Raw genomic sequence first — 57,671 nt, 5'->3', positions numbered from 1 at the left:
TTTCAATTGATGATTTGAAAGATGAGAATGAGGAGGATGTGGAGGATCAGGATTCGATTGTGGAACCAAAGACTGACCAGGATGTGAAACCGGCCGGGAAAAAAGAAGAAGAGCCAACTGCCCAGGAACTTTCCCCGAAACAGAAGGTGAGTGTCAAAGTGGTCGGTAAAATTGACTTGGATAATAAGAAACAGAACGACTCCGAAGAGGTTAAGGAAGAGAAGAAACCTGAGGAGAAACAGCCTCAGGAAAAAGCGCCGGAAAAAGAGGTGGTTGTTAATAAGCAGCCTGAGGAGAAAGAAGAGAAGAGCGTGAAAAAAGAAGACAAAGTCGTTGAAGAAGTAAAGATTTCTGATAAGAAAGAACCGGAGATTGTCGAAAAAACTGAAGCGGAAGCCCCCAAAGTTGAGAAAGAGGTGAAAGCGCCTGAACCTGCAGAGAAGAAAAGTGAGGAGGTAAAAGCAGAAGTGGTCGACAATGCCGAGGTTAAAGAAAAGAAAGATGCTTCTAAAGCAAAGAGTGAAATAAAAGAAACTGAGACTACCCTGCCCCCGAAAAATGAATCATCCGATACTTCCGGAAAAAAAGAAGGGGAAAAGGTGGAAACTCAGCCAGTGAAAGAAAAAGAAGTCGCCAAGAAAGAAGCTGCTACCGACATTAAAGGGGGCGGAAAAGAGAGTAAGGCAGCAGAAAAAACAAAACCGGAAACCACCGGTAAGTCAGACAAAGAAACTTCTGAACAGAAGGACGAGGCAGAGAGCTTTGTCCCTACTAAAGTGAAGAAACTCGCCGGACCTACTGTGGTTGGTAAAATTGAACTGCCGGTTGAAAACCGTAACAGCGACAACAAAGAGGAACTTAGAAAGAAAAAGAAAAAACGGAAACGCATCCGCAAGGAAAAAGTGCGGGTGAATATCGATGAAAAACAACAACAGCAACCTCAAAGTGGCGGTAAAACACTTGAGAAAAAGGAAAAACGGAAAAAGGTAAAAGCCAAAAAACGTCCTGCCCGTCATGAGGTTAGCGAAGAAGATGTTCAAAAGCAAATTAAGGAAACATTAGCTCGGCTTACTTCCAAAGGTAAATCCAAAACTTCACGTCACCGTCGTGATAAACGAGATGCTGCCGCTCAAAAAGAGCACGAAGCCATGGAGCGGATGTCGGAAGAGAGCAAAATCCTTAAAGTGACGGAGTTTGTCACCGCCAACGAGTTGGCCAATTTGATGGATGTTCAGGTGACCCAGATTATTGGCACCTGTATGAGTCTGGGGCTGTTTGTATCCATTAACCAGCGTTTGGATGCAGAAACCATCACACTGGTGGCCGAAGAATATGGTTACAAGGTTGAATTTATGGGCGTTGAGGCCGTTGAAGCTATTGAAGAGGAGGAAGACAAGCCCGAAGATTTAAAACCACGTCCACCGATCATTACCGTGATGGGCCACGTTGACCATGGTAAAACCTCATTGCTCGACCACATCCGGAGTGCCAATGTTATTGCAGGTGAAGCAGGTGGGATCACTCAGCATATCGGTGCATATAACGTAAAACTGGACAATGGACGCGAAATCACGTTCCTTGATACGCCCGGTCACGAAGCCTTTACCGCGATGCGTGCCCGTGGTGCCCAGGTAACAGATATTGCCATTATTATTGTGGCTGCCGATGACAACGTAATGCCTCAGACCGTGGAGGCCATTAACCACGCAGCCGCTGCCGGTGTTCCCATCGTTTTTGCCATCAACAAAATAGATAAGCCCAATGCCAACCCCGACAGGGTTAAGGAAGAACTGGCCAACATGAATTATCTGGTTGAGGAATGGGGCGGAAAATACCAGTCGCAGGACATCAGTGCCAAAGCGGGAACCAATATAGATCTGTTGCTGGAAAAAGTATTGCTGGAAGCCGATTTACTGGAGCTGAAAGCCAATCCGGATAAACCGGCCGTGGGTTCCGTTATTGAATCAAGTCTTGACCGTGGTCGCGGATATGTGGCGACTCTGTTGGTGCAGTCGGGAACCCTTAAAACCGGAGACCTGATCCTGTCAGGTCAGTATTATGGGCACGTAAAAGCCATGTTCAATGAGCGTAATCAGACCATCGAAGAAGCAGGCCCATCGCAACCGGTGTTGGTTCTTGGCTTGAATGGTGCGCCTCAGGCCGGTGAGAAATTCCATGCCATGCAAAATGAGCGGGAGGCCAAAGATATTGCCACCAAACGTTCACAATTGCAACGAGAACAAGGACTCAGAACACAGAAACATATTACTCTTGATGAAATTGGCCGACGGATCGCCATTGGAAACTTCCAGGAACTTAACCTGGTGGTGAAAGGTGATGTGGATGGTTCTATTGAGGCTCTTGCCGACTCGCTGATCAAACTGTCGACAGAAGAAATTCAAGTAAATGTCATTCACAAAGCCGTTGGTCAGATATCCGAATCGGATATTATGCTGGCTGCAGCGTCCAATGCCATCGTGATTGGATTCCAGGTGCGACCGTCTATGGCGGCCCGTCGACTGGCAGAAAAAGAAGAGATCGACATTCGCTTGTATTCCATCATTTACGATGCCATCGAAGAGATTAAGGCGGCTATGGAAGGAATGTTGTCACCGGAAATTAAGGAACAGATCATTGCGACCCTTGAAATCCGTGAGACCTTCAAAATATCCAAAGTGGGAACCATTGCCGGTTGTATGGTGAAAGAAGGAAAAATCAAACGCAGTTCCAAAGTGCGGATTATTCGTGACGGAATTGTGATTTATACCGGTGAACTGGGATCTCTCAAGCGATTCAAGGATGATGCGAAAGAGGTTGCCGCAGGGTACGAATGTGGATTGAACATTAAGAATTTTAATGACATCAAAGTAGGGGACGTTATTGAAGCCTTTGAAGAAGTTGAAGTCTCCAGAACGTTGTAATGTTGGAATTCAATTTTGTAGTTGATAAAGAAATTCGTCGGCGTAAAGTTTGACGAAACAAAAAGGCAAAAATTAGTATTTCTTGTTCTTCTTTTTAGGGATTAAAAAATTGATGTTTTTTCATTGACCTTTATCAATTTATTTTCTAGATTTGAAGAAATAAAATTTTGGCCAACCAATTTTCCATAGTCCCACACTGATAGGAGTTCTCTCCCGACAGTGTGGGATTCTTATTTTGGAGTGATTGAGAGTCACGGTTTCCAGTGAAGGAGAATGATCACGAAAAAGGGGATCCCATAATTCCGGGATCCCCTTTTTTTATGAGGTCAAAAAAATGGGCGATTATCCAATGAGCTCTTTATACTGCGAGGCAGAAAGCAAATCGTTTAATTGATCGGGGTTGGACATTTTAATTTTAATCATCCATCCACCATTATAGGGATCTTTGTTCACCAATTCAGGATTGCTTTCGAGCTCTTCATTCACTTCGATTACTTTGCCGGAAACAGGCATGTAAAGGTCTGATACCGTTTTCACTGCTTCAATGGTGCCAAACACTTCTTCTTTTTCCAGATCTTCATCTTCGGTTTCGATTTCAACAAAAACAATATCACCCAATTCGTTTTGAGCGAAATCAGTGATCCCGACAATGGCTGTTTCCCCGTCTACTTTTACCCATTCATGGTCTTTGGTGAATTTGAGGTTTTCCGGTATGTTCATAGTTTTTTGTTTTAAATGGATTCAAGTCAAAATTAGATATTTTTTAGGAATAATCTAATACAAAGTATTGAATGTTTATCTTTCTATTGTGCCAAAGAGAATCTGAAGCTAACCCCTACATTGGTATTATAGGTTGGATAGGACGAGGATATATAAGGGTTGTTGATTTGCTGGTCGTAAAATAGTTGCACATTGAACCGATCGCTAAGGACATAATCGGCGGTAATTTCCAAGGTGGTAACTTTTTGCCCGGCAGTCATCTGATTGGATAGTTCCTGTATTTTGCGAATGATGGAAAAGTTTTCCCGGATCGAAACATCCGCTCGTAAATTGAGGTCGGAAGAAATTTTTCTCTGCTTGCTCGAGTTGCCTAAAATCATGTCCATTTTATCGAACCGGTAGCCCAAACCAACCACCCATTCGTTATTGTAGTTTTCAATCAGCTGATTGTTATTCAGACTAAGATTCAGAATCCTGCTTTTATTGTATTCCGCTCTGGTGCTGAAATTGCCTCCCCAGGTGATATTGAATTGGAGAAAAGGCGTAAACCGTTCCGTAATTGTTACGCCAGAGATGAGATAACGGGGAATGAAATTATTCTGAGCATCTCTGACAAAGCTGATTCCGTCGCCATTATCTTCCCATTCCAGATTGGTTAAATAGTTTCCGATGGTATAGGTGGATGAATAGGCATGACTAATATCAAAGGACTTGATGTACTTTTTAAGGAATTTGATTTTTGATAAGCCTGAAAAATTGATTCTCCAGTTGGGTTTTAGATGGGCCAGCGAGGGAAAGGTTTCGGTGAAGATGTTATTGGCACTTTTCCCTGAATAAGCTGCCAGAAAAGCCGGAACCATAACTTCACGAGAGGTGAGGTTGTAGCCGTCTACACCCGATTCCACCGAATGCCCCAGATCGGGATATCCCTCGGGACTGTATGGCAATCCGGCAATATTTGAATTCTCATATTGTCCGGTTGTGGGATAGGTGGCGCCGGACCTTTCTTCTCCAAGTCTTTGAGCAATTATTTCTCTGTTTTTCAGAAATTCATTGTAGGCATCTGATTCATAATTTCCGGAACGTTTAATTTTTTGGAAGGCGGTAGCCAGAGTGTTAAAACTCATTGAGAAACTTCCGGATTCGGAGGTGTTGAAAACCCCATTGAACTGATCCCCGTTGAAAAGATAATACTCACTCATATTTTTAGAGAAGCTACGGGTGGCGCTCAAATCGATGCGAAGACCATCGAAGGGCTCAAAGGTCGCCCGGATGTTAAGATTGTCGGAGTGAGTCATAACATACGGACTGTTTAGCGTACTGTCGGTTGTAAGCCATTTGTTTTCTGCTGCATTCAAGGCAAAGTCGCGATCTTGTATTCCCAGAACGAAGGGAATACCGGGCGCTTTTAGGCCGTCAATTTCGGTGGTGCCCAGGAATCCCGATTCGGGCAGGTAACCCGGCAAATAACTGCCGTTGTTGGAGGAGTAGGAAACAGATAAATTTTTGAGGCCTGTGGCCACCTTTAAAAGGTTGTCCGTTACAATTTTTGCGGGAGAAACAGATGTTTCACGTTCGCCTGTAATTAAAGTACGAGCGTTGGCCACATCGACAGGAGCGGTAAAGGTGATGGTGTTGGCATCCAGGATATTGGTTTTTCCCTGAACCGGTCGGCCATTATTGTCGAAGATGCGCACTTTGACATTCCGGGTATCCAGACGGTGCTCAATTTTTAAGGGGGTATCTTTCTGGAGATTCAGACTGTGGCTGGTATAGCGCAATTGTTGGGTGCCTCCTGCTCTTTGATTGGGGCGGGAGAGATTTCGCAGATAACCAATCTTGTTGAAAAGACCGGTGAAATTGAGTTGAGTGTTGGCTTGAATGGTATTGGAATTTCGAATGGTGTTGCCCCAGTTGTAGGTATCGTCCGTAATAGGTCCTTGGGCCCAGTTGAATAAGGCTCCGTAATTGACACTGGCAGAGGTCCAGTCTAATAAAGGCAGTTTATTGATCGGAACGCGATAACTGGCATTAATGGTGTGCTGATAGTTGGTAGTCCGTCCGAACGACAAAATATTATTCATAACCGAATCTTTCCACAATTGATATTCATCTTTGTAGAGATCCTTGTTAACGGGTCCTTCAGGTTCGTCGATGCGGGCGTTGGTGGCGGTACTGAAATTAACCTTAAGAGATTTGCTAAGGTTATAAGTCATTTCAAAATAACGATTCCAGGAAAAATCCTTGCTGACGGAAACCGGAATTTTGTAATTGAGGTTGTTTACATTGCGAAGTTGCGATTCGGTGTAATCACGCATTATTTCCCATCTGTAGCTAAGTTGGCTGGGCAGCAGGTAAAAATTGAAGTCGCGAATGAGTTTGAAGGCTTGTCCGTCAATTTTCTTGAACGGTTCAATAATCTTTGGTTGTGCAGTATAGTTGTAGGCAAGGATGCCTCTGTAGTTTTTGTTGATTTTGTAATCGGTGTTCACATCGTGGTGCTCTGTTTCATTATAGGCATAGGTTGCACTGAGGTTGGAAATATCGTACAGTTTTGCGCGGTCGTTTTTGGGTTTAAGTCTAACATTGGTGAAGTTGAGGCTTTTTCGTGAGGTGTAATCTTCTGCCAGGTTACGAAGGGAGTCACGTTCGGCTTCAGAGTCTGCATTGTCCAGTATTTCATCCATTGAGATGTCCGGATCAAGAGGATAGTATTCGGGTGTTGCCACCTGCTTGCTGACACTAAAATAGGCGGGGGCTGATAACCGGGATTGGGGGCCCAAAAGTTTTCCCAGTTCCAGACTGGTTGCAAGGTCGTATTGGTAATAGTCTTCCTGACTTCTTTCCGAAACACTTTGGTCGATGGAGCCAAACCCAACGGTACTGACTTCCCCTGCCAGAGAAACATTTCCCAGGTCGGCAAGCTTAATATTCACACGTGCATTGGCCGCCCAGCCTCCCTCTTCATCGAAGTCGGTCAATCGTAATTCGTTAAACCATACCTCTACGCTTTTGTTTTGGACAGTATTGTTGCGAATCCCTATCATCAAGGATTTCACATTGGCCAGATTGGGATTTCCCTTAATGCTGATCTTATTGCTGGTGTTGTCCGGGTCGGTCCGCACAAATTTTTTAATAATAGAGGCTTCTTCATCTCCGTCACTAAGGGCTTCATTGCGCTGCAGTTTGATCTCCTGAAATAAATCGATCGGAATATTGATCTGGTTATCTTCAGGCCAGACAATATATCTGTCGGCCGTGGAATTATTGCTGTATGTTCCCGCTGGGGTGAGCTTGAGAGGGACTTCGTATTCATAGTAATTATTTTTAAAATCGGACCCCAGTCGTATGAAGGCTACAAATTCATTGTCTTCCAACGGATATCCCGATAGCTCTTCGGCATGAACTTCCATTTTAAGACGTCCGTATTGCCGGATATCCATACTAAGCGTTTTATAAACAGCTCTGGCGTCACCCCCTGCCAGATCGATGGTTTTAAGCACCAGTGATTGCTCGTTTAATTGTCGTATCTGTGGATTGCCCGGATCAATAACCCGGTCAATACCTGGGGGAAGAACATAATTCACCGGCTCTTTGCTGCCATTTTCTTCGATATTGACCGTGGCAACTTCGAACTGGGTTTGAGAAGAAGGACTTACCACGTCATCAATATCAAACAGATCGTCGGTATATTTACGCCAGTCGGATCGTACAAGATCCATGGTGGCGAAGCGCAATACAACCGTATCTGAAAAGTTTTTAAGGAAAAGACGCATGAAGCGAATAGAGCTGAAATCACTCAGTTCCCCAATCGTGGTATCGGGACTGCTGACGGGAACCTTAAACTGATACCATTTAACGGAACTTTTTTGTCCGTTTTTCAGCTCCACGGTCGATTCAATCTCGTCGGTGATGAAATTTTGGCCTACTTGCATATCTTGGGGGCGCAGTTTGATGCGATACTGGTAGTAGCTTTCGGTTTCGCTTAACGTATTATCCCCATTGATATCTTCTCCGTCGGGCAGGGTGGTTGCTGCCGTACTGTAGCTTTCATCGGAATATTCGGAAGGGACTGAATTCCCTTCAGGGTTGTTGAAATTTTTATATCGATCGAGGATCCCGGTTTCATTTAGGTCAAAATCACTGCCCCGGTAATAGTGATAGTCATCTGCGGCCGGGTCCTCCATAATCTTTTGGTAGGCTTCTTCGGTGAGTCCCCCCGACCCGTAGAGATTATCAATGAGATTCAGGAAAGGGTGTGGACTATTGCGGTAGAAATTGCGTTCCTGCTCCGACTTCATTCCATTGAGTCCGGCATCCTGGGTGAAACGAGTTTCCGGATCATTGCTAAAGGCATTGACTAAACTTTGTATGGTGGGAACATATCCCCATTGAGTGCTGTCAACATTAGAAGGTTCTTGCGCTCCGGGGAGTCCTTGTTCGAAGAACTTTCGGGAGTCGCGTAAAATATCTTCCGAAATATTACCCAGGTTGATGTAAAGATCGCCGCCACGTTCGGGACTGTCGTCATAGACAAAAGGATCCATCATCCAGAATTCAATGTATTCGATGTTAGAGGCTTCAAAGTCATTGGTCTGGAGCTCTCTCATGATTCCGGCCCATCGTTGTTCCGGGTTATTAAGTTTCCCTTCGGGCGTTAGGTCGGTATCAAAGTTATAGGGTCCTCGTTCATCGGGATAGTAAGCCAGGTTTAGTACTGAAATGTTAGTTGGTTCCCCATAAGCACTTTCGCGATAGGGGAATATTTCTTTCTCATAGACTTCTCGTACAAAATGGCTGGATTGTTGGTCCGGGTTTTGTCGGAGATGGGACGGCGTGAGGCTGTTGTTTCTTAGGAAAATAGGATCAATGACGTACCATGCCAGTTTTGCACGGTTGAAACCATACGATAGATCGTTGATTTTGGACGCTTCGGGAAACATGTCAGGTTGTCCCTGAGGGGTGCTGGCAAAGGTCCATGCTGTCCAGTTTTTGATGTCGATAGGGGTTTCGCTTCCTTCAAAGTCATCGATATATGAAGTGCCTTCTTCTTCAATGACATTGGGGTGGCCGGGGAGTATTTGGGCAAATTCTCCCTCGAAAGATATGGAGGATGGGGTCGTGGTTTCTACCAGTGGAAGTTTGTCAATCCAAGATGTGAGGGCGTTAGATTCGGTATAGTAGGCGGCATTAATTCCCCAAATGGTGTTGGCTATGGGTTCGTCACCATAATTTACTTTTTGGGTGAGGGGCCTTTCTCTTAAGTGCATCAGCGTAGCACCAATGTTAAAATCATTATTAAATTGGTAGTTAAGGTGAGTTCCCAGTAATGTTTTAGTTTGCAAGTTAAAGAGATCCTGACTTTCCATAGAAACCTGTATGGGCGTTCCTGATTCGAGAAGCCCTTCATTTAGTATGCGTATGCGACCGGTGGTGTAATCGACAGTATAGTCCTGATTCTCGGTCAATCGGATTCCTCCAGCTGTAACAACGACCGATCCTTCAGGGATGTTAAAGGCGTTCAGCGAAATTTCATTGCTTGAGGACGATTTATAACTACCCTTGAGTTTGAATTTATTGCTTTCGGCCATTTGTGATGCATTGGTAATGGTCGAGTCATACAGCGCGTTGAAAACATATTTCTCTATGAGTTGGGGATTTCCTTGTAGTTTCTCTTCAAGATTGCTGCCAAAAGGTTCAACCACAGGGAACACTATTCTTCCCTGGTCGGTTAAGATGGTGTAATCGGGAACAAAGTCGAAGGTGCCGTCGGGATTAGGTTCCTGATTACTGTCGAGACGATCAAGTCCCATAACACTAATGAGGAGTTCCCCGTTGATCCCTCCTTCTTCCGGTTTGGGCCCTTCCGGGAAGTAGTTGATATATGAACCCTGGGAATCGTCAAAGAAGGCCACATCCAAAATAAAATCTTCTTGGCTAACTTGATAGGCCCCAATGGCATAAATATTTTTCATCATCAGATCCCAAGTCTTGACCCCGGGGGAGAGGAGGGTTCCTTTCAACAGTTTTACGAAAAGGGTGTTGGGTGCTTCAACCCCGCTGGTGCTTAACTCCCCGACTTTGAAAACCTGTCCGTTGTAGGTATACTCAAAGGCAACTGCCAGCACTTCATCTTCGTTAAGAGGACTGTTCAGCGAAATGTATCCCAGTTTTGGATGCAGGGTATATTCCGATTCGTTGAGTAACCGGGCATTTTCAATCTTTTCATATTCCCTTGCACCTCTGAATCCTTGAGCTTCCAAAGGGGCGAAGGAAGAAGATACCTGGTTGATATCTCGAATGGCCGAATAGGTGGAATTCATCTGCTCATAGAGGTTGTTGGCATTGTTGGCGGTTACAGCACCCGGTTGTCCTGTCCAAAGATTAGGGTTTGTCAAGAATTCCGGGCTTTCTCCCAAATCGGCGAAGGCTATAATGTTTCGGGAATTGTTAAAGTTGCTGCTTTGGTTGGTAACCCATACTTCAATTTTAGTGATATAAAAAGGGGAGTTAATGATAGGGAGGCTCTTCATGGCATCATTGAACCGCTCCCTGAACAAATGTGACAGGAAAAAATGACGGTTTTTGTCATATTCGTCGGCGCCGATTTCAAAACTTTGTTGTTCTGCTCCTCCCTGTATGCTCATGGTGGATGTTTCACCTTTCTGTTGAGAGAAGACAGAAGTGACCGTCAATCGGCCAAACTGCATTTCAGTTTTTACGCCAAATAAATTTTGGCTACCGGTAATTAACGTTCCCGGTAGGGGCAAAGTGACGTTTCCGGCCTCTACTTTTTGTAGGATTTCATCTTCATCGCCGGAGTATTCCAGATTGATTTGGTTTTCGAAATCAAAAGTGGCATCCGTGTTGTAATTGATGCCCATTTTTATTTTATCTCCAATGTTCCCGGTAATATTCATTTGAATTTTTTCCTGGAAATCGAAGGTGGTGGTTTTTCTCATCCGTTCTTGAAGGGTGGGATTGTCAATTCGGGTATGGTTGACCCCAATCTGTAGTTGGGCAATCCCCTGAGGCCGGATATTAATGGTTTCGCTTCCGAGAATATTTCCCATGGCTTGCCCCGTTGCAATATTGATACCTGAACCCTGTGTGGACTGAGAATTTAAGTTTTCACGGTTTTGTTCCGACCAATAGTTGAACATAGATTGTCGTAATCTTTCCTGCCGATATTCTTCAATGGACATGGAGTAAGGTAATCGCACCCGAATATTACCTACCATCTTATATAGGATGACCATGCCGGTGGCGGGATCGTATTCGGCTCGATATTGGAGATTTTTAGGTTGGGGAATAACCGGATGATCCAGTTCTTTTTCTTTATCCAAAGATAATGGATGAAGAATCCGGTCCATTTGGAATTGGTCTAATGAGTCCGGGGTTTGAGGAAGATGAAGGATTTGGACAGGTCTTCCCCATAACATATCTGATGAAGCCCCGGCAACCAAGACCAGGAAAATCAAAGTTGCTGAAAGATATTTGGAAAACGTTTTATGCATTCAATAAAATTGCGCTGCAGAGGTTTATATTACAACATTTTGAGCGCCAGCTTAATGACATCTTCAACTTTGCTTTTGGGATGTTCACGTAAAATTTTGTCTATGACCTTTTGTGAAGGTCCTTTGGCAAAACCCAGCATCACTAAAGCAGATAACGCTTCTTCGGCATTTGTATTGTCTTGAAGGAATGGTATTTTTTCACCGTCGGCAATTTTGCCAATTTTATCCTTCAGTTCCACAATTACTCGTTGGGCAGTTTTAAGACCTATGCCCTTAATACTTTTTATTTGGTTTACATTTTCTGTGGAGATGGCAACTTTTAATTCTTCCGGCGACATGGAAGAGAGCATCATTCGGGCGGTGTTGGCGCCTATCCCTGATACCGAAATGAGTAACTGGAATATTTCTCGTTCATTGACTTCGGAAAAGCCGTAAAGGGTGTAGGCATCTTCCCGGATATTTTCATAGATGTATAACAAGGCTTCTTTTTTTTCCTTCAGAGCTTCATAGGTGTTCAAAGAAATGTTGATAAGGTAACCAATCCCGTTGTTTTCAATAACCACATAGGCAGGCGTGTTACGGGTAATTTTACCTGAAATAAACTCGTACATATTGTTTGAATTTTATAATGATCATTGTTGCGCCAAATTCAAATATCCTATCAATTTAAATCTGCATTGGTCTTTAATGATGGTTACAATGAATAATCATTGCAGAAACTTTTGATGGCCCAATGGGGTATAATTATTTTTCTTTTTCGCCCCATCCCCTGGCTTTCAAGGGAATTTCCTGCCCTGCATTGGTTTCAAGGGTATATCCCTTTGTTGCTGGACAAACATAACCAATTAAAAATACATTGTTTAACTGGTTGCCTGCTTCTTCTACTTTTTTATAATCATCGAGGGAAAGAGAAAACAATATTTCATAATCTTCACCCCCATTGAGTGCCGCCACCATCGGATTAAATTCCATTTCATCACAAAGGGTAGAAGTGGTGTGATCAATGGGAATTTTGTTTTCATAAATGGTGCAGCCTACTTTTGAGGTTTGGCATAAACGGATCAGGGCGGCGGCCAGACTCTCACGAATCAGAATCATAGAGGTGGGCCATATGCCTGTTTCCTCCAGTTGCTTTAATAATTCAATTCTTGCTTCCGGTTTGAGTTGTCGTTCCAGAAGATAATCGTAACTGCCAAAATCGGGCATGGCTTCGGCAGTCTCGTTTAATACTTTTTTTTCACGTTCCAGAAGTTGCAACCCCATGAATGCGGAGCCCAAATCGCCGGTTACACATAATATGTCGTTTTCCAGTGCGCCTGCCCGACTCAGAGGTTTGTCTTTGGGACTTATTCCGTAGGCAGTTACTGAGATGGTGAGGCCTGTTAGCGATGAGGAGGGTTTGAAGCCGATCAGATCTATGTTATATTTATCGCAAGCCATTTTTACGCCTTCCATGAGTTGATCAACCGCTTCCAGAGACATCTTTCCGCTAAGCCCCAGAGAAATAGTGATTTGCGTGGGGCGACATCCCGAAGCAATGACCTCTGAAATAGCCGAAATTACAGATTTATATCCCAGATGTTTTAATGGGAAATAGGTCAGATCGAAATGAATGCCTTCAAGCAGCATGGTTTGTCCGGTTACCAGGGAGGTTGAACCGGCATCGATGATTGCGGCATCATTTTCCATCCCTTTAATGGTGCCGCTTTGTTGTTTGGGAAATATTTTTTCATAGCGATCCATCAATCCGAAAAGACCTATTTCTGAAAGTGGTGTGATACTCTTGCTCATACTCTAAATTTTAAACTACAAAGATATAGGTTCGTGTTGATAAAACCTTTTTTTTAAAAGAATCAGGGAGGGGGGTTAGCGGCAAATTATTAGTGTAAATTTAGATTTAATCTAAATGTTTGGTAACTTTGCATGATTATTTATTCCCCTTGTCAAATGTTATTATTCTTTAATCCTTTGAACCCTGATGAGTTGAGGTTGTTTAGAAATTAGTCTATAGTTTAAGAGTTTATGGTCGTCGGGGCGATTGACGAATAAACTTCTGTGATGAAAGGGGAAACTTACCAATTTTATTGGGGTTTTGAAGCGACTTTAAATTTGGTCAAACGTAATTGGAATAAGAGTTTACCGTCGCAGGATCGGATTTGGAAGTGGACAGAGCTGTTTCTAACATATTAAGCAGTGTGTGAAATGAACTTCAGAGCGAAGGAAAAGAAAATGAGAGTTTTTTATGAATAGAATTCATTAGAAATGATGAGGTATGGCAACGGAACAAGATAAAATACTGGCAGAAGTCACCAAAGGTGAATATAAGTATGGATTTCATTCGGATATCGAAACCGATTCTCTTCCCAAAGGATTAAATGAAGACGTGATTCGGGAAATATCACGTCTTAAAGGAGAACCGGACTTTATGCTGAATTTCAGATTGGAGGCATATCGCCATTGGTTAACCATGAAAGCACCCAATTGGGCTCATCTTAAAATTCCTGAAATTGATTATCAGGATATCATTTATTATTCAGCCCCCAAGAGTCGGCCTAAACTAAATAGTATGGATGAGGTAGATCCCGAATTGAAAGCTACCTTTGACAAGCTGGGAATTCCGCTTGAAGAGCAGAAACAACTGGCAGGTGTGGCTGTGGATGCGATTATGGACAGCGTTTCGGTGAAAACAACGTTCAAAGAGACTTTGGCAGAAAAAGGGATTATTTTTTGTGCCATCAGTGAAGCCATTCGGGAACATCCGGATTTGGTGAAAAAATATTTAGGCAGCGTGGTGCCACCCAATGATAACTATTTTGCGGCATTGAATTCAGCCGTTTTTTCAGATGGATCATTTGTATATATTCCTAAAGGGGTACGATGCCCGGTGGAACTCTCAACGTATTTTCGCATCAATGCCAGAAATACAGGCCAATTTGAACGGACGCTAATCGTGGCTGAAGATGACAGTTATGTCAGCTATTTGGAAGGATGTACCGCACCTATGCGTGACGAAAACCAGCTTCATGCCGCCATCGTTGAGATTGTGGCGATGGAAAGAGCTGAAGTGAAATATTCTACGGTGCAAAATTGGTATCCGGGCGATAAAAACGGGAAAGGTGGTATTTTTAATTTTGTGACCAAGCGGGGATTATGCAAAGGTGATTATTCAAAGATATCATGGACTCAGGTGGAAACAGGATCTGCCATAACATGGAAATATCCCAGCTGTGTACTCATGGGGGATCATTCTATTGGTGAATTTTATTCTGTTGCCTTGACTAATAATTACCAGCAGGCCGATACAGGTACCAAAATGATTCACTTGGGGAAAAACACTAAAAGCCTGGTGGTCTCTAAAGGGATTTCGGCGGGTAAGAGCCAGAACAGTTATCGTGGCTTGGTAAAAGTGTCCAAAAGGGCTGAAAATGCCCGTAATTTTTCACAGTGCGATTCATTGTTGCTGGGTGATAAATGTGGTGCTCACACCTTCCCTTATCTGGAGATTAATAACAATACTGCCGTTGTGGAACACGAAGCCACGACTTCTAAAATCGGTGAAGATCAAATTTTTTACTGCAACCAACGAGGTATTGATACTGAAAGTGCTGTCGGGTTAATCGTCAACGGATACGTTAAAGAGGTGATTAATCAATTACCTATGGAGTTTGCGGTCGAAGCGCAAAAACTTCTTGAAATTAGTCTGGAAGGAAGTGTCGGGTAAACAAAACCGAATATGTTTTAAAGTCAAATTTTCTCATTATTATATCTATGCTTTCGATAAAAAATTTACATGCCAAAATAGAGGACAAAGAAATACTCAGAGGTATTGATCTTACAGTAAAACCAGGTGAAATTCATGCCATAATGGGGCCTAATGGTTCGGGGAAAAGTACCCTCGCTTCTGTGTTGGCGGGTCACGAAATGTTTGAGGTTAATGAGGGTAAAGTTGTTTTTAACGGTAAAGATATTTTGGAAATGTCGCCGGAAGACAGGGCCCGTGAAGGACTGTTCCTCAGTTTCCAGTATCCCGTTGAAATACCTGGTGTGAGTATGGTAAACTTTCTACGAACTTCACTCAACGAAATCCGAAAATATAAAGGTCAGGAGCCTATTTCAGCCAGTGATTTTTTAAAGCTGATGCGTGAAAAGAAAAAGTTGGTGGATATCGATTCTAAGCTAACTCACAGGTCGGTGAATGAAGGGTTTAGTGGAGGTGAAAAGAAAAAGAATGAAATATTTCAGATGGTGATGCTTGAACCAAAGCTGGCCATCTTGGATGAAACCGATTCCGGATTGGATATTGATGCTCTCCGAACGGTGGCTAATGGAGTTAACAAGTGGAAACGTCCTGACAATGCTACTATTTTGATCACTCACTACCAACGATTGCTGGAGTATATTATCCCCGACTATGTTCATGTGCTGTATCGCGGACGGATTGTGAAGACCGGAGGAAAGGATCTGGCACATGAGCTGGAGGCCAAAGGATACGACTGGATTAAGAAAGAGTTTGATGAACAATGATTTCAGTTTCTTTATCGAAACAAACTATTAATACTTGAATGGAATGGACAATGCCATTAAAAATGTTGTTGGAAGAGATGTCTCTTTGAGCACCCTGTTTGAAGAAAACCGGCAGATGATTGAGAATAGTTCTTCCCGACCTTTGAATCATTTGCGTGGTCAGGCTTTAGAGGCATTTCTGAAATTAGGAATACCTACCAACAAGGTTGAAAACTATAAATATACAAATCTCCAGCCGCTTTTTGGAGGAGATTATTCCTTTTGCTTAAAGCCTTACGACCTGACAGGGAAAATGGAAGATGTTTTTTCCTGTGACGTAGAAACCCTTGATACTTTTACCATTTTTATTGTAAATGGTTGGTATTATACCAATAATAATTTGGGAGATCTTCCGGCTGGAGTTCGTGTGGGAAGTCTTGCTTCACTTGCAAAAGAAGATCCCACATTTCTGGAAAAATATTATGGCAACATATCGCCTTGGCATTCGGATGGTGTTGTAGCTCTGAATACAATGTTTGCCAGAGATGGTTTTTATATTCATATTCCACCGGGAGTTGTTGTTGAAAAGCCTATCCAGGTCGTCAATATTTTGATGTCAGAAGAAGCCTTGATGACCAATCAACGCAATCTGATTGTTCTGGAAGAAAATAGTGAGGCAAAGGTTTTGGTTTGTGATCACACTTTAACGCCCGAAAAATTTGTTGTCAACAATGTTACTGAAGGTTTTGTGGCCTCAAATGCTCATCTTGATTACTATAATCTTCAAAACCAGCACAATGCTACAACTCAGGTAGCAGGGCTTTATATTGAGCAAAAAGAGAATTCCAATGTTAAAACTAATAATCTAACTTTACATACCGGGGTCGGCAGAAATAATATTGAGCTGAAACTGGCCGGAAAACATGCAGAAGGACATGCCTACGGGCTTTACCTGCTTGATAAAAATCAACATGTTGATAATTTCTCTTTTATCGATCATGCCGTTCCTGAGTGTTTTAGTGATGAACTTTTTAAAGGGGTGTTAGATGACCATGCCTCTGCCGCTTTTACCGGAAAAATCATGGTTCGGCCTGATGCGCAGAAAACCAATGCTTATCAAACCAACAATAATCTTCTGCTCACCAGAGATGCCAAAATCAATTCACGCCCTCAGCTTGAAATCTATGCCGATGATGTGAAGTGTAGCCATGGTGCTACTGTGGGACAACTTGATGAAGAGGCCATGTTTTATCTGCGTACCCGTGGCATTAACAGGGACGAGGCGACCATCTTACTAATGTATGCCTTTGCTTATGAGGTTATCGAGAAAATTAAAATGGAGCCACTTCGTGATCAGATTCGATCTTTGGTTGAGAAACGTTTCCGAGGGGAACTGGATAAGTGTCTTTCATGTGTGGTCTGCGGGCAAAAAGGTACTGAATCATCATGCCTGTAATGGCATTTGAAATAATGGAGTAACGGGTTTTCGGTGTCTGTTGACTGAAAACTCCCGGACACCGAATTTACTTTATACATATATTATGGGCTTAAATATTCAGGAAATAAGAAATGACTTTCCTGTTCTTGCTGAGGAGATTTATGGCAAACCGTTGGTTTATCTGGATAATGCGGCGACCACTCATAAACCTGTTTCTGTTATTGAAGCAGAGGCGAATGTTTATCGGCGGTTTAACAGTAATGTTCATCGGGGGGTACATCATTTAAGCAATATTTGTACTCAAGCTTTTGAAGAGGTTCGTAAGAAAGTGGCCTCTTTTATTAATGCCGCTTCTACAGAAGAGATTATCTTTACCAAGGGCACTACTGAATCGATTAATCTGTTGTCTGCATCTTTTGGAGAAACCTTTTTTTCTGAAGGTGATGAGGTGATTTTAACCCAAATGGAGCATCATTCCAATATTGTACCCTGGCAGTTGCTTCAAAAGAGAAAAGGGATTTCTATTCAGGTAGTTCCGGTAACCGATAATGGGGAACTGGACATGGATACCTTTGAGAAATTGTTCTCGCCGAAAACTAAGCTCGTATCCATTACCCACATCAGTAATGTTTTGGGAACCATCAATCCCATTGAAAAAATTATTGCCATAGCACATGCACATGATGTGCCGGTTGTTATCGATGGAGCACAGGCTATTCATCATCTACCGGTGAATGTGCAGCAGCTGGATTGTGACTTTTATGTTTTTAGCGGGCATAAAATGTATGCTCCCACTGGAGTGGGAGTGCTCTACGGGAAACGTAAGTGGCTCGAAAAGATGGTACCCTATCAAGGAGGGGGTGAGATGATTGATAAAGTATCGTTTTCCGGAACCACCTTTAATGAATTACCTTATAAATTTGAAGCCGGTACCCCTAATTTTGCGGGTGTTATTGCATTAGGAAGAGCTATTGATTATTTGAAGGAGAAAGGATTATCAGACATCTGGGATTATGAGCATGCTCTTTTTGAATATGCCTCAGAAAAGATTAGCGAAGTGCCCAATCTTCGGATTATCGGAAAGGCAACCGGTCGTACCAGCGTTATTTCTTTTCTTTTGGGCAGTTCTCACCCCTTTGATGTGGGGACTTTACTGGATAAGCTAGGCTTTGCTTTACGTACAGGCCACCATTGTGCTCAACCGCTGATGGATTGTTATGGGATTCCCGGGACTGTTCGTGCCTCTTTTGCCTTCTATAATACAAAGTCTGAGATAGACCAACTTGTGGAGGCTTTGATGCGAGTTGAGGCCATGCTGGGATAAATGTCAACCTGCATTGTGAAGGGAGTTGTTATCTTTGCAAAAAAAATTGAACATGACAATCAACGAAAAGCAAGATCAAATTATTGAAGATTTTTCAGCGCTGGACGACTGGATGGATAAGTATTCTCTTCTTATTGAATTGGGTAATGAACTTGATGCCTTTGATGAAAACCACCGTACCGACCAAAATTTGATCGACGGATGTCAATCCAAAGTTTGGCTGCATGCTGAAATGAAAAATGGAAAAATTGAACTTCAGGGTGACAGTGATGCCATCATCGTCAAGGGAATCGTTGCTCTTTTGCTTCGTGCCCTTTCTGGACATACTCCCGATGAAATCCTTAATGCGGAGCTCTATTTTGTAGATAAAGTAGGGCTGAAGGAGCATTTATCTCCCACCCGCAGCAACGGACTGGTTGCCATGATCCGGCAAATCAGAGCCTATGCTATGGCTTTTAAGGTTAAACAGGGTTAAGTATTGGATCGTTTCAGTTAGAAATGTTTTAGTGGGGCATGCTAGATTTACTGCAGGACGATGTTTCTTCAAACAATATTTTATTTCCGATGTTAATAAGTAGTGTTCTGAGGCTGCAGAATTAGCGTATTTTTTAGAAGGTTAATGGTGCCCCTTTTTTCTGCTGATGGCGTTTTTTGATTGTATCTTCGTGGTGAAAATCGGCAGGCATATTGGAATATTTAATTGGGTCGGCGAAAGGTCTTTGTTTAAGGACCCTAGACCTTTGGGAATATTAATTATCAATTTATAGAAGATATGGAGCAGGAGTATTTAAATATAGAGAGTGAGATTGTAAAGGTTTTAAAAACCATTTACGATCCTGAAATTCCGGTGAATATTTATGATTTGGGGCTCATTTATGAAATTGAAGCGCGTGAAAAAGGCAAGGTGAAAGTGGTAATGACCCTTACATCTCCCAACTGTCCGGTAGCTGAATCATTGCCTGAAGAGGTTCATGAAAAAGTACTTGCATTGGATGGCGTGGAAGAAGTTGATTTGCATCTTACCTTCGATCCGCCTTGGTCTAAGGATATGCTTTCAGAAGAAGCGATGCTTGAATTAGGTTTGTTGTAAAGGAAACGCTATGGATTTGGTCGCCTTGGAGCGGAGTCGGTTAATTCGACAGGAAGCGTTACGATTGGGGTTTGACGAGGTGGGATTTGCCTCTGCAACAGAGTTGAAGGAGGATGCAGCTTTTCTGAAAGAGTGGCTCAATAGGGGGTATCATGCCGGCATGGACTATATGTCGCGGAATTTTGAGAAAAGGACCAATCCACAGAAGTTGATAGAGGATGCTAAGTCGGTCGTTGTTGTCCTTCAGAATTACTTTCCTCCAAAAAAGGAAGGCTTGAAATCGGGTCTGAAACTGGCAAAATATGCTTATGGACGAGACTATCACAAGGTGTTAAAAAAACGGCTTAAGCAATTGATGACCTATATCCAATCTGAAATTTCCGATGAGGCCAATGGACGATTTTTTGTTGATTCTGCCCCTGTCCTTGAAAGGTCTTTGGCTGTGCGGGCAGGTTTAGGATGGCGCGGGAAAAATAGCAACCTTATCCATCCCCGTATAGGCTCTTTTGTTTTTATTGGAGAAATAATTTTAAACATCGAACTTCCTTCTGGTGAACCCATCAGAGAAGCTTGCGGCGGATGTACAAGATGCATTGAAGCTTGTCCTACCGGAGCACTTGTTTCGCCATATCGTCTGGATGCCAACCGGTGTATCTCTTATTTAACCATCGAAAATAAAAATGAAATACCCGATCACTTCAGGGAGCAGATGAATGAATGGTTCTTTGGTTGTGATATTTGCCAGGATGTTTGTCCCTGGAATTGGAAAGCACGTCCTCATAAAGAGTCCGATTTTGTGCTTCGTTCTGAGTTTCAGCAAATGACCCGAGATGAGTGGTCTCAATTGGATGAAAATACTTTTGATGAGATTTCGAGAGGCAGCCCTATTCGCAGGGCTGGCTATCAGGGGCTGAAAAGGAATCTCAATTTTATTTTGGGTCAATGATTCCTGTTTAACAGTGGAAATCGGGTTTTATTTTTCAGTGTTGTATACTGTAATTACCACATGTCGTTCTTTCCTGGGACCGTCAAATTCACACAAAAAAATATTTTGCCAAGTGGACAATCCCAGCTGACCATTGATGATGGGGATGGTTTCGGATGGTCCTACAAAGCCGGCTTTTAAATGAGAGTCGCCATTATTGTCTTGGGCGTCATGTTGCCAAACCCCGTGGGGAATCATTTTTCGGAGCCAGTTCAACACATCGTTTTGTACTGACTCATCCCAGTTTTCCTGAATCATAATACCGGCTGTTGCACCTTGAACATAGACATTAACCAGACCAGTGTGGACTTCGCATTGTGACACGATGGCGGCCACTTCTCGGGTGATATCGAGGAGTTGGTTATGTTGGGTGGTTGATAGTGTAATTATGGTCTGCATGAAATTACTTGACGTTTTTGGTTTTAGGTGGCAAAATAAAAATAGCGGTTGAAAAAGATCAAATTTCTGGAATAAAGTTTGCTTGCAATTTACGAGATTTTCAAAAATTAACTAATTTTAAAAGATTTAAGTTTTTTTAATGGAGGCATCAAAGCAAAAGTTAAATCGCCTAGTTGCTTCTTTCTTGAACGGCTGAAAATTTTATACGCTATGCAAAACAAGGAGTTTAATATGGTGACAAGTGACGGAGCTTTCCTTGTGGGACGTTTCTGGAAACCAAAGGGAGCTCCCCACGCGGTGGTTTGTCTGGTCCATGGTATAGGAGAACATTCCGGCCGTTATGATAGTTGGGCTCGTCGATTTAATGAACAAGGCGTGTTGGTTTATGCTGTGGATTTGAGGGGACACGGTTTGTCGGAAGGGAGAAGAGGCCACATCAATCATTTGTCAGATTTCATGAATGATATTGACAGTTTAATCAAGCGGGTAAAATATAATTGGAGTGAACTCCCTCTTTTTTTATATGGTCACAGTATGGGTGGAAATCTGGCTCTGAATTTTTTATTGAGAAAGAGACAGGACATTGCCGGAGCAATCATCAGTTCTCCTTGGTTAAAACTGGTTCATCCGCCCTCTTCTTTTGTTTTGAAAGGGGCTTATTGGGCCGATTATTTCATGCCCTCATTCCGGGTAAAGACCGGGATTCGATCCTCTCAACTATCATGTGTTGCAGAAGTACAGTCGCAAAGTGACCGTGATCCATTGATGCATCACAAAATCTCTTTGAGGTTGTTTCTTGAGTTGTCCAGAGGGGCTGATCAGGTGATTAAAAAAGCAAAAAGAATTGAGACGCCATTGTTTTTTGCTCATGGGACGAATGACGATATCACAGACTTTGAAACAACCCGATATCTAGCGGAAATGACAGGTGGAACAACCCGATTTTTCCCGGTGGAAGGGGCACGGCATGAAATTCATAATGAGCCCGGAGCAGAAATACTATTTTCTGGCATATCTTTGTGGATGAAAGAATCCATGAAACGAACATGGCAAGGATCTACTCAAAAAGAACATGTATAGGTTCTTTCATGTGAGTGTTTCAGATCTTTAGCTTAAATCAATTCTTTCTTGGTAATAGAAGCGGTGAAAATCTTGGAACATGTTGTCTGAATTCAGAACCATAGTTGATGTAGGAAGGGTTGAAGCAACTATTGATGTTGATTCAAGAGTGATGCTTATGGGATCTTGTTTTACGGATAATATAGGCTCCAAATTTGTTGAAAATCGTCTTCACGCATTGGTAAATCCTTTCGGGGATATATACAATCCTGTATCTGCCGCCCGCCTACTTAACAGAGTGATCAACCGGAATCTCTGCACCAACCGGGAGCTGGTCCAACATGAGGGGTTATGGCATCATTTTGATTTTCATGGCCAATTCAGTAACCCTGAAAAAGAAACGGTGTGTGGGAGAATCAATGAAACGATTGAGCAGGTCTCGCGCTTTTTAAAATCGGCCGATTTTCTTTTGTTGACCTTTGGAACTTCCTTTGTATATGAACGAAGCGATACATCGCAAATCGTGGCCAACTGTCACAAATTTCCTTCCGCCTTTTTCTCTCGTTATCGGCTGGAGCCCGAAGAAATCATCTCCCTTTATAAGGAATTAATTGTATCGTTAAGAGTGTTTAATCCCAACCTGAAGATAATATTCACGGTGAGTCCGGTGCGCCATTGGAAAGATGGTGCGCATCAAAATCAGGTTAGTAAGGCAGCACTGTTTCTGGCCATCGATAAGTTGTGTGAGGTGTTTGAGAAAGTATGGTATTTCCCCGCTTACGAAATTTTAATGGACGATTTGAGAGATTATCGTTTTTACGATGAAAAAATGTTTAATCCCTCTCATGCGGCCATAGAATACATCTGGCGGCGTTTTGTGGACGCACTATTTACGGTACGAGCCCAAAATTACCTGAAAAGAATCGAAAAAGTAAAAAGAGCGCGAAACCATCGTTTTTTCCATCCAGACCCAGTTCTTCAAAGTCGGTTTGCTCAAAAAACGCTTCAACTTATTGATGAAATAGAGTCGCAGTTTCCAGAAATTGTATTGTCTTCAGACAGAGAATATTTTGACAAATTGGTCTAACCGACTACTGTATTTTTTCCCCGCCTTAAATCTTTGGTTTTAATTTTTGTTTAAATTCCTCTTTCCAGCTACTAACTGGTTGATTTTTGGAAGTTTTCTTCTTACCTTTTGATTTTCCGTGCGAGTGTCTTTTTATCTTTAAAATGACCTCCCATTGTTCCTGATTATATCAGCATTAAATATTTCCTATGACTTATTATCACCTCGACAAGTCCAGACTTGTCAATCTTGAGTATTCATTATACCGGGAGATTCTTCGAACCAATCGCGCGGGGTCCTACTGTAGTACAACCATTATAGGTTGTAATACCCGAAAATATCATGGCCTGTTAGTATGCCCCCTGAAACAGTTTGGTGGGGATCACTACGTATTACTTTCTTCGCTTGATATTTCAATTGTACAACATGATCAGATTTTTAATCTGGGGATTCATAAATATCAGGGTAGTCACTATGATCCTAAAGGACACAAATATCTAACCGGTCTTGAAGTGGATGATATTCCCAAAAGGTATTACCGAGTTGGAGGAGTTATTCTTTCTACCGAAATGTTGCTGGTGGAGAAAGAAGAGCAACTGCTGTATAAAATTACGTTGGAAGAAGCCAATGCTGAGACTGTTATCAGGGTTCGGCCATTCCTGGCCTTCAGGAATGTTCAGGCATTGACTTTCAGGAATATGGATGCTAATATCAGATACCAGGAGGCAGAAAAAGGAATTGCCATGAGGATGTATGACCGATTTCCTTATCTCTATTTGCAATCGAGTAAAGATTTGGAGTTTGTTCATATGCCGGACTGGTATTTGGGAATTGAATACCTGAAAGAACAAAACAGGGGCTATGATTATCAGGAAGATCTCTTTGTACCCGGGTATTTCGAAACGGATCTGAAAGCCGGTGAGAGTATTGTCTTCGCGGCCGGAACGTCACCTGCCAAAACAGGGGGACTTAAAGCCAAATATACCCGTGAAAAGAAAAAACGAATACCTCGTGACAGCATGCTCAATAACCTTCTCAATTCGGGGCAGCAGTTTTTAATGATGAAAGGGAAGAATGCCCGTTTGATTGCAGGATACCCCTGGTATGATGAACGGCGCAGAGATACGCTTCTGGCTTTGCCCGGGCTTTCCGCCTATCAGGAAGATAAATCGGTTTATTTAAGCATTCTGGATTATATGGCCGGAGAAATTGAGCGTCTCTATCTGGATGCCGGCACTGATGCTTTTGTGACAGATGTGGATGTTCCTTTGTGGTTTTTTTGGACGGTTAGTGAATGTGACTCTGACTGGAATATGCCCGATATCTGGAAGAAGTATCATGCTACCATGCAGAAAATCCTTGATCACTACAGAACGCTCAATGAAGAGAATAGGTGGATTGATGATTCCGGGTTGTTATTCGCCAAAAAAGAGGGCGTTCCCCTAACCTGGATGGATGCTGTGGCCGATGGAGAGCCGGTGACATGGCGACCTGGGTTTACCGTTGAATTGAATGCTTTGTGGTACAATGCTCTGATGTATTATGCCACATTGACTGATAACGTGGGTCAGAAGGATCTGGCCGCTGAGTATTTTGAGCTGGCAGAAAAAGTTAAAAAGGCCTTTGTCGCCACCTTTTGGAATGAAGAGGGTGAGGGGTTGTACGACTTCGTCGATGAGGATGTTAAAGATGCTTCCATTCGGCCCAATCAGATTTTTGCTGCCGCGCTTCCTTTCTCGCCTCTAGATCTGGAGCAGAGAAAAGCCATCGTGGATGTGGTAAAAAAAGAGCTGCTGACCCCTCGCGGACTTAGAACCTTGTCGCCGCAGGATCCCAAATATAAGGGAATTTATGAAGGGGATCAGACGCAACGTGACAGAGCTCTGCATCAGGGGACTGTTTTCCCGTGGCTGGCCGCCTTTTTTGCGGAAGCTTATCTCAATATCCATAAACAGGGAGGCTTATCCTTTGTGAAAAGGATGCTGGAAGGATTTGAAGAGGAAATGGAAAACCATTGTATTGGAACCATCTCGGAATGTTTTAACGGTAATCCGCCGCATATGGGGAAGGGCGCTGTGTCCATGGCATGGAATGTTGCCGGAGTGCTACATATCATTAAGTTAATTGAAAAATATAGTAATTTATGAGGGTTTTAATGTTCGGGTGGGAATTTCCGCCTCATATATCAGGAGGTCTCGGTACGGCCTGTTTTGGCCTTACCAGGGGGTTGTCCTATATCCCCGATCTGCAGGTGTTGTTTGTGGTCCCCAAAGCGTTTGGTGATGAGGAGGTGAAGGGAATGAGCCTCATAGGTGCTAATCATGTACCTGTAAAGCACAGAAAGCTTTTCATGAACCACTTTAACCAAACGTTGGACTATATCGAGGTAGGCGCCAAGCTTACGCCCTACACTCAGCCCGATGAATATTTCCAACTTAAAAAGTCTGAAACGAAAGAGAAAAGAACCAATCATTATATCCAGACCGATGAGATGGGGCTATTGCCTTTTTCCGGTACGTATGATGGGGATTTGCTTCAAGAGATTAATAATTACGCGCTTGTGGCCAATATTATTGCTCAGGATTATTCCTTTGATATTATTCATGCGCACGACTGGCTTACCTATCCTGCAGGTATTGCAGCGAAAGAAGCGACCGGAAAACCGCTGGTGGTTCATGTCCATGCCACCGACTTTGACCGTAGTGGAGGAAGTGCCAATCCTGCTGTTTTTAATATTGAAAAGAGAGGGATGGACGCTGCCGACAAGGTCATCGTGGTGAGCAACCTCACTCGACGGACCGTCATTGAGAAATATGGAATTCCGGAGGAAAAAATTACTACCGTGTACAATGCTGTGGAACCCTATGAACATAAGGATAAACCTCTTTTTAAAAAAGGAATCAATGAAAAATTGGTCACTTTTCTGGGAAGAATAACCATGCAAAAAGGTCCTGAGTATTTTGTGGAAGCAGCGCATCGTGTGCTGCAACGAATCGACAATGTGCGATTCGTAATGGCCGGCAGTGGAGATATGATGCACCGTATGATTCGGCGTGCCGCCCAGCTGAAAATAATGGACCGTTTTCATTTTACCGGATTCCTCAGAGGAGAAGAGGTCTTTTCTATGCTGGCCATGAGCGATCTGTATGTGATGCCGTCGGTTTCTGAACCCTTTGGCATATCACCATTGGAAGCCATGCAAAGCAATGTCCCGGTGTTGATTTCCCATCAGTCGGGGGTTGCCGAAATCCTTACTTATGCCATTAAGACAAACTTTTGGGATGTGGATGCTATGGCTGATGCCATTTATGGCGTGCTGAAATACCCTGCCCTTTCCAGGATGTTTGTGAAACATGGAAAACAAGAAGTGGATTCACTGAAATGGGAAAAGTCTGCGCTCAAAGTTAAAGAGGTATACGATAGTTTGTTGCCAAATAAAAATCAGAAATCAGGGTAGTACCAATAAAATTATGAGAATCCAAAACCGAATATCCTACACAAGAACATTTATGTGTTAATCGTTTGTCCGGTTCCTTACAATACCTTAACAATAAATACGATACGAATGAAAACAGTTTGTTTATACTTCCAGGTTCATCAGCCCTTCCGATTTCGGAGATACCGGTTTTTTGATATCGGAAATGATCATTATTATTTCGATGATTATACCAATGAATCCATTCTCAATAAAATAGCTTCCAATTGTTACCTTCCTGCCAATGAGCTGTTGATCCGGCTTATTGAAAAATATAAAGGGAAGTTTAAAGTGGCATTCAGCATCACGGGGGTGGCCATAGAACAATTCAAGCTTTATGCGCCTGAAGTGCTCGAAAGCTTTAAGACGCTTGCGGCCACCGGCAGTGTGGAATTTCTGGGTGAGACCTATGCGCATTCATTGGTTGCACTCAAAGATGAAGAAGCGTTTATTCAGCAAGTGAAATCTCATTCCGATCTGATGGAAGAATTGTTTGGTAAACGCCCTTCTGTTTTCAGAAATACGGAGCTCATCTACTCCGATCAGATCGGGGAAATGGTCGCTCGCATGGGCTTTAAGGCGATACTTACCGAAGGCGCCAAACATATTCTGGGGTGGAAAAGCCCCAACTTTTTATATTGTAATGTTTTGAATCCAAGGTTGAAAGTGTTGCTTAAAAACTATAAGCTGAGCGATGATATTGCTTTTCGTTTTGGGAATAAGGAGTGGAGTCAATGGCCGCTAACCAGTCAAAAATTTGCCGGATGGCTCCGACAAATGGATAAGAAAGAGGAAGTGATTAATCTCTTTATGGATTACGAAACTTTTGGAGAGCATCAACCTAAAGAATCCGGCATTTTTGAGTTCTTGGAACATCTTCCGGGTGATATTCTCAAGCAGAGGTCGCTTAAATTCGGGACCCCATCTGAGGTAACTGCCCAATTGCAGGTCGTTGCGCCTGTAAAAGTTCCCACTCCGATTTCATGGGCCGACGAAGAGCGCGATTTGACCGCCTGGCTCGGAAATGAGATGCAGCAGGAAGCTTTTGATAAGTTGTACGACCTTCTGCCCAAGATGAGTCGTTGCACCGATCCCAAATTGCAAAAAGACTGGAACTATTTGCAATGCAGCGACCATCTGTATTACATGTGTACAAAGTTCTTTTCCGATGGAGACGTCCATGCCTATTTTAATCCCTATGAAACCCCCTATGAGGCTTTCATTAACTATATGAATGTGTTGAGTGATTTCTCTTTGAGGCTCAATGCAGCCGTGCCTTCCAACTCTGAGGAGAAAGAACTGGCAGGATTGACAACTATTATGGAAGAAAAAGACACCAAAATCAAAAAACTGGAAGAGGAGTTGAACTTGATTCGAAGTCGTAGACGAAACAGCAAGGTCAAAAAAGACATGGCAAAAAAACGAAAAGCGCCTGCTGCTGAGGGTCCGGGGACCGAAAAACAAAAAAGCAATATTCCCAAAGAAGCAAAAAACCAAAAAACCAAGAAGGCGGCTTCTAAATTAAAGAAACCCACTCATTGATCCAAACATCAACGATGGATGGCTCTTTCTTAAAACCTTCAAGGTTGCCACAAAGGGCGATGTATAACTCTTGGTTGAGCAAATGGTATTAGGCCAATATTTTAAATGAATTAGATACAAGCGAAAAAATTAGATAAAATGACAGATAATTTCCTTAAACCTGATTTTGTTTTTGAAACAAGTTGGGAAGTATGCAACAAGAGTGGAGGAATTCACACGGTATTAGCCTCGAAAGCCAATACCCTGGTTGAACAGTTCAAAGATCATGTAATATTTATAGGTCCCGACGTTTGGCGGGGGGCCGGTGAGAATCCAGAATTTTTGCCTGACGAAAATCTTTTTGTGGAATGGCAGGATACGCTGCAGCGGGATGGGTTAAGAGTGAAAACCGGTCGATGGAATATCGCCGGGAAGCCGATTGCCCTATTAATTGATTTCAGTCCTCTGATTATCCAAAAGAATGATGTGCTGACCAAACTGTGGGAGAGCTTCAAGGTGGACAGCCTTTCGGGACAATGGGATTATGTGGAGCCTGCTCTCTTCGGCTATGTGGCCGGAATGGTCATTGAAAGCTATTACAAATGCTACATTTCGGAAAGCGAAAAGGTGGTGGCCCACTTTAATGAGTGGATGACCGGTAGCGGGGCACTCTATCTGAAGGACCATCTTTTGCAGATAGGGACCGTTTTTACCACCCACGGGACCGTGGTGGGACGATCGTTGGCCCAGCACAATGAGCCGATCAATCAAATTCTTGAGGAGCATGATGCCGACGCCAAAGCTGCCGGGTTGAACGTGGCATCCAAGCATTCGTTGGAAAAAATCACTGCCCGTAATGTGGATTGTTTTACTACGGTATCGGAAATCACCGCCAAAGAGTGTTCCCGATTTCTGGCCCGGGATCCCGATTTAATTACTCCCAACGGTTTTGATAACCGAATTGTGCCGGTGGGGGAAGAATATCAGTCCACCCGTCAAAAAGCCAGGGAAAAGCTTTCGCAAGTGGCCGCGGCACTATTGGGAACAGAAATCAGCAAGGATGCGTTGTTTGTGATTAATAGTGGGCTTTACGAATTTCACAATAAAGGGGCAGATCTCTTTCTGGATATCTTAAAACACCTGAACGAAAATTATGAAAACAAAAGAGAGATTATCGCCTTCGTATTCATTCCTGCCAATATTTATGGTGCCAGAATCGATCTGGAAGAAAGAATTAAATCCGGAAAAAGAGGAGAACCCCTTCCCAATCCTTATCTGACGCATGGCTTGAACGATATCTCATACGATCCCATTATTAAAAGAATTCAGGATATCCATCTTAGTAATGAAGCATCCCGGCGTATCCGGCTGATTTTCGTGCCTTGTTTGCTGGATGGTAATGACGGTATTTTCAATATGCCTTATTACGACCTTCTGACAGGGATGGATCTTTCCATTTTCCCATCCTATTATGAGCCTTGGGGATATACGCCTCACGAGAGCATGGCTTTTGGCGTGCCGGTTATTACCACCAATCTTTCAGGGTTTGGACTATGGGCGTCGCTTCACTCCAAGGGACTGGACGACGGTATAGAAGTAATTGAGCGAAACGACCATAACTATTCGGAGGTAGTGCAGGAAATTGCCAAGTTGGTTGATGCCTTTTCATTAAAACCTGCGGAGCAAACAGAGGTCATTCGGCAAAACGCTCAGAAAATTACCGGATTACTGGAGTGGAAGATGCTGATAGAGAATTATTACTCAGCTTATGATATTGCTCTCAAGGCCGTTACCGGCCGACGCGATAAATTTACTGCTGTAAAACGGGGTGCCCGTATTAAACTGAAGCCCGAAACCACCTCCGTACCGGGATGGAAAAAACTCATTGTGAAGTCGCAACTGCCTGAACGCATAAAAGTGCTGCATGAGTTGACCCGAAACCTTTGGTGGGCGTGGAATCCCAGGATGGTGGATCTCTTCGAAACTATTAGTCCCGAAATATGGGAGAAAGTCGGGAAAAATCCCGTCATGCTGCTCGACAAGGTCTCTTATGAACGTCTTTCTCAGCTGGCAGAGGATGCCGATTTTGTGGCTCGTCTGGATGCTTTGTATCAGGAGTTTCGTGCGTATATGGACCGTGATTTTTCTGAAGAGGTCCGTATTGCTTACTTCAGTATGGAATATGGGTTAACCAATGTGCTGAAAACCTATTCGGGAGGATTGGGCATTCTGGCCGGCGATTATTTGAAAGAAGCCAGTGACAGGGGGATCAGGATGACCGCTGTCGGACTGCTATACCGTTACGGTTATTTTACACAAACCCTTTCCATTAGCGGAGAACAAACCGCCATATATGAAGCCCAGGATTTTTCACTGCTTCCGTTGGAAGAGGTGCGCGACGAGAATGGACATCCACTCTTTATATCCGTTGAGTTTCCGGGGCGACATTTGGCAGCTAAGGTATGGAAAGCCTTGGTGGGGCGTGTGACGCTTTATCTTTTGGATGCGGATGTGGAACGCAATAGTCCTGCCGACCGTCAGGTCACTCATCAACTGTATGGTGGCGATCGTGAAAACCGGCTTAAACAGGAAATATTGCTGGGGCTGGGTGGTATCAGGCTTCTGAAGACGTTGGGCGTATCTTCCGATCTTTATCATATCAACGAAGGACATGCGGCTCTGATCAATGTGGAGCGGCTGGCAGAGCTGGTGACCAAGAAATACAACTATTCCGAAGCGCTGGAAGTGGTCAGGGCTTCCTCCCTTTTCACGACCCATACGCCGGTGCCGGCAGGTCATGACGCCTTCGATGAGGATATGTTTAGGGTATACCTGCGACATGTTCCGGATAAATTGAAGCTTACGTGGGACGAGTTTATGGACCTGGGGCGTGATCATCCCGGTGATGATGTGGAATTTTCCATGAGTGTTCTGGCTGCCAAAACTTCCGGTGAAATGAACGGAGTGAGTGAGCTGCACGGATTGGTCACCAGAAAAATGTTCTGTAATTTGTGGGAGGGCTATTTCCCCGATGAGCTTCATATTGGTTACGTAACCAACGGAGTCCATTATGGCACCTGGACGGCTGCCGAATGGCAGGTGTTTTATAAAGAAATTTTCGGCCCCGATTTTCTTTCCGACGTATCCAACCCGGAACACTGGAAAAAGATCTATGATGTTCCGGATAAAAAAGTGTGGGAATTAAGGCATATTCTACGAAAAAAGTTGATGGATTTTGTCCGCTACAGACTCCAAGGAAGCATGTCGAAACGACACGATTCGCCTTCTCGGATTGTTGAGGTACTGGATATCCTTGACGAGGATGCTCTGACCATTGGTTTTGCCCGACGTTTTGCCACCTACAAGCGGGCTCATCTGCTGTTTCGCGATCTTGAGCGGTTGGCCGAAATTGTTAATGACTCGGAGCGACCGGTTCAGTTTCTCTTTGCCGGAAAGGCCCACCCGGCCGATCAGGAAGGGCAGGCACTCATCAAGCAGATTATCGATATCTCCAAGAAACCCGAATTTATCGGTAAGATTATTTTCCTGGAGAACTATGATATGGAGCTGGCAAAACGTCTGGTCAGTGGGGTGGATGTTTGGCTCAATACGCCTACCCGTCCGCTCGAAGCCTCCGGCACCAGCGGTCAAAAAGCCGTGCTCAACGGCGTCCTCAATTTCAGTGTGTTGGATGGATGGTGGTACGAAGGGTATGAAGAAGAGGCCGGCTGGAGCCTTACCGATAAAAAGTCTTTCGACAATCAGACCTTTCAGGATGAGCTGGATGCCGCAACGCTATACAGCATCCTTGAGAACGAAATTGTGCCGCTTTTCTATGATGTGAATGATGAAAATTTGCCTGTTGGCTGGATTCGTTATATCAAAAATTCAGTGGCACATATTGCGCCCCAATTTACCACCAAAAGAATGATTGATGATTACCTGTCAAAATTCTATAAGCCCATGTATACCCGGTTGGAAACTTTGGGTGCCAATGATTGTGCGCTGATCCATGAATTGTCTTCCTGGAAACGCAGGGTTTTGTCGGCTTGGAATAATATCGAGATTCTGGAAGTGAATATGCCGGATATTGCCAAACAAGAGTTGGGAATTGGGGATGATTATGTTATTGATGTCAAGCTCAACCTTCATGAGCTGGAAGATTTGGATGTGGGTATGGAAATGCTCATAGTGGACTCTATCGAAGGGGATTTCCCCACCGTATTGCACAAAGAGCCTTTTGTCATGACCGGGAAAGAGGGCCCCGTGGTTTCTTATGAGATGAAATACCGGTTGAACCTTCCGGGCTCCTATAAATTTGGGATTCGGATGTTTCCCAAGAATGATCATCTCCCCATTCAACAGGATTTTGGATTGGTAAGATGGTTCTAATGGGACTTTAGTGAATTTTGGGCGTGGGGATTTTCTCCAGAATCAGGCCCGTGCGGTTGGGCAGGTATAGTTTAAGCTGAAAACCACTGTTTGGGTGACGATTGACAGGCTGGGCAAAATAGAGCCTGGCCTGATCGATTCGGTCGAATCCCCCAAATTGCGGATCATCGCTTTGGAATAGGATGCGGTATTTTCCCGGTGCCACAGGAATCCCGTAATCGGGGAACGAACGGGTGGGATGAAAATTGAAGACCATGAGAAATGGACCTCGGTTGAAGGCAAGAATGTTGTCGCCTTCGTTGGCTAGATTCAGGTATACCGGATTGTATGATAAGAGGTCGTGTTCTTTGACGGTGGTGATCATGGCACGATCGAAGTTCCCAAGCCATTGATACTTTAGGTTGTCGTCATCGGCCAAGCTCCATTGACGTCGGGCATATTGATACGACCAGTTGTTTCCTTCGCGGGGAAAGTCGATCCATTCGGGATGGCCAAATTCATTTCCCATAAAGTTGAGGTAGCCTCCATTGGCTGTCGTAAGCGTTACCAGGCGAATAATCTTGTGCAAAGCCACCGCTCTGTCGATGATGAGGTTGGGCTGGTCTTTGCTCATGGAATCATACATCTCTTTATCTGCCAACCGGAATATGATGGTTTTGTCGCCTACCAGGGCCTGATCGTGTGATTCGGCGTAGGAGATGGTTTGCTCTTCGGGCCGGTGAATCGTCAGCTCATGAAAGATGGTTCCCATGCTCCACTCCTCATCGGGTATTTCCTTGATCAGTTTAATCCAGAAATCGGGAACGCCCATCGACAAACGGTAGTCAAAGCCCAGCCCTCCTTCTTCCGGTGGTGAGCCGGTCCCCGGGTAGCCACTCACTTCCTCGGCGATGGTGATGGCTTTGGGGTTGATTTTGTGGATGAGGTGGTTGGCAAGCTTCAGATAAACCAGTGCATGGTCGTCGCGGCTGTTGTCAAAATAATCGTGGTAGCCCGAGATGGCTTTGCCCAATCCGTGATGGGTATATAACATGCTGGTGACGCCGTCAAACCGGAACCCGTCGAAGTGGAACTCTTCCAGCCAGTAACGACAATTGGATAAGAGAAAGGCTACCACCTCCTTCTTCCCGTAATCAAAGCATCGGGAGTCCCACGCCGGATGAAACCCTCGCTCGCCCGGATAAAAATATTGATCCAGAGTTCCGTCGAAGCGACTCAACCCTTCCTCTTCATTTTTTACCGCATGCGAATGGACGATGTCCATGATGACACACAACCCCATCTCATGCGCTTGATTGATCAGGTTCTTCAGGTCTTCTGGCGTGCCAAACCGGCTGCTCGGCGCAAAAAAATTGGAAACATGATATCCAAAACTGCCATAATAGGGATGTTCCTGTATGGCCATGAGCTGAATCACATTATATCCGGCCCGTTGAATGCGGGGTAATATTTCTTCGGTAAACGACTGATAAGTTCCCACGCCACCTTCTTCTTGAGCCATGCCCACATGCGCTTCATATATGAACGGGTGTCGGATGGAAGAATGAAAATTTTGGTCGCTCCATTGAAACGGCTTTTCGGGATGCCATACCTGGGCACTGAAAAGTAATGTCTCGGGATCCTGAACAACACGCCGGGCATAGGCCGGTATACGAAATCCGGAGCCATGTGCCCATTCTATGTATAGCTTATAACAATCTTTGTGTTTTATGATGGACGCCGAAAGAAATATTTCCCATATCCCATGGTCTTTCCTCTGCAGCCGAAACGACTCATTGGGTTTCCAATCCGAAAAATCGCCCACCAGATATACTTTTTCGGCGTTGGGGGCCCATTCGCGGAATACCCATCCCTCGCTGTAGGTATGCAAACCAAAAAACTGATGTCGACCCGCAAAATGGATGATGCCGTCATGTCCGGTGCGGATCTCTTCCAGCCAGTCGAGGTATTGTGAATGGGTGGCTTCCAGGGCCGAAGCGTAAGGACGAAGCCATTCGTCCTTTTCTATAAGATTTAGCATATGCATGACATGGGCGTTTTAAGGGTTGTATGTTGAAGTCCGGCCGATTTTAAAGGTCGGGCCCCGGACTGTTGCTCGATGATTTGAGGCGCTTCAAGTAGCTCATCCCCGATCCTTAATGATGGTGCAGATTTCGGCAGGATCACCGGGAAAAGGGCATTATTTAAGTAATCTATTTTCAAGGTGTTGTCCCTTCAGGTTGATGATTGTACAATATAAGGAAATTGCAGGTGATTTGGGGGAATTTATTTGCCATAGAAAGTAAATGGAACTGAAAAATTAATTGGTGGTTAGGAGTTGGGAATATATGGTGGAAGGTTGGTATAGGAACGGGATCAAATCATTTTCGATATGGCTACACCCTCTTCGGTTTTAAATCTCCGTTTTGTGGGATTGATAAAGGCGATGACAGAAAAGGGGGATAATTAATGGTGAGAGGATATATCATTTCGGCATCAATGATTTGAGTGTTAAGGGATTTATTAAAAGTGTTTTTTCATCTCTTCAGAACCAAAAAATAAATACATTTCACTTAGGGCCTTATATGGCTCATCTGAATCAAAGTGTCCTAAAGAGCAGGCATTGTCGATAGCTTTTTTAAGATAGGGTTTCAGTTTAGTGTAAATATCATTGTCTTGCTTGGTGTAGTATTTTTGGGTTTTTTCATAGCCCTTAAGATGTGATTTCAGCTGATTCTCCACTCGGGTACATGTGCCAAACACTCTTGATGTTCTTTGAAAATGTAACAGGAACCAAAATTCCAAACAAGGATTATTCGTTATCACTACGACATTTTTGTATTTCTTTTTAATAGTTTTTTGATATTCAATAAATTTTTGAATTGGGCTTTTTTGCCCCTTGGGGGTCTCTCTTGTTACTTTTATTAATTCATAAATGTGTCTACAGGACATCCCGGACCAATTGATTCACTTTCCTATAGTTAAGTTTTTAGCATGGTATTCCATTGGTTGTTAATCTCTTAAAAAATTACCACTAACGACGGGAAAAACAGAACCTATTGACATTTTTGATTTAGGTTTTAATTGATTAGTAAGCTACAGAATTATTAAAAATTAAATAATATCAATTCTTGAAATGAAGAACGCAAATCATTTTTAATTTAATAGCCTTCTTTTATAAAACTTTTATGAAATTTTCAATTTCATCAGGAGAAAAAATAATTCTTCCAAAATGTTTTTTTTGGGTTTCAATGTAACTGGTTGAATTGCTTTTATGTTTTATCTTAAGGTATTTACTAAGGTTCTTTGAAATGTGAAAAGAATATTTTTTTGAATAATACAGGGTATTTACGATGCATAAAGAGTAATTAAAATTAGGTTTGAAAACAACGTCTATTTGCTTGTCCCGAAGAAATCTAACGAAATGTTCCGTATAATAAAATTTTTCTTCATTAAGGGAAAAGCATATTGAGGAGAAATTAAAGAATGATGTGGCTGCAATATATTTCTCAAGTTCGAAACCAAGGTTTTTCTGAAATTTAAATGCCCAAGTATCGGCTAAATACCAAAGATCAATAACAGAGTTGTTTATTTTAATCTTATACCCTCCAAAACTGTTTTTCTCTATAATAGCATTAGAAAAAAAAGGATTTATATCTATTCGTTTTGATAATACAATATCAATGTCTCTAATTTCATTTACTCCCAAGAAGAAATTTCTTATTATGCCACTAAATATTAAGACAGAAGTTTCCTTCTCAAGTCTTTTAAGAATATTAAGAACATCATTATTGAGGTTGTTGCGTAGATACTCAATAAATTGTTGACTTGAAGAATTTATTTGTTGCGTTATGTCAGATAATTTTTTGGCCACTTAGTTTTTGATAATGGTTAAGTGCATATTGGTCTGTCATTCCTGAAATAAAATCGACAATTACTCTTATTTTATAGTAAAAATTTAATTCCTCAAAGTTACAATTTGTATCAATATTGTTTTCATAAAAAGCAGCATTTTTTATGCTTCTTGAAATCAGTCCAATAGCTTTTTTTCTATATTTGGAATTTTCATGAAAAATAAAGTGCATATAATAATTTAATAAGCCTTCAATCACAGAGTTTCCTGTTAATTCTAATGATATTATATCTTTTTTGGGAAATATATTCTCATTACAAAAATTTTGCAATGCTTGTGCTACTTTATTTTCGTCATCGAATATTAATTCTTTATTATATTCTCCATAACAAATATTTTCATAATTTTTAATGAAGTTTTTATGTGCTAAATCAACAAAATATGAAATAAGATTAATCCTTGATGTAACCATTTTTTTATTTTCTGGCTCTTCTTCTTTGAATGAGAAAATCTTCTCTATTAATTCTTTTGGGATTTTTTTGAAATCTTTTTCTGATTCATACTGTAAAATAAAATCTCTAAATTCATTTATACTATACCAATTTTTATTGAACCCATCTTCAATGTCCATTACTAAATAACAAATCGAATCTGCAGCTTCCATTAAATATGATAAGGGATGACGTTTGTATTGGTCTCTACTTTTTAATTTACATTCTTCAAAAATTTTTTTAAGATAATCGCGTTCGGATTGAAAAACACCTCTCTTTTTTAAACAAAGCCTGCCTTTATTTATTTTATTGGGGTTTGGATACTTTAAATAGGAAGCAAGAGTAGCATAAGTTAGATTTAATCCGTATTGATCATCTAGAACTTGTAATTTTGTTAAAACCCTAAATCCTTGCGCATTCCCATCAAAGCAAATAAAATCCTCCCTTTCCAAGGCTGAAAGAGGAGTTTTTATATTTTTAAAATAGTTTTTAAAAAAGTTTCTTATTGCTTCCTCGCCGAAATGGCCAAAAGGAGGATTACCAATGTCATGAATTAAGCAGATATTTTTCAGAATTATAGGTATTTCTCTTATTGATTTTTCTTTTTCTAAACCTGTCTTTTTTAAAAATGTGTCATTTTCCAAAAGTTTAATTCCTAAAGAATAACCTACAGACATTACTTCAAGAGAATGAGTTAATCGTGAATGAATGTTATCATCTGTAGTTAATGGAAATACTTGTGTCTTATCATGCATTCGGCGTATCGCAGGACTAAATATAATTCGTCCAAAATCACTTTCAAATTCATTTCTTGGGTCAATACTGGGATTTTTTGATGGTCTTTTTGAATCTCTTAGTCTTTCAGGGCTTAATAGTTTATTCCAATCTATCTTTTCCATGGGTTTAAATTGAATATTAAGTAATTATTTTGTTGAAGTAAAGGCCTTTTTCCTAATTACAAAATTGTTTCGCTTTTTATTTTTTTGATTCATGGTATTTTTTGCTACCTAAAATAACAAAAAAATCACATAACTGGTAATGAGCCACTTTCAGAATTGTTTTGCCGATAATAATAATGCTTCAGGAAGAACAATTTTTTTTGTTACTGCACGTTGCAGCACGTCGTCTAACGTTTGAGATTTGTTCCTGCACGCTGCAGCGCCTCAGAAAAAACTCTGAAAACGTCCTGCACACTGCAGCACGTCAGCTAACGTTTAAGATTTGTTCCTGCAGGCTGCAGCACGCCAGCTAACGTTTAAGATTTGCTCCTGCACACTGCAGCGGGTCAGCTAATGTTTAAGATTTGCTCCTGCACACTGCAGCGGGTCAGCTAACGTTTAAGATTTGTTCCTGCAGGCTGCAGCACGTCAGCTAACGTATAAGATTTGCTCCTGCACACTGCAGCGGGTCAGCTAACGTTTAAGATTTGTTCCTGCACGCTGCAGCGGGTCAGCTAACGTTTGAGATTTGCTCCTGCACGTTGCTGCGGCTCAGAAAATTCTCTGAAAACGTGCTGCACATTGCAGCACCTCAGAAAAGATTCTTAAAGATTGCTGTTAGTTTATTTTTTGGTAATTAGTAAATAGATTGGGAAAGATGTGGTTAAGGTTAAAAAAATCTTGAAAATAAAAATGGAAATTATTAATTTTTGCACAGCGTTATCAATCTCTGCAGAAAAATTCATTGGTTATGTTTACTAAAGTTTTGATTCATCGTTTTCATAACAGTGAATTTCTCCAGTATTTCGATTTTTTGCTGGAGATATTGAGGACAAAAGATCCTGACCTTTTGAAGGTCAGAGAGCTTTATGATAAGATATTGTCGAAGTTCCAGCTCATGACTTCCATCTTTAAACCCGAAAGGGGGAGCGACCTGACACCCCTTCTGGAGGAAGCCGACGAGCGTAGAGATGCGGCCATTAACGGCCTGCTTTCACTATTGGATGCGTTTGTGAATCATGCGAATGCTGAAAAAAGAGATGCTGCCCTATTGCTTCTCAACGAGGCCAATACTTATGGACGGGGCATCTCACGGCTCAATTATCAGTCGGAGACCAGCACCATTGACAGTTTAATCAGCAAATGGAAGGGTTCGCCCGAATGTGTGGCGGCCATTGAAACGCTGGGGATCACCGACTGGATTGACGAGCTGGAGAGTGCCAATCAGGCATTCCGCCAATACTATCTGGAACGGCTGAAAGAGGATGCCAATAGCCCGGAGATCAAGCTGAAAGATCTGCGGAAAGAGATGACCGACTTATATCGTTTGTTGACCAATCATCTGGAGGTGCAGGCCACCATCAGTGAGGAGCCTTTATTTGATGAGGCAATACGGTCGATTAACGAGTTGAACGAACGTTACAACCGGTTGGTCATTGCCCGGCAGGGCGAGGATGAGGAGGATGGAGAAGCCTCTTCGGATGATGAAACCGATAGCGTATCAAGTGAAACGAGTCATTAATCATGTTTAACCTTGCAGGGTATTGATAATGCAATGTCTGAAGATAATTTTTCATTCCCCGGATCAGCTGCTTCCGGGGATTTTTTTTGAAATCATGGTTTTTGCTTCTTCTTCTTTCTGCAGATTCAGCCTTTCGGCTACGGACCCTTGACCGCTAACTAATCATCGCCCAGTTAATTTTTTGTTGGGCCAGTTTTTTTAGCTGTCGTTGCAGAATGGCGTTTTCGGGCTTCTGGAGCAGCGGGTCATCGGCGAGGATATCCATGGCCGTGTTTCGTGCCAGTTGCAGTATATGCGAATCTTTTGCCAAATTGGAAATCTTCAGGTCAAAGGGCAGTCCCGATTGTTGGGTTCCTTCCAGATCTCCCGGCCCGCGCAACTTCATGTCGGCTTCCGCAATTTCGAATCCGTCGTTGGTGCGGGTCATAATTTCCATTCGTTTTCTGGTTTCTTTTGAAAGTTTGTATCCGGTCATGAGGATGCAATAGCTTTGTTCGGCACCTCGTCCCACTCTGCCACGGAGCTGGTGAAGTTGCGAGAGTCCGAAGCGTTCGGCACTTTCAATCACCATGACGGTGGCATTGGGAACGTTGACCCCCACCTCGATGACGGTTGTGGCCACCAGAATTTGTGATTTCCCGGAGGCAAATTCCTGCATGGCGGCATCTTTTTCGGCGGGTTTCATCTTGCCGTGCAGCATGGTGATGTTTTGGTTTGGGAAGACCTGCCGGATATATTCATAACCATCGGTGAGGTTTTTGAAATCCAGCTTTTCCGACTCTTCGATGAGCGGATAGACGATGTAAACCTGCCGTCCTTCATCTATCTGTTTCTTTATAAACTTGTTGACCGACAGCCGGTTTTTATGATAGCCGTGCGTGGTGTTAACGGGTTTACGGCCGGGTGGTAATTCATCGATGACCGATACGTCCAGATCTCCGTAGATGGTCATGGCCAGCGTTCGGGGAATGGGGGTGGCCGTCATGACCAGCACATGGGGCGGTGTGGTGTTTTTTTTCCACAGTTTGGCGCGTTGTGCCACACCAAAGCGGTGTTGCTCATCGATAACGACCAGTCCCAGATTTTTGAATTGAACCGTATCTTCAATCAACGCATGAGTCCCGATCAGGATGTTCAGAGACCCATCCATCAGCGAGGTATGGATTCGCTTACGGTCGGATTGACGCGTAGAGCCGGTGAGCAACTCAATGGAAACGTCCATTCCTTTCAGAAAATCCCGGATGGTTTCAAAGTGCTGGGTCGCCAATATCTCTGTGGGGGCCATCAGGCAAGCCTGAAAGTTATTGTCGATGGCAATGAGCATGACCATCAGTGCTACCAGTGTTTTTCCGCTACCCACATCGCCCTGAAGGAGACGATTCATTTGTCGGCCGCTTCCCATATCTTTTCTCATCTCTTTAATGACTCTTTTTTGTGCGTTGGTGAGCTCAAAGGGAAGGTTATGCTCATAAAAATGATTGAAGATATGGCCTACTTTTTTGAAGATATTCCCCTTTGTGCTGAAGGTTCGTTGATTTCTTAACCTCAGAATGTTGAGCTGGATGTAGAAGAGTTCTTCAAACTTAAGCCGGAAGGAGGCTTTCTGCAGCGTTTGTGCATCCGGGGGCAAGTGAATATATCGGATGGCATCGTTGATCTTCATGAGCTTCATCTTGTTGATGATTGAAGCCGGAAGCGTTTCGGGGATGGATGCCTGAAAGGTTTGAAAAAGATTCTGTATCAGTTTAAAAATGGCACGGGAAGTGAGATAATGGTTTTTCATCTTCTCCGTGGTATTATAGAAGGGTTGAAGGCCTTGGAAAAATTGACTTTTCCCGGGCTGATCTTTTTCCAGTTCCGGATGTACGATGTTTATGGTGCGGTTGAAGAGCGATGGTTTGCCAAAGAGAATATAGGTCTGATCCGGCTTAATTTGATCTTTAAAATATTTGATGCCCTTAAACCATACCAGTTCCAGAGTTCCGGTGCCATCCGAAAAGGTGGCGACCATTCTTTGTCCTCGTCCCTGACCAATCATTTTCAGGGAAGTTATTTTGCCTCTTACTTGTATGTAGGGCATCTCCCCGTTGATTTCGTTGATGGCATATATCCTGCTCCGGTCCACATATTTATAAGGGAAATGGTAGAGCAGATCCTCGAAGGAGACAATTTTAAGCTCTTTTTTAAGGATTTCCGCCTTCTTGGGTCCGACCCCGGACAGGTACATAATATTTCTAGTGGCCAGATCAGACATTAATAGATCTTAGATTAAAGGTGATTTCTGAATAATGATTGAATGAAACGACCATGACATGATCAGATTGTCCCGAAAGATGATGTATAAAACCTTGTTTCATGCTGGTTCCATTCAGCCAATAACTTAGATGAATTTTATACGCATGGATTTAGTCGTTAAAATCCATCGATTGCATAAAGTTTATTGGGCAATTTGTAACAGCAGTTCAAAGTTCTGTTGTCACCTAAAACAACTTCAAAAATAGGCCAAACCTTTTATCCAAACAAATGACAGCGTTGGAGATTCGGAGGAGATGAGGAGGTGGCAGAAAAGAAATGTTGGGGCTAAGGGGTTGGATGTGAATGGGCAATAAAAAAAGGGGGCCCAACAATTTGATGGGGCCCCTTTTTCCTGTTCACTGAGCAACAATACTCTATTCCGTAGGATCTTTAACTTTTTTGGCGGCGTCATTCACTGCCTCTTTGGCCTCTTCAACAGTCTCTTCGGCCTCTTCAGCTAATTCTTCAGCATTTTCTTTTACCTCTTCAGCAGCCTCTTCGGCGCTGTCCATGGCGTCCTGAGCGGTTTCTTTCACGGCATCGGCAGCATCGTCAACCGCTTCCGTGGCTTCATCGGCCATTTCGCTGGCAGCCTCTATGGCATCCGCTTTTTCTTTGGCCTGTTTCTCTTTTCCGGCTTGCCCGCCACAAGACATCAGGCCTGCAACCATTAAAAGCAAAATAAAGTTTTTCATAGGTTTAAAGTTTTTTGGTTTGTTTAAAGATAGTTACTTATTTTACAGATCCTAAGTTATAAAAAAAATCTTATTTGCTACCAATTAAGAAAAAAAAGTTTCAGAAAAGGCATTTTACTGGTTGCAAACTACAGCATTACCTGAATGGTTCTTATTTTGTTTAAGTGAACATATTGTTGTGAGCTGCATTATTTTTGGTCAGGAGCGCATTGGGGTTGCTACTTTTTTCTTATTTTCAGTGCCCCATTTTTTGGGGACGCTTAAATGTTGAGACGTGTTTACCTCTTGAAAAGCAGATTGAATTGAAAAGAGATATTATTTTTTACAGAGTTCGTTCCTACTTAAAATATTTGCTGAAATCGAGACATCGAAAAGGCTATGGTATTCATTCCCCATTTGTGTTTTATCTGGTAAGAGAGTTGTTCGGAGAGGAACATCCGTTTTATGCCTTTAAAAAGATTGATGCTGCAAAGCGGATGTTGTTGAAAAACAATATGACAATAGGTCCGGAAACATTGGGAGCTCCTTCGGTTACCGGGGATAAGCGTCAAAAGGTGAAACATTTTGTAAAACAAGGAAGTCTTCCTGCCAAATATGGGGAATTGATCTTCCGGTTAGTTAATTATTTTGGCGCTAAAAATATTTTGGAACTGGGAACAGGGACCGGTCTGAGTACGCTATGGCTGGCATTGCCCGATTCGAGGGCCCGTGTGACGACCATAGAAGGAAGCCGTCAATTGTCGGATTTTGCCCGGCGGTTGTTTGAACTGGTTGAGGTGAATAATGTGCGGATTATTAATGATGCCTTTAACCGTGTTTTGCCCTCATTGCTGGACACCACCGACCATCTGGATTTCGTATTTTTTGACGGGGATCATCGGCGGGAGGCCACACTTCACTATTTTGAGCTGTGTTTGAAGAAAGCTCATAATGATACTGTTTTTGTGTTTGACGACATCCATTGGAGCCCAGATATGGAAGCTGCGTGGGAAACCATTTTACAACATCCTTCCATCACCGTATCGATGGATCTATACCGTATCGGGATTATATTTTTCAGGAAAGAGTGTACCCGTCAACACTATGTTGTTCGTTTCTGAGCCGTATGAAATGAGCATGACAATGTAGGTTTGTGGCCACAACAAGAATATGTATAAACTTTATCCGAAAGAAAGCCTTTTATCAATAGTTGTTTTCAACCATAAAATTTGTAGATTAAACCAAAGCAGTACTAATCAATCTAAGGAAGAACGTTTGTAAACTCTGACCTTCAGTAGGAAAGACGGGCTGTAAAAAATAAAATTCTTTTTACCCATGGATAACACGGTCATATTAATTGAGGAGCTACATAAACATTACCATCTGGGCACCCAGGTTGTGAAGGCCTTAAACGGCGTATCGCTGTCCATTCAACGTGGGGAGTATGTTGCCATAATGGGTCCGTCGGGCTCGGGAAAGTCGACGCTGATGAATCTGATAGGTGCATTGGATACCCCTTCTTCCGGTCGGTATATTTTGAATGGCCATGATGTTAGTCATATGACCGATGATAAGCTGGCAGAGATCCGTAATCGAGAAATAGGTTTTGTGTTTCAAACTTTCAATTTGTTGGGGCGTTACTCTGCTTTGGAGAATGTGGTGCTGCCGTTGGTCTATGGCGGTGTGGCACGTGAAGAGAGATATAAAAGGGGAAAAGAAGCCTTGGTAAATGTGGGGCTAGCCGATCGGATGATGCATAAACCCAATGAATTGTCGGGGGGACAAAGGCAACGTGTGGCCGTGGCCCGTGCCTTAATCAACAACCCCTCCCTGATTTTGGCCGATGAGCCTACCGGTAATCTTGATACCAAAACATCCATAGACATCATGCGCTTGTTCGACCAGATTCATGCGGCCGGAAATACCATTGTCCTGGTAACGCATGAGGAGGATATCGCCCAGTATGCCGAGCGAATCGTCAGGTTGCGTGACGGAAAAGTGGAAAGCGATGTTATGAATGAATCGCGTGTTCATGCATGAACATAAAGCGCATTATCTTTTTCTTTTTGTTCCAATAGGGATGCATCCCAATTCTATCTTTTGGGAACTTTCTCATTGGGAAAACTTTTACGGTATTCATTCCAGAACCCTGCAATTTCGGATTTCACTTCACGGTGAAGGAATAACAGCCCTACAAGGTTGGGGATGGCCATAAATGCCACAGTGATGCCTGAAACAATCCAGACAATGGTGGTATCGGTGAAGGAGGCCAGAAAGAATCCGATGATATAGACGAGTTTATACCATATCACCCCTTTTAATCCGAAGAGGAACGTGACGGCCCGTCCGCCATAATACGACCAGGCAATGGCCGTGGAGAAAGCAAAAAGCAGAAGTCCTATGGAAACAATATACTTGCCATAATTCCCCAGCCAACTTCTCGAAAATGCAATGGTGGTTAACGGAGCGCTGTGCAATAGTGATTTACCCTGAACGATAAAATGATCCGGATTGGAGAGTTTGCCGTTTTTGATGTGGATACTACCTGTAAATAAGGCGTTGTTGTGGGTTTTAAATACCACCTCTTCGGCAACCGACCGGGCATGGAGGATGGTAATGTCTTTGGGGCCTTTTCCTTTTTCGATTAGTACCTCTCCATTAAAGAGCGGGAGGGTCTTTTCACCGTTTATATGTTGGGCGAGAGCAGGACCATTGCTGTGCTCATTAAAGTTGCCAGCCAAAATTTCCATATCCGTCATTTGGAATTTTGTTTCATGTTTTTCTTTCCAGACGCCTGATGCCAGAATGGTAAGGCCGGTGAGCATGCAAATGATGACGGTATCAATAAAGGGTTCGAGGAGCGCAACCAATCCTTCCGATACCGGTTCGTGAGCTCTTGCGGCGGCATGAGCAATAGGGGCAGATCCTTGTCCTGCCTCATTGGAGAAGAGACCACGGTTAACACCTCTGTTAAAGGCAAAAGCCATGGATGCTCCCAGAAAACCGCCGGTTGCCGCACTGCCTGTGAATACGCCTGCCGCAATGGCTTGGATGGAGGGAATGATGTTTTGGTAGTTGTATGCGATAACCAGAATAGCTCCGATAAAGTATATGACCGCCATGGCCGGAACCAGGGTCTGAGTTACTTTGGCGATGCGTTTTATGCCTCCGATAATAATGAAGCCCAGTAATAGACTTAAAACAGCTCCAGTAATAATATGTGGAAGATGAAAGGTCTGAAAAAGAGAATTGGCGATGCTGTTGATCTGAGGCAGGCTGCCGGTTCCAAACGAGGAGAAGATGGTGGCAATGGCAAAAACAAAAGCCAGAAAGCTGCCGGTTTTAATGATTTTTCCGGAAGGGAGGGTTATGTTCAAACGCTTTTTCATGAAATACATCGGGCCCCCGCTAATGGAGCCGTCTGAGGCCTTTTCTCTGTATTTATGCGAAAGCGTTACTTCCACAAACTTGGTGGTCATGCCAATCAGTGCCGTTACCAACATCCAGAAGAGAGCCGGAGGGCCACCCAGATGGAGGGCCAGCGCTACCCCTGCGATGTTTCCGGTTCCTACAGTCCCCGAAAGGGCTGTGGTGAGTGCCTGAAAATGACTGGTATCACCTTCGTCTCCTGCGCGATCGAACTTCCCCCGAACAATTTTGATCGCATATTTGAAGTAACGTATTTGTGGAAAATAGAGATAAAGGGTATAAAAAATTCCGGTTCCCAAAAGAAGATAAACAAACCATTGAGAGCCCCCAATCAGCTTGTCGATGGACGTTAGATATTCGGTGATTTTTTGCATAACGGCTGTGTCTCATAATTTTATATTACAAATATAAAAATATATGACATTTATCAGATCTTTTGGGAGAAGATATGAGCGAATTCTGACGAAAAGTTACGGGACAAAATAGGAACTATTGACCCCAAAATGCTTATAGCTAAAATCTATTTTGGGAAGGGTTGGAAGGTGGAATGGTTAAAAGGTAAAAGGGTTGAAAGGTAAGAGGGTTGAAAGGTGGAAAAGGTAGATGCAGATGGTTGTTGGACATCGTTGCAGAGGAAGGCAGAAGGGTACTCCGTAAAGATTGAAAAAACAGGACCGGAATAAAACCATTGAGCAGGAACGGGTTCAATTCTAATTCCCGCTCAATGGTGATTTCTTTAACCCGAATAATGCATTAGAATTTCGTCGTGAGAATTAAAAGTGCAATCAATCAAGAACTTGTTGAAATGAGGCATAGCACCGCTATGGTGAATTGAGACAAGTTAGCTTGCGACTTGATTGGCAGCAATTTTAATTCGTAATAGATTTTCTAATGCATTTTTCGGGTTTAATTAAAAGGGATGTGAATAAAGGTGTGGGGATTAGATTTTCATGGATAGTTGAATTCTTTTTCTGGCGACATCCACATCCAATACTTTAACCTCAACATGTTGATGCAGTTTAACCACATCTGCCGGATTGGAAACAAAGCGATCGGCCAATTGAGAGATGTGGACCAACCCATCTTGTTTAACACCAACATCCACAAAGGCGCCGAAGTTAGTGATGTTGGTAACAATTCCCGGGACCACCATGCCGGGCTTGAGGTCATCTAAGGAGAATACATCTTTGGCAAACTCGAAAACTTTGATGGTTTGGCGAGGGTCACGTCCCGGTTTTTCCAATTCCTGCATGATGTCTTTAAGCGTCGGGAGCCCCGTGGTTGGGGTGATATATTTATTCAGGTCTACCGCGTCTCTCAGTTTTTTCTCTTGGATGAGGTCGGACACGTTACATTTCAGATCATTGGCCATCTTTGTGACGATGGGGTAGGATTCGGGGTGCACCGCAGTGTTGTCCAGCGGATTTTTGGCATTGCTGATGCGGAGGAATCCTGCAGCTTGCTCATAAGCTCTGGCACCCAGCCGAGGAACTTTTTTCAGATCTTCCCGGCTCTGGAAGGCCCCATTTTCATTGCGCCAGGCGACAATGTTTTTGGCCAGTGAGGGTCCGAGGCCGGAGATGTAGGTGAGCAGGTGATGGCTGGCGGTGTTGAGGTTTACCCCAACCATATTGACGACCGATTCCACGACGCGGTCGAGAGCTTCCTTCAGACGGGTTTGGTCCACATCATGTTGGTATTGACCCACTCCGATTGATTTGGGATCAATTTTAACCAGTTCTGCCAGGGGGTCCATCAGTCGTCGGCCGATGGAAACGGCGCCGCGAACGGTGACGTCATAATCGGGGAATTCTTCTCTGGCCACTTTGCTGGCACTGTAAACCGAGGCGCCGTCTTCGCTTACCACAAAGACCAGGACGTCGCGGTCGAATTTAATTTTTCTGACAAACGCTTCGGTTTCGCGGGAGGCGGTGCCGTTGCCAATGGCAATTGCTTCAATGTTATATGCATCAACCATAGATGCCAGTTTTTTCATTGCCTTTCCGGTCTCTTTTTGTGGGGGATGAGGATAAATGGTTTCGTTATGCAGCAATTGTCCCTGTGCATCCAGACAGACAACTTTGCATCCGGTGCGGTAACCGGGATCGATGGCGAGTACGCGTTTTTGTCCCAGAGGAGGTGTCAACAGCAGCTGTCTGAGGTTTTCCGCAAAAACTTTTATGGCTTCTTCGTCCGCCTTTTCTTTGAAGGTGGCCAAGGTTTCGTTTTCCAGTGAAGGAGCCAACAATCTTTTATAGGCATCTTGCAGCGCCATGGCTACCTGTTCGGTGGCCGGGGTTTCACCTTTCAAAAACAGACGTTCCAAACGAGGCATTACTTCTTCCTGGTCGGGATGAGCGGAAATCTTCAGAAATCCTTCTTTCTCTCCCCGTTGCATGGCCAGAAAACGGTGCGACGGACATTTTTTGAGGGGTTCGCTCCATTCGAAATAGTCGCGGTATTTGGCCCCTTCTTCCTCTTTGTCCTTAACAAGTTTGGAGGCGATCACCGATTTGTGATAAAAGGCGTTTCGTACAATCTCGCGGGCCGTTTTGTTTTCATTGATCCATTCGGCAATAATATCTCTTGCGCCTTGTAGCGCTGCATCTACATCTGGTACTTCATCGTTCAGGAATTTGGTGGCGAGGGTCTCAATATCCTTTTCGAATTGCTTAAATAAGGTTTTGGCCAGAGGTTCCAGTCCTCGTTCTTTGGCTTTGGAAGCCCGTGTTTTCCGTTTGGGTTTATAAGGAAGATAGAGGTCTTCCAGCTCCACGGGGTCGTAGCAATTGTCGATGCGATCTTTTAAATCTTCAGTGAGGGCGTCTTGCTCTTCAATAGCTTTCAAAACGGTCATTTTTCGTTTTTCCAGCTCTTTAAATTTTTCGTAGTATTCTTTAATGGAATTGATCGCCACTTCATCGAGGCTTCCGGTACGTTCCTTCCGGTAACGACTGATAAAAGGGATGGTAGCTCCTTCATCCAGGAGTTCAATGGTGTTTTGTATTTGGGATGCAGAAATGTTTGTTTTTTCGGCAATCAGATTGGGGATGGTTCGCATGTTAAAGACGAATTTAGAAAATCAAAAAAAATTACTTTTTAAGGTTCTTCTTTTGAGGGTTATTGGCGCCTTTGTAATGTTGTTTCTTTTTGAATGGTTTTTGCCATTTTCTGTTTCCCCTGTTTTTTTGGGGATTGTATTCGGGGCCTTCTCCCAATTCCGGTGGCGGTGGAATTTTTATGATGGAGGCATCAATCAGTTTTTCGATTTTTAGAAAATCTTGCTGGTCTTTTTCCGAAATGAATGTGATGGCAATTCCTGTAGAGGATGCCCGAGCTGTTCGCCCTACACGGTGCACATAATCTTCCGCGTCGTTGGGAACATCAAAATTGATAACCAGGTCGATGCCTTCCACATCGATGCCTCGGGCAATAATATTCGTGGCCACCAGAATTTGAATATTGCGGTTTCGGAAGTTACGCATGACTTCGGTGCGTTCCTTTTGGTCAAGATCGGAGTGGATGGCATGGGCATTAAAGCCGTTTTGCTTAAGGGATCTCTGAATGTCTTTCACTTTTTGTTTGGTGGAAGAGAAAATGATGATGCTTTGGAGATCCTTCCCTTTCAGCAAGGTGTTGATAAGCGGTATTTTTTGGTTTTCATAGACCACATAGGCTGCTTGTAAAATACCCTCGGCCGGCTTGGATAAGGAAATATTCACTTCCTCAAATTCGGATAATAGTTCGCGCGCTAAATTTCTTATTTTGGGAGGCATGGTGGCAGAAAACATGAGGGTCTGCCTTTTTTCAGGCAGGTATGACACTATTTGCATAATGTCTTCATAAAATCCCATGTCCAGCATTCGGTCGGCTTCATCCAAAATAAGGTGTTTCAGCGTATCCATTTTGACATAGCCCATACTTAAATGCTGAATGAGTCGTCCGGGCGTGGCAATGATGACGTTTGCTCCGGTGATCAAAGCATTTTTTTGCCGGCTCCAAAGGTCGGCATCGTTCCCGCCATATACCGCAATAGAAGTGATGGGCAGATAGTAACCAAAACCTTCCATTTGCTGATCGATCTGCATGGCGAGCTCGCGGGTGGGTACCAGCACCAGCGTGTTGAGCCCTTGCGTGGGTGTTACCACCTGCTGGTTGAGGACGGGTAAAAGGTAGGCGGCAGTTTTACCTGTCCCGGTTTGTGCACAGGCGATCAGATCTTTGCCGTTTAGTATGGCCGGAATCGTGGCCTCCTGTACCGGCGTTGCCTGCTCAAATCGCATGGCTTCAAGTCCTTCCAGGACTTCAGCAGAGAAACCAAATTCAGTGAATTTCAAAATATCATTTGTTTTGAATGTGTTATTAATTGTATGGTCTAAGACTATTGATCAAAAATAGTTGATCCATAGGTGTAGAGGCATCTTCTTATTTCCCTCTCTAAATGTTTTTGGAGTCTTTAAAACTACGTTTCATCAGTATAAAATTGGTTCATCCATTGGTCTGATGGAACTCGCATGACCATTAGTTTATATATGTTCTTGTTGTGGCAATCTCACAATGTCATGCTCGTTTCATCCGAATTTATTCCACAAAAAGAACCAGCCCCTTCAGATATTCACTCTCCGGGTGATAAATGTTAACAGGGTGGTCGGCCGGTTGTTCCATCTGATGCAAAATACGTACATATCGTCCTGCTTTCGCAGCGGCAGAGAAAACTGTTTTTCGAAATGCATCGCGACTAATAACCTGTGAACAGGAAAAAGTAAAGATGATGCCACCGGGTTTAATGTTTTGAATGGCTTTGGCATTTAACTTTCGATACCCCTTTAATGCATTGGGAATAACATTCAGGTGTTTGGCAAAAGCAGGTGGATCCAGAACTATAAGATCGTATTTGTTTTTGCTTTTGTCAAGAAATTTAAAGGCATCTTCGGCATAGGCCTGGTGTCTGGCGTCCTCGGGAAAGTTAAGCGCTACATTTTTTTTGGTCAGTTCAATTGCCCTTTCTGAGCTGTCAACCGAATGAACCAGTGATGCTCCTCCCCTTAGTGCATAGAGCGAAAACCCGCCTGTGTAACAAAACAGATTCAATATGTTTCGATCTTTGCTGTACTTTTCCAGTAATACTCGGTTTTCCCGTTGATCGATAAAGAAACCGGTCTTTTGGCCTTTATCCAAGTCCACATAAAAACGGAGTCCGTTTTCGGAAGCGACATTGATTTCGGTTTTTCCTTTCAGGAATCCATTTTCAGGATCTATCCGTGATTTAAAAGGAATGGTGCCTTCCGACTTGTTGTAAATAGCTTTTAGCCGTGAACCTAAAACATTTTCCAGAGCTTGACAGATGGTATCTTTGATAATGTACATGCCAACGGTATGGATCTGAAGAACAGCGGTGCCGTCATACATGTCGATGATGAGTCCCGGCATACCATCGCCCTCGGCATAAACCAACCGCCATGCATTGGTGTCGGGGTTGCTGGTCAGCCCTGCTGCCTCTCGGACCGCCAGCGCATCCTGAATTTTTTTTGTCCAGAATGCCACATCGGGCACCACCTTATCAAAGGCAATCATCCGCACGGCGATAGAGCCTATCTGGAAATATCCAACACCCAGAAAGTTATTTTTGAAGTCATAAACTTCAACCACTTCACCTTCTTCAATATTTCGGTCAATTTTATCAACGGCACCCGAAAAAACCCAGGGATGCAACCTCAGGAGACTTTGTTCTTTTCCGGGTTTAAGAGAGATTTTTGCAAATTCCATGAAAATAATTGGAAGTTTAAGAGCCTTTAATTTTTTCGTTTGTTCAAACGATACATTAAGCTACGGGTTTCAATTTTTTTATTTTGCGGTAAATTTTTAAAGCCACCCAGGCATCCGTAGCCGCATATAAAATCTGTCCTTCACTTAAGGATTCAGCTTCCCAGTTGGAAAGTCGTTGCCTTTTAGAGATACGAATGCCCAAAAGAAGCCCTGCCAGGTTTTTTAGGCTTAAGACTTCAATGCCATATTTGGGCGCCAGTTCCTGAATGTCGATGAACCCTTTGGGAGTGAATTTGCTTAGACGTTGAAGCCCTCTCAGGTCGTCGCGTATCCCTACACCCACTTTTTTGATTTTGGCATTGGAGAGAAGGTGAGCTAAAGGCTCATTAAACCCGGTAATGTTAAGCCGAAAAAGAAATGCTTCATCATCGGTGCTTAATTGCAGTAATGCAACCTTGTTCGAAACCCCTTTTTTAAATGAAGGCTTTGTTTCGGTATCGAATCCGATAATTTTTTCATTTTTCAGTTTTTCTGCAATGGCGGTTGCTTGAAGCGGATCTTCAACAACATTAACAGGTCCTTCGAACTGTTTTAGAGGTAATTCTTTAATATCGTCTTTTGTAATGGTATTCTGCATTCAGTTATATAATTTTTTTGATACGTCCGGCTTTTAAATAAGATGTCCGGTCGGTAAAAAAGAGCCAATGATTCCACAAGAAGGTCAATTAACCCTCCAGATGGTCATCGTGGTCTTCCTGCCAGTTTTTCTGCATCTTTGAGATTAGCCAGTCTTCTTTATTTCTTTTATCCTCAAAGAGATCGGCTTCGTCGTTTTCTTCATCGATATCTTCGCCGTTAAAAGCAACCTGATGGAGTGCTCTTAATACATTCACCAACCTTTGTCCCCAGAACGCTTCGAAGTTATTGACCAGTTCGATCAGGGCGTCATTCATTATTTCGGTGACGGCTGTACGATAGCTCATCAAAAAATCTTTGACGTCCTGATAAATGTCAGTCAGGTTTTCCGAAATGGTGGCGGTAAGGGGTTCTTCACTGTGTTGCATATCTGCAGTGAAAACTTCCAGGTAATCGTTATATGGCCCCATTTTGAACAAAATGGCATTTTGAATTTGCTGATACTCTTCTTCCGACACAAATTTTTCAAGGAAGTCATCTTCCAGCATGCTTTCCGTTTTTGGTAATACTGATACCTTCAGATACAAAAGCGGCAACATCTTGCGTCCGGTTTCCACAAAGTCGCGACGCGTGAATGCGGGAGTTTTTTCCAGCCACGCACAAAACTCCTTGGCAACCGTAACAAATTCTATAACATTTTTTGAATAAACCGGATGGTCAAAATCTGTTTCCATATGAAGTGCAAAAGTAGTGATAAATATTGATTATGTAGTGATTAATGTTATGTAGTTTGTAAAACAGTTTTATTTTAGCCATTCAAGATCCCCTGTTTCTGTCTCACCAATTATTTCGTGATCTTCAAGCCAATGCAATACTTTCCATACGTTATCTTGATCAAAGGGAAGTTGGTTGGCCAATTCTTCGGCAGGCATCATTTTATGATTTAATATTTTTTCAATAGCCTGTTTTATTTCTTCAAAAGTACTATCCTTTAGCCCCGTTTTTTTTCTGGAAAGGCATACATCGCAAATACCGCACTCTTCCGATTTGCTTTGTCCAAAATAATTGAGCAGAAACCGGCTTCGACAAATATAAGAGGTGGATCCATATTCTATTACAGCATCGGTTTGTTCCTGATATCGAAGTTTACGTTCTTCATAGACCTCCTTGGGAAAGCGTATATAGCGTTGTTCTTCTCTTGATTGGCTGTACGATATCAGGGGGGTGGTACGACGGGGGATGTAATGTATGATTCCCACTTTACTCAATTTGGCAAGTGCCTGATAGAATGTTTTAACTGTAACACCAAGCTTCGCGGCCAGGTCTGCCTCATTGATAGAGGCATATTCCGTAAACAGACCGGTATAGTTACGTAATAAAATTTTAATGAAAGGATCCAGTTCTTCATTCTCTACCTGGAACTTGTAAAGGTCATTGCCATGGACCAAAAACATAACCTTGGAAGGGATGTCCAGCTCTTCGGTAAAGGTAAGGTATCCGGCTCTCTGGAGAATCTTTAGTGAGTTGTAAACAGTGAGGATGCTGAATTTGAATGCACTGCAAAATTTCCCGATGTCAAAGTCATAGACCATTTGAAAGCCGGCGCCTATAGGTAATTGGAAAAAATTGCCCAAAGCGTCATAAACCCGTTTGATGGTTTCGGGCTCGGGGAAGGTGGTGTTTACCTGCTTTTGTAGCTTTGCCCGGTCGTTGTTACTCCACAACAGGACGGAGTAAGCCTTTTTCCCGTCTCGTCCTGCCCGACCCGCCTCCTGGAAATAGGCCTCAAGAGAGTCGGGGGCATCCATGTGAACCACCAAGCGAACATCGGGCTTGTCGATTCCCATCCCAAAAGCATTGGTGGCTACCATAACGCGTGTTTCATTCTTTTTCCAACGGGTCTGTTTTTCATCTTTGGAGGCATTGGTAAGTCCGGCATGAAAATAATCGGCACTGATGTGGTTCTGTTGCAGAAGAGAAGCATATTCTTTTGTTTTTTTACGACTTCTGACATAAACCACCGCACTTCCCCTAACCGAATTAAGTATTTTCAGAAGTTGTAATTCCTTCTTTTCGGTTGCTCTGACGACATAAGCGAGGTTGGGACGAGCAAAACTTTTTTTGAAAACATTTTTTGCTTTGAAGTGCAATTGCTGCATGATATCTTCTACTACCAAGGGCGTGGCAGTGGCCGTGAGCGCCAGTACCGGAACATCGGGAATAAGCTCGCGAATGGCAGCAATTTTTAGATAAGAAGGGCGAAAATCGTATCCCCATTGAGAAATACAGTGTGCTTCATCAATGGCCAGAAGATTGACTTTTAGTTGAGGTAACTTTTCCAGAAAAAGATCTGTGCTAAGCCTTTCGGGTGAGACATATAAAAATTTGGTTCCTCCAAAAATGGCATTGTCGAAGGTGACTTTTATTTCGCGATAAGTAAGCCCGGAATGAATGGCGGCTGCTTTAATGCCTATTCTTTTGAGATTCTCTACCTGATCCTTCATGAGGGCGATCAGGGGGGTAACCACCAGACAGGTTCCTTCATTGGCCAGAGCAGGTACCTGAAAGGTAATGGACTTACCTCCACCAGTAGGCATTAGGGCCAAGGTGTCACGTCCTTCTCCGATGGATTGAATGATTTCTTCCTGTAGGGGACGAAACCTATCAAACCCCCAGTATTTTTTCAGAATATCCAAATATCGGCTTGACATACCACAAAATTAGTATTTGCAGTAATTAATTCACTCGTTGAAGTAAAAAAACGTCAGGTCTTAAAAATAATTTTAGGACCTGAATTATACCATTACAGTTTTATGGTGTTCGGCAAGATGCTGAATATTTAGAATAAAGAAGCATTGCAGGGTTATAGATAAAAACAGATAAATTCTTACCTTTGCCAAAATTTTCATACACGTAAAAACAACAGCCCATGTCATTTCTTAAAGACAAAATCGTATCGGATGGTTTGACCTTCGATGATGTACTTCTGGTTCCGGCTTATTCGGAAGTGTTGCCTCGAGAAGTTGATCTGTCCACTCGCTTTTCCCGTAACATTAGCTTAAATACCCCTATTGTTTCGGCCGCAATGGATACTGTTACGGAAGCACAATTGGCAATAGCCATTGCTCGTGAAGGAGGAATTGGCGTGATTCATAAAAATATGTCGATAGAGGAACAGGCCAAACAAGTGGAAATTGTCAAGAGGGCAGAAAACGGAATGATTTATGACCCGGTGACAATAAAGCGAGACAAAACAGTAGGAGATGCGCTGGCTCTCATGAGTGAATATAAAATAGGCGGAATTCCTGTGGTGGATGAAGATGGTTTTTTGGTGGGGATCGTAACCAATCGTGATCTTCGCTTCGAAATGAATTTTAATCGTTCTATAGAAGAAGTGATGACCTCCGAGAACTTGGTTACTACCAATCAGACGACAGATCTTGAAAAAGCGGTGGATATCCTTCAGCGACATAAGATTGAGAAACTGCCGGTGGTAGATAAAGATAATAAATTGATCGGGCTGGTTACCTATAAAGATATTACCAAGGCAAAGGATAAACCCTTCGCGTGCAAAGATGCCAAAGGTCGCTTACGGGTGGCGGCAGGGGTCGGCGTTACCACCGATACTTTTGATCGCATTGATGCCTTGGTGCAAGCCAATGTAGATGCCATTGTGATTGACACGGCTCATGGTCATTCCAAAGGGGTTCTCCTGACATTGAAAGAGGCCAAACGTCGTTATCCCGATCTGGAAGTGGTAGTGGGAAATATCGCAACCGCCGACGCAGCCATGGATTTGGTAAAACATGGTGCCGACGGCGTAAAAGTGGGAATTGGCCCCGGATCAATATGTACCACCCGTGTGATTGCCGGTGTGGGCGTACCTCAATTGTCGGCAATATATGAAGTTCACAAAGCCTTAAAAGGTACCGATGTTCCGTTGATCGCGGACGGAGGATTAAGGTACAGCGGAGATATTGTGAAAGCATTGGCAGCAGGGGCTCACTCGGTTATGGCTGGTTCGCTGTTTGCCGGAGTGGAAGAATCGCCGGGAGAAACAATTATATATAACGGCCGAAAATTTAAAGCCTATCGGGGTATGGGGTCCATTGAAGCGATGCAGCAAGGATCGAAAGACCGTTATTTCCAGGATGTGGAAGACGATATTAAGAAGTTGGTCCCTGAGGGTATTTCAGCTCGCGTTCCCTATAAAGGTACTTTGTATGAAGTAATTTATCAGCTAATAGGAGGTTTGCGTGCCGGGATGGGCTATTGTGGTGCTAACAATATCGACAGACTGCATGATGCCAGATTTACGCGCATAACGAATGCCGGAGTAATGGAAAGTCATCCTCATGATGTTACCATCACTCGTGAAGCGCCCAATTATTCTCGTTAAAATAAAGGTTTGAAGATAACGCCAACCCGGGACAACTATTCCGTTGCCCGGGTTGTTTTTTGCTTGCCGTTGAATATAAGATTTTAAAAGGGGTTTGTAACAGAGCAAACAATCTATTATTTTTGTGTGCATTACAATGATTGTTCCTTGAATGAAGTTGTTTTTAATTTAAGTTGTCTGAAACTTATAACGTTGTGGACAGAGGTGATATGAAACCACTGGTATTTAGTAATCTGACTTTTTTGTGTTGGAAAATATTTTTAGGTTTTTTGAAGCATGCAAGGAGGCGGCGACTGTAAAGAGATGCATCATTTTTATGCTGTGGGTTTATCGGATTCCTGAGGTCTGCCTGTCAGGGATCATAATTGAGAGCCGGAAAATTGAGTGTATCTTTAGGAGTTGAGACAATGATTATTTTTTAATTGAACTGATAATGAGAAAATATTCCCGAAGTTTGATAATGTCCTTTGTTATTATAATTGGGTGGGGAGCGGTTTCGTGTAAAAATTTTGAACATCAAATGAGTCATGCCAAGCCGGTAGTGAAGGTTGGGGAAGAAGTGTTAACAACTGATGATTTAAGACAGGTTCTTCCACGTGATGTTAGTGATGAAGATAGTGCTGCCCTGGCTGATGATTACGTGAACCGCTGGGTGACCAGCAAATTGTTTCTGAGGCAGGCGGAAGCCAATCTTTCGGATGAAGAAAAGGATGTGAGTCAGCTTTTGGATGAGTATCGTACCTCGTTGTTGGTGAATATTTACCAACAAAAAATGTTGAAACAAAAGTATTCGCCTTTGTTGAGTAATGAGGAAATAGAAAAGTATTATAGCGAGATGCAGGACAATTTTAAACTGCAGGAGAATATTGTTAGAGGAATGATATTGAAAGTACCGCATGATGCACCTGATCTTAAGGAGGTGAGGCGGTGGTGTCGAGCCATAGATTCCGAAAATATGGTGAAACTTGAAAACTATGGCATGCAATATGCCAAAATGTATCATGCTTTTTGGGATGAATGGACGCCTTTCCAACGAATTAATGCGATCTTGCCCAACCCTGTTCGAAACGAGGAACGGTTTTTGTTATACAACCGGTATTTTGAAAGAACAGATGAAAACTACAGATATCTTTTGGTGATCAATGACTATATGACTATTGGCAATACTGCCCCTTTAAGTTATGTGGAAGATCGCATTCGGGCTATCCTTCTTAATAAAAAACGTGCAGAATTTATTAAAGGACTTGAACATGAGTTGTATGAAGATGCCCTACAGAAA

General features: G+C 43.1%; 37 protein-coding genes (2 of these 37 only partly in view). 19 read left to right on the top strand and 18 right to left on the bottom strand.

Features of this window, described 5'->3' with window-relative positions; all coding sequences use genetic code 11:
• On the top strand, nt 1-2,921 hold the 3' portion of the coding sequence (gene infB / locus ACT29H_RS08065) for a translation initiation factor IF-2 (RefSeq protein ID WP_444821110.1). Its footprint begins 229 nt before the window's first position; only the last 2,921 of its 3,150 coding nucleotides appear in the window; its start codon lies beyond the left edge, outside the window; it ends in the stop codon at nt 2,919-2,921.
• 342 nt (nt 2,922-3,263) lie between these two features.
• On the opposite strand, the gene gcvH is transcribed toward infB, so the two are convergent.
• The 4 genes from gcvH to thiL all read right to left on the bottom strand — a co-directional run bounded on the left by gcvH (nt 3,264) and on the right by thiL (nt 12,949).
• Nucleotides 3,264-3,641, bottom strand: coding sequence for a glycine cleavage system protein GcvH (gcvH, locus tag ACT29H_RS08060; RefSeq protein WP_444821109.1), 378 nt, complete (start codon nt 3,639-3,641; stop codon nt 3,264-3,266).
• Nucleotides 3,642-3,724: 83 nt separating this feature from the next.
• On the bottom strand, nt 3,725-11,158 hold the full coding sequence (sov, locus tag ACT29H_RS08055; protein ID WP_444821108.1) for a T9SS outer membrane translocon Sov/SprA: 7,434 nt from the start codon (nt 11,156-11,158) through the stop codon (nt 3,725-3,727).
• A 29-nt stretch (nt 11,159-11,187) separates the two neighbouring features.
• Nucleotides 11,188-11,769, bottom strand: coding sequence for a Holliday junction branch migration protein RuvA (gene ruvA / locus ACT29H_RS08050; protein ID WP_444821107.1), 582 nt, complete (start codon nt 11,767-11,769; stop codon nt 11,188-11,190).
• A gap of 133 nt (nt 11,770-11,902) precedes the next feature.
• A complete protein-coding gene (gene thiL, locus ACT29H_RS08045; protein ID WP_444821106.1) occupies nt 11,903-12,949 on the bottom strand; it encodes a thiamine-phosphate kinase in 1,047 nt (348 codons plus the stop codon).
• 481 nt (nt 12,950-13,430) lie between these two features.
• Here thiL and sufB point away from each other — a divergent pair, with 481 nt between their 5' ends.
• From sufB to queG, 7 genes are all read left to right on the top strand, one after another.
• Nucleotides 13,431-14,879 carry a Fe-S cluster assembly protein SufB gene (gene sufB, locus ACT29H_RS08040; protein WP_444821105.1) on the top strand — a complete coding sequence of 483 codons (1,449 nt, stop codon included), beginning with the start codon at nt 13,431-13,433 and terminating at the stop codon, nt 14,877-14,879.
• 47 nt (nt 14,880-14,926) lie between these two features.
• Nucleotides 14,927-15,682 carry a Fe-S cluster assembly ATPase SufC gene (gene sufC / locus ACT29H_RS08035; protein WP_444821104.1) on the top strand — a complete coding sequence of 252 codons (756 nt, stop codon included), beginning with the start codon at nt 14,927-14,929 and terminating at the stop codon, nt 15,680-15,682.
• Nucleotides 15,683-15,725: 43 nt separating this feature from the next.
• Nucleotides 15,726-17,117, top strand: coding sequence for a Fe-S cluster assembly protein SufD (gene sufD, locus ACT29H_RS08030; RefSeq protein WP_444821103.1), 1,392 nt, complete (start codon nt 15,726-15,728; stop codon nt 17,115-17,117).
• An 85-nt stretch (nt 17,118-17,202) separates the two neighbouring features.
• On the top strand, nt 17,203-18,423 hold the full coding sequence (locus tag ACT29H_RS08025) for an aminotransferase class V-fold PLP-dependent enzyme (protein WP_444821102.1): 1,221 nt from the start codon (nt 17,203-17,205) through the stop codon (nt 18,421-18,423).
• Nucleotides 18,424-18,475: 52 nt separating this feature from the next.
• Nucleotides 18,476-18,898 (top strand): SufE family protein, encoded by a 423-nt coding sequence (locus ACT29H_RS08020; protein WP_444821101.1) that lies wholly within the window; start codon nt 18,476-18,478, stop codon nt 18,896-18,898.
• Nucleotides 18,899-19,195: 297 nt separating this feature from the next.
• Nucleotides 19,196-19,513 carry an iron-sulfur cluster assembly protein gene (locus ACT29H_RS08015; RefSeq protein WP_444821100.1) on the top strand — a complete coding sequence of 106 codons (318 nt, stop codon included), beginning with the start codon at nt 19,196-19,198 and terminating at the stop codon, nt 19,511-19,513.
• A 10-nt stretch (nt 19,514-19,523) separates the two neighbouring features.
• Nucleotides 19,524-20,459: a tRNA epoxyqueuosine(34) reductase QueG gene (queG, locus tag ACT29H_RS08010; RefSeq protein WP_444821099.1), complete on the top strand. Its 936-nt coding sequence runs from the start codon at nt 19,524-19,526 to the stop codon at nt 20,457-20,459.
• 27 nt (nt 20,460-20,486) lie between these two features.
• Here the strand turns inward: queG and ACT29H_RS08005 are convergent, their stop codons facing one another.
• Complete coding sequence (locus ACT29H_RS08005) at nt 20,487-20,897, bottom strand: secondary thiamine-phosphate synthase enzyme YjbQ (RefSeq protein ID WP_444821098.1); 411 nt, start codon at nt 20,895-20,897, stop codon at nt 20,487-20,489.
• 210 nt (nt 20,898-21,107) lie between these two features.
• On the opposite strand from ACT29H_RS08005, the gene ACT29H_RS08000 reads away from it, so the two are divergent.
• From ACT29H_RS08000 to glgP, 6 genes are all read left to right on the top strand, one after another.
• Entirely contained in the window at nt 21,108-21,977 is an 870-nt protein-coding gene (locus ACT29H_RS08000) for a lysophospholipase (RefSeq protein WP_444821097.1), read from the top strand.
• A 79-nt stretch (nt 21,978-22,056) separates the two neighbouring features.
• Complete coding sequence (locus tag ACT29H_RS07995; protein ID WP_444821096.1) at nt 22,057-23,043, top strand: GSCFA domain-containing protein; 987 nt, start codon at nt 22,057-22,059, stop codon at nt 23,041-23,043.
• A gap of 188 nt (nt 23,044-23,231) precedes the next feature.
• A complete protein-coding gene (locus ACT29H_RS07990) occupies nt 23,232-25,169 on the top strand; it encodes an amylo-alpha-1,6-glucosidase (protein WP_444821095.1) in 1,938 nt (645 codons plus the stop codon).
• Entirely contained in the window at nt 25,166-26,479 is a 1,314-nt protein-coding gene (locus ACT29H_RS07985) for a glycosyltransferase (protein ID WP_444821094.1), read from the top strand. Before ACT29H_RS07990 ends, ACT29H_RS07985 begins: the two co-directional genes overlap by 4 nt.
• 108 nt (nt 26,480-26,587) lie before the next feature.
• Complete coding sequence (locus ACT29H_RS07980) at nt 26,588-28,039, top strand: glycoside hydrolase family 57 protein (protein ID WP_444821093.1); 1,452 nt, start codon at nt 26,588-26,590, stop codon at nt 28,037-28,039.
• Between the two features lie 138 nt (nt 28,040-28,177).
• Entirely contained in the window at nt 28,178-32,410 is a 4,233-nt protein-coding gene (glgP, locus tag ACT29H_RS07975) for an alpha-glucan family phosphorylase (protein ID WP_444821092.1), read from the top strand.
• A gap of 7 nt (nt 32,411-32,417) precedes the next feature.
• Here the strand turns inward: glgP and ACT29H_RS07970 are convergent, their stop codons facing one another.
• From ACT29H_RS07970 to dgt, 4 genes are all read right to left on the bottom strand, one after another.
• Complete coding sequence (locus ACT29H_RS07970) at nt 32,418-34,436, bottom strand: alpha amylase C-terminal domain-containing protein (protein WP_444821091.1); 2,019 nt, start codon at nt 34,434-34,436, stop codon at nt 32,418-32,420.
• A 476-nt stretch (nt 34,437-34,912) separates the two neighbouring features.
• Nucleotides 34,913-35,341, bottom strand: a complete 429-nt coding sequence (locus ACT29H_RS07965; RefSeq protein ID WP_444821090.1) for an RloB domain-containing protein — start codon at nt 35,339-35,341, stop codon at nt 34,913-34,915.
• Between the two features lie 223 nt (nt 35,342-35,564).
• Nucleotides 35,565-36,263, bottom strand: a complete 699-nt coding sequence (locus ACT29H_RS07960) for a hypothetical protein (RefSeq protein WP_444821089.1) — start codon at nt 36,261-36,263, stop codon at nt 35,565-35,567.
• A complete protein-coding gene (gene dgt / locus ACT29H_RS07955; RefSeq protein ID WP_444821088.1) occupies nt 36,244-37,632 on the bottom strand; it encodes a dGTP triphosphohydrolase in 1,389 nt (462 codons plus the stop codon). The genes ACT29H_RS07960 and dgt overlap by 20 nt, the downstream gene beginning before the upstream one ends.
• 790 nt (nt 37,633-38,422) lie before the next feature.
• Between dgt and ACT29H_RS07950 the strand changes: the two genes are divergently transcribed.
• Nucleotides 38,423-39,193 (top strand): DUF6261 family protein, encoded by a 771-nt coding sequence (locus ACT29H_RS07950; RefSeq protein WP_444821087.1) that lies wholly within the window; start codon nt 38,423-38,425, stop codon nt 39,191-39,193.
• A gap of 154 nt (nt 39,194-39,347) precedes the next feature.
• On the opposite strand, the gene recG is transcribed toward ACT29H_RS07950, so the two are convergent.
• Both recG and ACT29H_RS07940 read right to left on the bottom strand, forming a co-directional pair.
• Nucleotides 39,348-41,447, bottom strand: coding sequence for an ATP-dependent DNA helicase RecG (gene recG, locus ACT29H_RS07945; protein ID WP_444821086.1), 2,100 nt, complete (start codon nt 41,445-41,447; stop codon nt 39,348-39,350).
• Nucleotides 41,448-41,862: 415 nt separating this feature from the next.
• Nucleotides 41,863-42,183, bottom strand: coding sequence for a hypothetical protein (locus tag ACT29H_RS07940; RefSeq protein WP_444821085.1), 321 nt, complete (start codon nt 42,181-42,183; stop codon nt 41,863-41,865).
• Nucleotides 42,184-42,485: 302 nt separating this feature from the next.
• Between ACT29H_RS07940 and ACT29H_RS07935 the strand changes: the two genes are divergently transcribed.
• Together ACT29H_RS07935 and ACT29H_RS07930 are read left to right on the top strand one after the other, a co-directional pair.
• Nucleotides 42,486-43,283 carry an O-methyltransferase gene (locus ACT29H_RS07935; RefSeq protein ID WP_444821084.1) on the top strand — a complete coding sequence of 266 codons (798 nt, stop codon included), beginning with the start codon at nt 42,486-42,488 and terminating at the stop codon, nt 43,281-43,283.
• A 214-nt stretch (nt 43,284-43,497) separates the two neighbouring features.
• On the top strand, nt 43,498-44,202 hold the full coding sequence (locus ACT29H_RS07930; protein ID WP_444821083.1) for an ABC transporter ATP-binding protein: 705 nt from the start codon (nt 43,498-43,500) through the stop codon (nt 44,200-44,202).
• A gap of 53 nt (nt 44,203-44,255) precedes the next feature.
• On the opposite strand, the gene ACT29H_RS07925 is transcribed toward ACT29H_RS07930, so the two are convergent.
• The 7 genes from ACT29H_RS07925 to ACT29H_RS07895 form a co-directional block, all read right to left on the bottom strand.
• A complete protein-coding gene (locus ACT29H_RS07925; protein WP_444821082.1) occupies nt 44,256-45,965 on the bottom strand; it encodes an alanine/glycine:cation symporter family protein in 1,710 nt (569 codons plus the stop codon).
• A 566-nt stretch (nt 45,966-46,531) separates the two neighbouring features.
• Nucleotides 46,532-48,652 (bottom strand): Tex family protein, encoded by a 2,121-nt coding sequence (locus ACT29H_RS07920; protein ID WP_444821081.1) that lies wholly within the window; start codon nt 48,650-48,652, stop codon nt 46,532-46,534.
• 31 nt (nt 48,653-48,683) lie between these two features.
• On the bottom strand, nt 48,684-49,928 hold the full coding sequence (locus ACT29H_RS07915) for a DEAD/DEAH box helicase (RefSeq protein WP_444821080.1): 1,245 nt from the start codon (nt 49,926-49,928) through the stop codon (nt 48,684-48,686).
• Between the two features lie 244 nt (nt 49,929-50,172).
• Nucleotides 50,173-51,357 carry a class I SAM-dependent rRNA methyltransferase gene (locus ACT29H_RS07910; protein WP_444821079.1) on the bottom strand — a complete coding sequence of 395 codons (1,185 nt, stop codon included), beginning with the start codon at nt 51,355-51,357 and terminating at the stop codon, nt 50,173-50,175.
• Nucleotides 51,358-51,412: 55 nt separating this feature from the next.
• On the bottom strand, nt 51,413-51,994 hold the full coding sequence (locus tag ACT29H_RS07905; protein ID WP_444821078.1) for a 3'-5' exonuclease: 582 nt from the start codon (nt 51,992-51,994) through the stop codon (nt 51,413-51,415).
• An 88-nt stretch (nt 51,995-52,082) separates the two neighbouring features.
• Nucleotides 52,083-52,727: a DUF5063 domain-containing protein gene (locus tag ACT29H_RS07900; protein ID WP_444821077.1), complete on the bottom strand. Its 645-nt coding sequence runs from the start codon at nt 52,725-52,727 to the stop codon at nt 52,083-52,085.
• A gap of 69 nt (nt 52,728-52,796) precedes the next feature.
• On the bottom strand, nt 52,797-54,704 hold the full coding sequence (locus ACT29H_RS07895; protein WP_444821076.1) for a RecQ family ATP-dependent DNA helicase: 1,908 nt from the start codon (nt 54,702-54,704) through the stop codon (nt 52,797-52,799).
• Nucleotides 54,705-54,922: 218 nt separating this feature from the next.
• On the opposite strand from ACT29H_RS07895, the gene guaB reads away from it, so the two are divergent.
• Nucleotides 54,923-56,392 (top strand): IMP dehydrogenase, encoded by a 1,470-nt coding sequence (gene guaB, locus ACT29H_RS07890; protein ID WP_444821075.1) that lies wholly within the window; start codon nt 54,923-54,925, stop codon nt 56,390-56,392.
• Nucleotides 56,393-56,912: 520 nt separating this feature from the next.
• Nucleotides 56,913-57,671 carry the 5' portion of a hypothetical protein gene (locus ACT29H_RS07885; RefSeq protein ID WP_444821074.1) on the top strand. Its footprint extends 21 nt past the window's final position, so only the first 759 of its 780 coding nucleotides appear in the window; the start codon lies at nt 56,913-56,915; its stop codon lies off the right edge, out of view.

It is taken from the genome of Thermophagus sp. OGC60D27 (genome assembly GCF_052400625.1).
GTDB lineage: Bacteria > Bacteroidota > Bacteroidia > Bacteroidales > Marinilabiliaceae > Thermophagus.
Note: the sequence above shows the minus strand (reverse complement) of the source record. Positions and strands in the feature narration are given on the sequence as shown.

Coding starts and splice junctions, on each gene's coding strand:
- ACT29H_RS07910 (WP_444821079.1), bottom strand. CDS start 51,357: ATGGAATTTGCAAAAATCTCTCTTAAACCCGGAAAAGAACAAAGTCTC.
- ACT29H_RS07970 (WP_444821091.1), bottom strand. CDS start 34,436: ATGCATATGCTAAATCTTATAGAAAAGGACGAATGGCTTCGTCCTTAC.
- glgP (WP_444821092.1), top strand. CDS start 28,178: ATGACAGATAATTTCCTTAAACCTGATTTTGTTTTTGAAACAAGTTGG.
- ACT29H_RS08000 (WP_444821097.1), top strand. CDS start 21,108: ATGCAAAACAAGGAGTTTAATATGGTGACAAGTGACGGAGCTTTCCTT.
- ACT29H_RS07940 (WP_444821085.1), bottom strand. CDS start 42,183: ATGAAAAACTTTATTTTGCTTTTAATGGTTGCAGGCCTGATGTCTTGT.
- ACT29H_RS07930 (WP_444821083.1), top strand. CDS start 43,498: ATGGATAACACGGTCATATTAATTGAGGAGCTACATAAACATTACCAT.
- ACT29H_RS07920 (WP_444821081.1), bottom strand. CDS start 48,652: ATGCGAACCATCCCCAATCTGATTGCCGAAAAAACAAACATTTCTGCA.
- ACT29H_RS07950 (WP_444821087.1), top strand. CDS start 38,423: ATGTTTACTAAAGTTTTGATTCATCGTTTTCATAACAGTGAATTTCTC.
- sufB (WP_444821105.1), top strand. CDS start 13,431: ATGGCAACGGAACAAGATAAAATACTGGCAGAAGTCACCAAAGGTGAA.
- guaB (WP_444821075.1), top strand. CDS start 54,923: ATGTCATTTCTTAAAGACAAAATCGTATCGGATGGTTTGACCTTCGAT.
- ACT29H_RS07985 (WP_444821094.1), top strand. CDS start 25,166: ATGAGGGTTTTAATGTTCGGGTGGGAATTTCCGCCTCATATATCAGGA.
- sufC (WP_444821104.1), top strand. CDS start 14,927: ATGCTTTCGATAAAAAATTTACATGCCAAAATAGAGGACAAAGAAATA.
- ACT29H_RS07965 (WP_444821090.1), bottom strand. CDS start 35,341: ATGTCCTGTAGACACATTTATGAATTAATAAAAGTAACAAGAGAGACC.
- ruvA (WP_444821107.1), bottom strand. CDS start 11,769: ATGTACGAGTTTATTTCAGGTAAAATTACCCGTAACACGCCTGCCTAT.
- recG (WP_444821086.1), bottom strand. CDS start 41,447: ATGTCTGATCTGGCCACTAGAAATATTATGTACCTGTCCGGGGTCGGA.
- sov (WP_444821108.1), bottom strand. CDS start 11,158: ATGCATAAAACGTTTTCCAAATATCTTTCAGCAACTTTGATTTTCCTG.
- queG (WP_444821099.1), top strand. CDS start 19,524: ATGGATTTGGTCGCCTTGGAGCGGAGTCGGTTAATTCGACAGGAAGCG.
- ACT29H_RS07990 (WP_444821095.1), top strand. CDS start 23,232: ATGACTTATTATCACCTCGACAAGTCCAGACTTGTCAATCTTGAGTAT.
- ACT29H_RS08020 (WP_444821101.1), top strand. CDS start 18,476: ATGACAATCAACGAAAAGCAAGATCAAATTATTGAAGATTTTTCAGCG.
- ACT29H_RS08025 (WP_444821102.1), top strand. CDS start 17,203: ATGGGCTTAAATATTCAGGAAATAAGAAATGACTTTCCTGTTCTTGCT.
- ACT29H_RS07900 (WP_444821077.1), bottom strand. CDS start 52,727: ATGGAAACAGATTTTGACCATCCGGTTTATTCAAAAAATGTTATAGAA.
- sufD (WP_444821103.1), top strand. CDS start 15,726: ATGGACAATGCCATTAAAAATGTTGTTGGAAGAGATGTCTCTTTGAGC.
- ACT29H_RS07895 (WP_444821076.1), bottom strand. CDS start 54,704: ATGTCAAGCCGATATTTGGATATTCTGAAAAAATACTGGGGGTTTGAT.
- ACT29H_RS08005 (WP_444821098.1), bottom strand. CDS start 20,897: ATGCAGACCATAATTACACTATCAACCACCCAACATAACCAACTCCTC.
- gcvH (WP_444821109.1), bottom strand. CDS start 3,641: ATGAACATACCGGAAAACCTCAAATTCACCAAAGACCATGAATGGGTA.
- thiL (WP_444821106.1), bottom strand. CDS start 12,949: ATGAGCAAGAGTATCACACCACTTTCAGAAATAGGTCTTTTCGGATTG.
- ACT29H_RS07925 (WP_444821082.1), bottom strand. CDS start 45,965: ATGCAAAAAATCACCGAATATCTAACGTCCATCGACAAGCTGATTGGG.
- dgt (WP_444821088.1), bottom strand. CDS start 37,632: ATGGAAAAGATAGATTGGAATAAACTATTAAGCCCTGAAAGACTAAGA.
- ACT29H_RS07995 (WP_444821096.1), top strand. CDS start 22,057: ATGTTGTCTGAATTCAGAACCATAGTTGATGTAGGAAGGGTTGAAGCA.
- ACT29H_RS07980 (WP_444821093.1), top strand. CDS start 26,588: ATGAAAACAGTTTGTTTATACTTCCAGGTTCATCAGCCCTTCCGATTT.
- ACT29H_RS07905 (WP_444821078.1), bottom strand. CDS start 51,994: ATGCAGAATACCATTACAAAAGACGATATTAAAGAATTACCTCTAAAA.
- ACT29H_RS08015 (WP_444821100.1), top strand. CDS start 19,196: ATGGAGCAGGAGTATTTAAATATAGAGAGTGAGATTGTAAAGGTTTTA.